Below are 56,150 nucleotides of genomic sequence, written 5' to 3'. Positions count from 1 at the left end.
GGGCGCCGAACGGCGGTAATGCCTGGGCCCAGTGCACCAGGTCGTCGGCGGTGGCGGCGCCCGCGTGGGCCGCGACCGCCCGGGCCAGGGGAGCGGACCAGCGGCGCGCGGCGAAGCGGACCGCCCGCAGGCCCAGCCACAGGCCCGAGCCCTCGTCGCCGAGCAGCCAGCCCAGGCCGTCGGCGACGCGGGTGATCTCCAGGTCGTCGACCAGCGCGGCGACCGCGCCGGTGCCGGCGATGAGCACCGCGCCCGCGGCCCAGTCGCCGCCCGCCGCGAACGCGGTCACGGCGTCGCCGACGACCGGGATCTCGCAGCGCAGGCCCAGTGCCGCCCACTCGGCCGCGAACGCGGCGGCGACACCTGGGTCGGCCAGCGCGCTGCAGCCGGCGACGCCGACCACGCCGGCGGTCACCGAGGCCGGGTCGAGGGGGCCGAGCGCCGACCGCAGCGCCGACCCGATGGCGCGTGCGGCCGACACACCGGCGGCCGACGGGTTGCCCGGGCCGGCGGCGCCGCGCCCCAGGACGGCGCCCGACAGGTCGGTGACGACCGCCTTGGAGGCGGTACCACCCGCATCGATGCCGATCACCAGGGATCCAACCACGACGGCCATGGCGTCGATGGAAACATAGAAAATGCTTATTGACTAGAAGTTGAAGTGGTCGTAATTTTCATCGCCAAGGCAGAACGATGAAAAAGGTGACCGAAGTTGACGGGTGAGAGTGGCGGGCTGCTCGGGCGGCTGCGCATCGAGGGGCCGACGATGCCGGAGGCCCTGGCGAAGATCGCCGAGACGATCCTGGGCGATCCGGAGACGGCCGCGCACGCCAGCATCGTCGACCTCGCCGAGCGCTCCGGCACCTCGACGGCCACGGTCACGCGGTTCAGCCGGACGCTGGGCTTCAAGGGGTACGCGAACCTGAGGGTGGCGATCGCGACCGAGACCGGCCGGGCCGAGCAGGCCCGCTGGGAGACCGACATCAGCGGCGACATCGCGCCGGAGGACCCGCTCGACGGCGTTCTCGGGGTGATCACCGCGGCGGACACCCGGGCGATCCAGGCGACCGCGGCCGGGCTGGACGTCGCCGCCGTCGAGCGGGTCGCCGAGGCGATCGCGCGCGCCGGGCGGGTGGAGATCTTCGGCCTGGGATCCAGCGGCACGGCCGGGCGGGAGATGGCGTTCCGGCTCGAGCGCATCCGGGTCCCGGTGTGGTACCGCTCGGACAGCCACACCGCGCTGACCAACGCGGCGCTGCTGGGCCCGGGCGACGTCGCGATCGGGCTGTCGCACTCCGGCCGCACCCGCGAGGTGCTCGAGACCCTCGCCGAGGCGGCCGACCACGGGGCGATGACGGTGGCGGTGACGTCGTTCGGGCGCTCGCCGGTCGCCGAGGTGGCCGACGTCGTGTTCACCACGTCGGTCCACGAGACCACCTTCCGGGTCGCGGCCCTCTCCGCGCTGCACTCGCAGCTGCTGGTCCTGGACCTCATCTACGTCGCGGTGGCGCAGCGCACGTACGAGCGCACCGCCGAGGCCCTCGAGCTCACCGTGCGCGCCGTCGACGCGCACCGGGTGCCCGACACGACCAACAACCGCAAGCGACCACGGAGGGAAAAGCCGCTGTGAGCATCAGAAGTACCGACTACGTCGAGGCGATCCGCGAAGCCATCGACCGGGTCGGGACCACCCAGGGCGACAAGGTGGCGCACGCCGCCGACCTGATGACCGCCACGGTGCAGGCGGGCGGGGTGATCCAGGCGTTCGGCTGCGGGCACTCCGAGGCGCTCGCCATGGAGATCGCCGGCCGGGCCGGCGGCCTGGTGCCGACCAACCGCATCGCGCTGCGCGACATCGTGCTCTACGGCGGCGAGCCGCTCAGCGCCCTGGCCGACCCCAACCTGGAGCGCACGCCCAGCGTCGCGCACAAGCTCTACGACCTGGCCCCGGTCAAGCCCGACGACACCTTCGTCATCGCCTCCAACTCCGGCGTCAACGGCGCCGTGGTGGAGATGGCGCACCTGGTCAAGCAGCGCGGTCACGCGCTCATCGCGATCACGTCGCTGGAGCACTCCGCGCGGGTCGACTCCCGGCACGCCAGCGGGATGAAGCTCGCCGACCTCGCCGACGTCGTGCTGGACAACGGGGCGCCCTACGGCGACGCGTCGCTGCCGCTGCCCGGCGGCGGTGCCGTCGGGGCCGTCTCCTCGATCACCGCGGCCCTGCTGGCCCAGCAGATCGTCACCGAGGTGGTGGCGCGCCTGCTGGCGCTGGGCGTCACGCCGCCGGTCTACCTGTCCGACAACGTGCCTGGCGGGCGGGAGCACAACGCAGAACTCGAGGCGCGGTACGCCGGGCGCATCCGGCGTACCGCATAAAGGGAGAGAAGGCCTGATGAACCCCTCACCTTCCACTTCAACGTACCCCAGCCGCAGAACGGTGCTGAAGACGGCACTGGGCGCGGCGGCCACGGTCCCGCTGCTCAGCGCCTGTGTGACGAGCGGGAGCAACGACGACAAGCCGGCCGCGAACGGCGGGGCGAAGAGCGCCGACAACCCGCTCGGCGTCAAGGACGACGCCCCGCTCGAGGTCGTCATCTTCAAGGGCGGCTACGGCGACGACTACGCCAAGCACGCCGAGGACCTCTACAAGCAGAAGTACGCGAAGGCGACGATCGACCACAAGGGCATTCAGAAGGTCGGCGAGGCGCTGCAGCCCCGCTTCGTGGCCAACACGCCCCCGGACGTGGTCGACAACACCGGCGCCGGCCGCCTCGACATCGCCACACTGGTCGGGGCCAAGCAGCTGTCGGACCTGGGCGAGCTGCTCGACGCGCCGTCCTTCGACGACCCCGGCACCAAGGTCCGCGACACGCTGCTGCCCGGAGTGGTCGACGACGGCACCTTCGACAAGTCGGTCCTGGTGCTCAACTTCACCTACACCGCCTGGGGCCTGTGGTACTCCAAGCCGCTGTTCGCGAGCAAGGGCTGGACCTACCCGAAGACCTGGGACGAGATGCTCACGCTGTGCGCCACCATCAAGGCGGCGGGCGTGGCGCCGTGGACCTACCAGGGCAAGTACCCGGAGTACATCAACGACCCCCTGCTGTCGATGGCGGCCAAGGCCGGCGGGATGGATCTGGTCAAGGCCGTCGACAACCTGGAGCCCAACGCGTGGAAGGCCGACGGGCTCAAGGCGGCCGCCGAGGCCTTCGCCGAGCTGGCCGGCAAGGGCTACATCATGTCGGGCTCGGAGGCGCTGTCGCACACCGAGGCGCAGGCCGCCTGGTGCCAGGGCAAGGCCGCGTTCATCCCGTGCGGCTCGTGGCTGGAGAGCGAGCAGAAGGACGTCGCCCCGAAGGGCTTCGACATGGTGATGGGGGCGGTGCCGCCGCGCACGTCGAGCGACAAGATGGGCCCGGCCGCGATCCAGGCCGCCAGCTCCGAGGCGTTCCTGGTGCCGGCCAAGGCCAAGAACGTCGCCGGCGGGCTGGAGTACCTGCGCATCCTGTTCTCGAAGCAGTCGGCGAAGGCCTTCGCGCAGACCGCGGGCACGCTGCCGGCGGTGGCCGGGGCGACGGACGGGCTGACGCTGTCCAGCGGCCTGGGCTCGACCCGCGACGCGGTCACCGCGGCCGGCAAGGAGGCGTTCACCTATCGCTTCCGCACCTGGTACGCCCCGCTGGCCAAGGCTGTCGACGACGCGACCGGCGAGCTGGTCAACAAGCGCGCCACGGCCGCCGAGTGGGCCGACCGCGTGCAGAAGGCCGCCGATGCGCTCGCGAAGGACTCCAGCGTCAAGAAGTACACCCGCTGATGGGTGCCCAAGGATGAAGCACGGTCGGCTGCGGTTCCTCTTCGGTGCGCTCGTGCCGGCGCTGGTGCTGCACGTCCTCTTCGTGCTGTCGCCGTACGCGCAGGCGTTCTACCTCTCGCTCACCGACTGGACCGGCGTGGCCGGCGAGGCGCACTTCGTCGGGGCGGGCAACTATGCCCGCCTCGGCGGCGACTCCCTGTTCCTCGACGCGGTGCGCAACAACGCGGTCATGCTCGCGGTGGTACCGCTGGTCACCATCGCCCTGGGCCTGTTCCTGGCCAGCATGCTGCACCTGGGCGGCCGCGACGGCCGCTCCGGCATCGCGGGCTCGCGGATCTACCAGATCGTGTACTTCTTCCCGCAGCTGCTGTCGCTGGTCATCATCGCGGTGCTGTGGTCGTTCATCTACAACCCCAACACGGGCCTGCTCAACGGCGTGCTGCGCGGCGTCGGGCTCGGCTCGCTGGCCCGCAGCTGGCTGGGCGACCCGGCGCTCGCGCTGCCGGCCGTGATGGCCGTGCTCGTGTGGTCCTCGGCCGGGTTCTACATGGTGCTGTTCAGCGCCGCGATCGACTCCATCCCGAAGGAGCTGTTCGAGGCCGCGCTGCTGGACGGGGCCGGCGGCTGGGCCACGTTCCGGCGGGTGACGCTGCCGCTGGTGCGCGACACCGTGCAGGTGGGGTTCGTGTACCTCGGCATCGCCGCCCTGGACGGCTTCGCGATCGTGCAGGTCATGACGGCCGGGCCGGGCGGACCGGACGGGGCCACCGAGGTGATCGGGCTGTCGCTGTACCGCAACGCCTTCACCTACGGCAGGTTTGGCTACGCCTCGGCGATGGGGGTCGCGCTGTTCTTCGCGACGCTGACGCTGGCCGTGCTCGCCCTGCGGGCGGGCCGCAAGGAGAGGGTCGAGCTCGCGTGAAGCGTGTCCTGCCGCATGTGGCGATGCTCTGCTGGGGCGTGGTGACCGCGCTGCCCCTGCTGTGGGCGGTGCTGAGCTCGTTCAAGACCGACCAGCAGATCCTCACCGACCCGTGGTCGCTGCCCTCCTCGCCGCACTTCGAGAACTGGTCGCGGGCCTGGAACCAGGCCGACATCGGCCGGTACTTCTTCAACAGCGTCATCGTCGTCGGCGGCGCGCTGCTGCTGACGATGCTGCTCGGCTCGCTGGTGGCGTATGCGCTGGCGCGGTACGACTTCCGCGGCAACCGGCTCATCTACTACACGTTCGTCGCGGCCATGTTCTTCCCGGTGTTCCTGGCCCTGGTGCCGCTGTTCTTCGTGGTACAGCAGCTGGGCCTGCTCGGCACGTACCAGGGCCTGATCCTCGTCTACGCCGCCTACGCGGTGCCGTTCACCGTGTTCTTCCTGCACTCGTTCTTCCGCACGCTGCCGGCCGAGGTCGCCGAGGCGGCGTTCATGGACGGCTGCTCGCACGCGGGGGTGTTCTTCCGCGTGATGCTGCCGATGGCCCGGCCCGGGCTGGTCGCCGTCGGCATCTTCAATTTCCTCGGGCTCTGGAACCAGTACCTGCTCCCGCTGGTTCTCAATCCCGACCCGGACCGGTACGTCCTGGCGCAGGGCCTGGCCTCCCTGTCGGTCAGCCAGGGCTACCGAAGCGACTGGAGCGGACTGTTCGCCGGCCTCACCATCGCCATGCTGCCGGTGCTCATCGCCTACGTCGCGTTCCAACGGCACATCCGCGCCGGTATGACCGCCGGCGCGGTCAAGTAACGGTCCATCCACTCCCATCCCCTCAGGAGGACCCTGCCCATGTCCATCGGCAAACGTCGATCTTTGACGATCGCGTCCGTCATCGCGTTGGCCGGCGCGCTCGGCGGCGTCGCGATCACCGCGGCCACCGTCGGCACCGCCAGTGCCGCCGCCAACAACTGCGGGTACCTGTTCGACGACTTCAACTACAGCTCGTCCAGCGACGCGTCGCTGACCTCGCACGGGTGGGTGCCGCGCACCTACTCCGGCGGCCCGGGCGTGCCCGGCGCCACCTGGTCGGCCAACAGCATCTCCTTCCCGACCAACGGCGGTCAGAAGGTCATGCAGCTCACCGCGTCCACGGACGGCACCGGCGGGGGAACCAACCAGGCCGAGCTCTACACGAGCCAGAAGCGGTACCTCGAAGGCACCTACGCCAGCCGGATCCGCTTCACCGACACGCCGACGAGCGGCAACGACGGCGATCACATCAACGAGACGTTCTTCACCATCAGCCCGCTCAACGGCGATCTCGACCCCACCTACAGTGAGTTGGACTTCTCGGAGTACCTGCCCAACGGCGGCTGGGGCGAGACCGGCCCGATCAACTACCAGACGACCTGGTACACGTACCGCAACGACCCGTGGTACGCCGACAACGTCCACTCGGAGGAGCGCCAGAGCTTCGACGGCTGGCACGACCTGGTCATCACCGTCTCGGGTGGCCACGTCATCTACTACATCGACGGCCAGCAGGTCGGCGACCACTCCGGCAAGTTCTACCCGCGCCAGACGATGACCATCAACTGGAACCTGTGGTTCATCGACACCGCGGCGCACTCCGGCGGCCTGAGCACCTACATCGAGCAGGTCGACTGGGTGCTGTACGCCAAGAACCAGGTCCTCACCCCGAGCCAGGCGACGGCGCAGGCGGCCGCCTACCGCAGCGCGGGCAACGCGTTCACCGACACGGTGGACTCGTCCGGCCCGTGCGTGACCCCGTCCGGCTCGGCTTCCGCGACGCCCTCCAACTCGGCGTCCCCGTCCAAGTCCCCTTCGGCGTCACCGTCGCCGTCGAAGTCCACCCCGCCGGCGACCAGCTGCAACACGGCGCCGGAGTGGTCGATCAGCGCGGTCTACACGACCGGCCAGACGGTCAAGCACGAGAAGAGCCTCTACGGCGACCCCAACGGCCCGGCGTCGGGCCAGGGCAAGCACCTGTGGCGCGCCAAGTGGTGGACGCAGGGCTCCGAGCCCGGCTGGACCGCCAACTGGGAAGACCTCGGCCACTGCTGACCCGCGGGCCGGCGCCCCTCACCGGGGCGCCGGCCCTACGGCCGGATCAGCGCCCAGACCTCGGCCGGGCACTGGTCGGGTGCGAAGTGCCCGACGCCCGAAGATGCGGACGAATACTGACCGCATCCGGCCGTACCGTCTGCTCGTGGTTGTGACGCAGCGGACCCTGAACCGCACCTATCTCCGTCGCCAGCTCCTGCTGGACCCCGCCCCGCACACCGTCGCCGAGGCCGTGGCCCGGCTCGTCGCGGTGCAGGCGCAGGAGGTCGACGCGCCGTACGTCGGGTTGTGGGCGCGGCTGCCCGGCTTCACGCACGACCGGCTCACCGCGGCCCTGGAGGACCGCTCGGTGGTGCGCGCGGGCCTGCTGCGCGGGACCCAGCACCTCACCGCGGCCGAGGACTACCGGTGGCTGCGGCCACTCGTCAAGGCCGGGATGGGGCAGGCGGGGCTCTCGCCGTTCCGGCGGCAGATCGAGGGCCTCGAGCTGGCCGAGATCGGCGCCGCGGCCACCGAGGCGCTCACCGGGCGGACCCTGACCCGGCCGCAGCTGGCGAAGGCCCTCGGCGAGCGGTTCCCGGGCCGGGAGGCGATCGCACTGGCGTGGGCCGCCCAGCACCAGCTGTCGCTGATCCACCCGCCGCCGTCGGGCGTCTGGCGGCGCCGCGGGCACGTGCACGTGGCGCTGGCCGAGGAGTGGCTGGGCGCCCCGCTGCGGGAGTCCTCGGTGCGGGAGCTGCTGCAGCGGTACCTCACGTCGTGCGGCCCGGCCACCGCCGCCGATCTGCAGGTGTGGTCGGGCGTGCGCCGGCTGCGCGCGCAGGTCGAGCAGTTGCGCCCCTCCTTGCGCGTCTACCGCGACGAGGACGGCCGCGAGCTGTTCGACCGGCCCGATCTGGAGCTCGCCGACCCCGACGAGCCCGTCCCGGTGCGCTTCCTGCCGGAGTTCGACAACCTGGTGCTGAGCCACGACGACCGCGGCCGCATCATCTCGTCGGCGGCCGACCGCGCGCTGGTCTGCCCCGGGTACTCGGTCGTGCGCCCCACGTTCCTCGTCGACGGCTTCGTCGCCGGGACCTGGTCGGCCTCGCCCGAGCGCCTGGTGGTCTCGCCGTTCCGCCCGCTCGCCGACCCGGCCGCGGTGTACGCCGAGGCCGCGCGGCTGCTCGAGTTCCTGCAGCTGCCGGGGGCCGCGGTGGTGCTAGAAGAGCGTTAGCGGTTCGGGCTCCGGCAGCGGCGCCAGCCCCGGCACCTCGGCGCGCACGGCGGCGTGGAACTCGCGGGCCAGGCGCGGGGCGCCGGCGTTGTCCGGGGTGTGGATGAAGAACGTGGGGGAGCGGCCCTCGCGCAGCCACTCGGCGGCGACGCCGACCCAGTGCCGCCAGCCGGCCACGGTTCGCGCGGGGTCGTCGCGGCCGAGGTACCGCACGATCGGCCGCTCGGTGAGCGCCTCCGTCCGCAGCGGCGTGCGCGGCTTCTTCGTCCACGCGTCCCGCTCGGCGTCGCTGGTCGGCGGCGTGTCGAAGAACGCGGTCGTGTCGAACGGAACCCACTCCGCCCCGGTTTCCCGCAGGACTCCGGCGAGGTCGGTCCCCGGCTGGAAGAACGCGGGGTGGCGGACTTCGACGGCGTACCGGTACGCCGCGGGCAGGCGCCGCAGGAACGACCCGAGGGCCGGCACGTCGGACGGCCCGAAGGACGCCGGCAGCTGGATCCACAGCGCGTGGGCGCGCGGCCCGAGCGGCTCGATCGCGTCGAGGAACGCTCGCAGTTCCTCGGCCCCGCCGGCCAGCCGGTACTCGTGGGTGACGGCCCGCGGCAGCTTGAGCACCATGCGGAAGGCGGGATCGGTCTGCCGCGCCCACGACGCCACCGTCTCGCGGGACGGGGTCGCGTAGAACGTCGTGTTGCCCTCGACGGCGTTGCACTGCTCGGCGTACGCGGCCAGGCCCCGCCACGCCCACGCCTTGTGCGTCCACATGGCGCAGCCGACGTGCAGGGACGGTTCGCTCACGGGGTCGAGGGTATCGGCCACCGCATGCGGAGGCCGGGTCGGGCGCGGCGCCTGTCGGCCGGGGGTGAGCCCGGACGGCAGGCGCCGCAGGTGAAGCTGGTGGGTCGATCACTCGGCGGTGAACGTCACCCGGCGACGACGGCGCAGGGCCACGACCAGCACGGCGCCGCCCGCGACGAGCGCGGCACCGGTGCCCACCATCGGCAGCGTGGTCGACGAGCCGGTCACCGGCAGGCCCGGCGTGGAGGACGAGCCCTCCGGGGTCGGGGCGGTCGTCGACGGCGACGGGGAGGGCGACTTCGACGGCGACTTCGACGGGCTGGGGCTCGTGTTCGGCTTGCAGTCGCCGCTCAGGTGCACCTTGGCGCTCTTGAAGTTCGCCGGCTGACCGTTGGCCGGCCAGGTGCTGCGGCCGTCCTGCCAGAGGCCGTCGACGCTGAGCACCAGGTCGACCGGCTTGGTTGTGGTGTACGTCGTGGTGAAGCTGTCGTGGTCCTTCCCGTGACCCTTGCCGTCCAGCTGGATGTTGGCGTGCGTGCCGCCGTCGGGAAGGATCTTGATGTTGGACAGGGTGACGGGGGTTCCGTAGTCGTTCTCGACCGTCCAGGTGATGACGTATTTACCGTCGTCGCCACATTTCGCGACACCGGCCGGACCGGCGCTGTGCGCGCTCGCGGCGGTAGCGAAGAGGGTCGATAGGCCGACGGCGGCAGCGGCGGCGAATGTGCCCACCGCAGCCCTCCTGAACAGCGTGTTTTTCACGTCGTCTCCTACGGGGCGGAACTTAGCGACGACACAACATAGTGCGGATCGCCAGGTGCGCAACAGCCATAGCGGCATGGAGATATTACGACTGGTCCGCTTATGCCCGAATCATCCGAAAAAATTGTGAAGATCGATGCTTCCGGCCGTCACCCGTTGCAGCGCAACGGCTACCCAGAATGTCCAAACTGGTCGGTGGAGTTGTTGCGCTCCTTACCGAGATAGGGTCGCGCCGGTGGAGACGCCGCAGATCCTTCAGGTCGCGTCGCTACTGACGCTGCCGCAGCTGCAGGTCGTCGAGGTGCTGTCCCTGCGCGCGGCCGGCACCCGGCGCCGGGACCTGGCGCGGACGTTCGGGGTCGCCGTCGACGACGCTGGGTTGACCAAGGCGTTGCGGGCCGTGTTCGACGCCGGGCTCGCCTGGCCGGACGAGGCCGACGACGAATGGATCCGCACCGAGCCGCTGCACGAAGTGATCGCCAACACCTACGGGTTCGGCCGCGTCGCCGCCCACGAGCTGCGGTACCTCCCCCTGGAGCAGTTGCAGCGCATCGCCTACGAGCTCGGCGCGCCCGTCGGCCGCAACCACGGCCGGCTGGTCGAGGCGATCGGCGCCGCGCTCGCCGACCCCGACCTGGTGCGCGAGCAGTTCCGCGCGGCGCCGCGCGCGGCCCAGGACGTCATGCTCGACCTGGCCACGGGCGAGCCGTTCCACTCCGACCCGCACGCGATGATGGCGCTGCGCAGCGGCCGCCGCGGCTCGCCGCTGCGCTGGGCCGTCGACCGCGGGCTGCTCATCTTCAACGCGTACTACGGCGCCGCCATCTCCATGCCCAGCGAGGTCGGCGCCGCCCTGCGCCCCGACTTCGTCGCCCCGTTCAACCCGGCGCCGCCCGCGCCGCCGTCGGTCGCGATCAGCACCGAGCGCGTCGAGCGGGAGGGCGCGGCCGCGGCCCGGGCCGCGCTCGCGTCGGTCACGACGCTGCTGGAGGAGTGCGGGCGCACGCCGGTGCCGATCCTCAAGGCGGGCGGGATCGGGCTTCGGGAGGTACGAAAGCTGGCTCGTGCTCTTGGCAGTGACGAGGAGGGCGTGCGCTTCTGGCTCACCGTCGCGGGGATGAACGGGCTCATCGGCATCGCCGCCGACCGGGTGGCCCCGTCGGCCGAGTTCGACAACTGGCTCAAGCTCGAGCCGGCGGACCAGTTCGGCTGGCTGGTGGAGGGCTGGTTCCAGATGCCGGCCGCGCCGCTGCTGCTCGACGGCCGCCCGGCCCTGGTCGGCAGCGAGCACGACGGCACCAGCGCGCTGCTGCGGGTGACGATGGCCGCGGTGCTCGCGTCGCTGCGCGGCGGCCGGGGCGCGACCGGCGCCGAGGGGCTCGCCACGATGCTGGCGTACCTGCGCCCGCTCGTGGCCGGCGACGCCGACGAGGCGATGCCGATGGTGGAGGCGCTGTGGCGCGAGTACGAGCTCATGGGCGTCGGCGCGCACCACGCCCCGACCGCGCTGTGCCACGCCCTCGCCGCCGGCGACCCGGACCGCCTCGCCGCCGCGCTGCGCGACTTCCTGCCGGCGGCCGAGGAGACGGTGCTGCTGCAGAGCGACCTGACCGCCGTCGTCACCGGCGCCCCGTCGGCCGCGCTGAGCACCCTGCTGGACCTGGCCGCCGAGCGCGAGTCCCGCGGCGGGCACTCCTGGCGCTTCACCGAGTCCTCGGTCCGCCGCGCGTTCGACGCTGGCTCGACGGCCGAGGAGCTGATCGCCCGCATCCGCGCCGCCGCGGCCGGCGGAAGGGTCCCGCAGCCGCTGGAGTACATGGTCGCGGACGTGGGCCGCCGCCACGGCAACGTTAGGGTCCGAACGGTCGGCTGCGTGCTGCGCAGCGACGACGTGGCGCTGCTCGGCGAGATCCGCCAGGTCCGCAGCCTGGCCCGGCTGGAGCTGACGGAGCTCGCCCCGACGGTGCTGTCCTCGGCCCTGTCGCCCGCCGAGACGCTGGCCGCGCTGCGCCACGCAGGTTACGTGCCGGCCGCCGAGAACCCGGACGGCACGCTCGCCGTCGAGCGCCCGACCCGCCACCGCGCCGACGTTCCCCCCGGACGGTGATGCCGCGATTGCGCTGAGTGGTAACGCAAGATCGGCTTTTTTCGCGTGCTGTAGCGTTGGTGAAGATGGAGCGCGCCGAACCGAGGGGCTTGTCGCGGTCCGCGGCTAGGCCCCGATCAGGCGCCGGTCCAGGAAGTCGATGACGGCGCGCGTCAACGCCACCCGGTGGCCGGAGAACGCGTGATCGCTCGGCAGCGTGAGCTCCTCGAAGCCGTCGAGCGATCGATACGCCTCGACGACCGGCGCGTGGTGCAGCGCGGGTTCGGCCACCGTGTCGTTGCCCGCCGCGACCAGCAGGACCGGCCGCCCGGCGAGCCGCGGGCCCAGCCCGGCCAGGCGCCACGCCGCGCCGGCGCCGGGGGAGTCCAGCTCGGCCAGCAGGGCGTCGGCGCTCGTGCCGCGCAGGGGCAGCAGGTCGGAGCCGAACATGGCGTGGGCCTCGCGCCGGACCGCCTCGGGGGCCTGCGACACGGCGCCGAAGTCGAAGGACGCCAGGGCGGCCACCGCGCGGACCGACGGGTCGGCGGCCGCGGTCATGAGGGCCGCGAAGCCGCCCAGGCTGTGGCCGACGAGCGCGACGCGCGCCGGGTCCAGCGCGTGGTCGGGCGCGAGCTCACGGGCGGCGGCGACCGCGCGGGCGGCGTCGGCCAGGACGTTGCGCCAGGAGTACTCGCCGCCGACGCCCCACGAGCCGCGGTAGTGGAAGACGAGCGCCGCGTAGCCGGCCCGGCGCAGGGCCTGGGCCAGGTCGAAGTTGCGCTCGTTGCCGGGGAAGCCGTGCAGCAGCACCGCGATCGGGTGGGGGCCGGGGCCGGCGGGGACGTGCAGGACGCCCAGCAACGGGATGCCGTCGCTGTCGAAGCGCACCTCGGGGGTGCGGGCGGCGGGGCGCAGCGAGGGGTCGGGATCGAACTGCCAGCGGTCGGTCACGTTACCTTTGTACAAGGCGACCGCGGGGACGGGCGCGCAGAATCGGGGCATGACCACCGCGAAGCCCGTGAACCTGACCGAGGCGCTGGCGTCCTTCAGCGACGTGTACAGCCCGCGCATCGTGGCGCGCATGAACGACTACGACGTGCGGATCGCGCACACCCGCGGCGAGCACGTCTGGCACACGCACAACGACACCGACGAGTTCTTCCTCGTGCTCGACGGGCGGTTCGACATCGCCCTGCGCGACGGCGACGGGCACGAGCACACCGTGGTACTGCACCAGGGTGACACGTTCGTCGTGCCGCGCGGTACCGAGCACAAGCCGTCGTCGCCGGGGGGCTCGATTCTCATGTTCGAGCCGTCGGGGACCCTGACGACCGGGGACTCGCACGACGGGGCGATCCCCGCGCACGTCGACAGCACCGTGGGGCATGAGCTGGCGTGATAGACGTACCGCACACCGCTGCGAGGGGCCTGGGGGCGGACCGCGACAAGCCGCTCGGCTCGGCGCGCTCCATCTTCACCAACGCTACAGCACGCGAAAAAAGCCGATCTTGCGTTGCCACTCAGCGCAATCGCGACATCACCGTCCGGGTTCTCGGCGGCCGGCAGGTAACCGGCGTGGCGCAGCGTGGCCGGGCGAGCTACGCGCGATGCGGCGACGCGTAGCGGCGCAGGGTCGTCGGGGCGATGCCCGACTCCGCGGCCAGGGCGGTCCACGGCGCGCCCTCGGCCCGGCGTGCGGCCACGAACGCGGCCAGCGACGCGAAGCCCAGCGACAGCGCCGCCGCGCGCTCCCGGGCCTGCGCGTCGTGGCGCTTCGTCGCGTGGGCGCGCGGCTCGAGGCCGTGGTGGCGCAGCGCGGCCAGCACCGTCCAGCGCGACACCCCGGCCGCCAGCGCGATCGCGGCCACGCTGCGGTGCCGCTCGACGTGCTCGGCGCGCAGATAGGCGGCCGTGTCCGCGTGCCCGAGGGAGCGGGCGAACGGGCCCAGGCGCGCCTCGCCCGGGGGCGGGCGGTCGGGCACCGGGGTGTGCCGGGCGACCCAGTCCTTGTGCAGGCCGGCCTCCCGGCTGATCGCGGCCATGCTCAGCCCGGCCCGCACCCGCGCGGCCACGTACTCGTCGAACGTCGCGAACCCGAACCGCCGCGCGACGTCGGCCGCGATCCGGGCGCGGTGGCGCTCGCCGCGGCGCCGGTTGCCCTCGGCGCGGGCGGCCGGGTCGACCCCGGCCAGGGCGGCCAGGGTCTTCGAGCGCCGCTCGGGCGGGTGCGGCCGGCCCAGTGCGGCGCGGGCGGCGGCTGCGGTCAGCGCGCCGCTGGCCGAGCGGTCGCGCGCGGCGAGACGGGCCCGCCGGATCGCCGGCTCCGCGTAGCGGGCGTTCAGCGCCTCCGCGCGCCGCTTGCGGGTCGCGGGGCCGCTGAGGGGGTTGCCGAGCTCGAGGCCGAAGGCGGCCACATAGCCGGTTCTGGTCCAGCCGTGGTACCGCAGATGGCTCGCCACCGACAGGAACCACCTCCCGCACAGGTGGCAGCAGACCCGGTCGCCGTCCACGAGCAGCTCGCCGACCGGCGCGTAGTGCGGCGTGCCGTCGGCCAGGAGTCCCAGTGCCTGCGTCACCGCGCACCCCCTCGGTAGTCACATTGAGACTACCGAGGTGCAGCATAGGCTGCGCTGCGTGCCGCCGCCATCGCTGTCGCTGCCCGAGTGGATCGTGCTCACCCTCGTCGACGAGGCGCCCGCCCACGGGTTCGCGGTGGCCGCGCTGACGGCGGAGGACGGCGACGTCGGGCGGGTGTGGCACGTGCCGAGGCCGATCGTGTACCGCGCCGTGGACCGCCTCACCGCGGCCGGCCTCCTCGTCGTGGCCGGGACGCAGGCGGGCCGGCGCGGGCCGCAGCGCTCGATCCTGTCGGCCACGCCGGAGGGGGCCGCGGCGGTCGCGGAGTGGCTCGCCCGGCCGGTCGGGCACGTGCGGGACCTGCGCTCGGAGTTCCTGGTCAAGCTCGCGCTGCTGACCCGCCGCGGCGCGCCGCTGGACGGCCTGGTCGCGGCGCAGCGGACGGTCATCGCGCCGTTGGAGCCGGCCCTGGCCCGCCGCCGCGCCGAGGCGACCGGCTTCCCGGCGATCCTGGCCGCGTGGCGGCACGAGACCGCCCGTGCCGCCCTGAACTTCCTGAACGGCCTGTGACGCGGACGAACCCTATGCGAGGTGGCGCTCGACCGAGGCGACCTTGGACTCGAGCCGCCCGACCGGGCCCTCGCGCCAGTCGACCTTGATCACGGTGCTGGTGCGGGGCGACGCGGCCTGCACCACCGCGACGGCCGCCTGGACGACCGCCATGACCTCCTCCCACGTCTCACCCTCGACGGTGGTGAACATGGCGTCGGTGCGGTTGGGCAGCCCCGAGTCCCGCACGACCCGCACCGCCGCGGCGACGAGCTCCCCGACGTCGGACCCGGACCCGATCGGCGTGACGCTGAATGCGACAAGAACAGACATGCCTGCGACGCTAACCTCTTCTGCGTGCGAGTCCTGATCACCAACGACGACGGCATCGCCTCACGCGGCCTGCAAGCGCTCGCCCGCGCGGTGCGCGACGCCGGCCACCACGTGCGGGTGGCCGCCCCGCACGTTGAGGCCAGCGGCGCCGGCACCGCCCTCAACGCGGTCACCCAGGACGGCCGCCTGCTGCTGGAGCGCGTCGAGCTGCCCGGGGCCGCCGGCGGGATCGAGGCGTACGCGGTCGCCGCCTCGCCCGCCTACATCGCCGTGCTGGCCGCGATCGGCACGTTCGGCCCGGCCCCCGACGTGCTGCTGTCGGGCATCAACCGCGGCGCGAACGCCGGGCACGCGATCCTGCACTCCGGCACCGTCGGCGCCGCGCTCAGCGCCGCCGCCGAGGGCCTGCGCGCGATGGCCGTCTCCCTCGACGTCTTCACGGCCCTGGCCGCGACGGGCGCGGGCAGTGACGCCGCCCTGCAGGCGTTCCAAGGCCTGCACGACGACGCACTGCACTGGGCCGCCGCGGCCGATCTGGCCGTACCGCTGGTGCCCTGGCTGTCCGCCGCGCCGCCCGGCACCGTGCTGAACCTCAACGCGCCCGACCTCCCGCGGGAGCGCATCCGCGGCCTGCGCCGCGCCACCCCGGCCCCGTTCGGCCAGGTCCAGATGGCCGTCGCCGAGTCGGGCCGCGACTTCGCCCGCATCACGGTCGCGGTCCGCGAGGACGAGCGCCCGCCCGGCACGGACCTGGCCCTGCTGGCCGAGGGCTACGCGACCCTGACCGCGATCCGCCCGCCCGCCGAGGACCCGTCCGTCACGCCGCCCGTGGACTGAGCGGGCGCTCCGTCAGGGTGAAGTCGATCGCGTGGATGTCGTACCGCACGCCCTCGTCCTCCTGGGGATCGACGTCGCGCGCCCCGGCGGTGTAGAGCTGGTCGATCATGTCCTGCAGCGGCGACACCCCGCCCCAGCGCGGCGCGGCGCGCGACTCCCGGTGGCCCGGCTGCTCGAGCGGCGAGAGGTCGAGCCGGTCGGAGGTGACGACCACGAGCAGCGTCTCGTCCCGCGCGTGCCGCGGCTCCAGCCCGCGCGGCCACGAGAGCCCGGCGCCCAGCAGCTCGTTGCTGCGCTCGTCGCGCCCGAACGTGTAGGTCTCGCCGGAGGACAGCTCGCGGCCGGCCGGCGACGATCGGGTCAGCACGGTGATGCCGCCCGAGACGCCGATGTCGAGCAGCGAGACGTACACCGTCTCCAGGCCCTTGTTGCGCACGGTGACGTAGATGCGTCCGCCGGCGGCCACGGTCTCGCCGGCCGGCTCGAGCGGGCGCGCCTGCCCGGCCTCGACGAGCCCCCACTCGATCGTCACGGGCGCGTGCAGCGCGCCCGACGGGCTCTGCACGAGCCCGCGCAGGTGGGTGGCCTGCCCGAGCACCTTCAGCGAGCGCAGCAGGTCGCCGATGCCGTCGCCGTTCGCGAGCCGGGGCGGGTGCAGCGGGCCGAGCCGGTCGTGCAGCGTCAGCCGGCCGTCCGCCTCGACGGTGACCTCGGCGACCCACGACGGGTCGTCCGGCTCGGCGAGCTGCACCAGGCCGACCATCGGCAGCCGCTCGAGCAGCGTCCGCGTGCGCGGGTCGTCCGCCGGCACCCGCACCCGGATCCGCGGCGCGGTCACCTTCGTGCGGAACGCGCGCGCGCCGGTCGGGAGCCCGGCGAAGCCGCGGGCGAACGTCACCGGCCCCTCGGCGACCATCGAGCCGACCTTGTCGACGACGAGGTCGCCGACCCGCCGCGCCTTGTCGGCCGCGGTCGAGCCGGCCGGCATGATCATGAACTCGTCGCCGGTCTGCACGCCCAGCAGGGGCGCGCAGCTCAGGCGCGCGCGGTCGGCGGCCCGGTCGGCCGGCGTCACCGGCAGCGACGTGAGCAGGTCGCCGTGCTCGGTCGTGAACACGATCCGGTTGGACGGCCCCTCGGCGTCGGGCCGCTGCGGGAAGCGTAGGTCGACGACCCGCTTGCGCACCCGGTCCATGACCGTCGCCCAGGTGACCGGGGTGTCGCCGACCTCGGCGAGCGTCAGCGTCAGCGCCTCGGTCATGGCGCCGATGTAGTTGCCGGCGTCCAGGCTCAGATACTCAGAAGACGTCTCGAACGGGGCGCACGCCACGATCCGCACCGCGTGGTCGTTGCCGGCGCTGCGGTACCGCTGGATCGGCAGCCCCTCGGCGACCAGCCGGTCGATGTGGTCGCGGATGCGGCGGTACGGCATCGGCGGCACCGTCCGCGCCACCCGCTCGTCGCGCGACATCTGCCCGGAGTGGCAGCAGTCCAGGATCACGGTCACGTTGTGCGTCTTGTCCGTGAGCCGCCGCTGCAGCAGGGAGAGCTCGATGCCGGTGATGCCCCGGAAGTCCGCCGCCTGCGGGTCGAAGTCGAGCGGCACGATGAACTGCATGTCCAGCGGCCGGTAGCCGCGCTCGTCGCGCGCCTCCGGCCCGGTCTCCACCCACCCGCCGTGCCCGCTGTAGAACACGACGACGGCGTCGTCGCGCTCGGTGTCGGCGATCAGCCGTTCGTACGCGTCCAGGATGCCCTCGCGGGTGGCGTCCGGAGGCCCGCAGCGCCGTACCGTGAACCCTCGCCCGGAAAGCGTCGCCTCCATCGCGTCCAGGTCCTGCTGGACGCCCCGCAGCTTGTTGTAGTCCGACCCGATGAGCAGTGCCGTGCGTGCCACGCCGCCTCCTTGGTTGCGGTGTCCCAGGTGCATCTGACGGACCGCTCGCACCGTCCGTCAGGAAAACACACAAGGGGGGATGGACCGTGATCGACGTCGGGGAGCTGGCCCGGCTGTGCCTCGCGCTGCGCGGGCGGGGCGTGGTGACCGACGCTGAGCTGGTGCGGCGGATCGAGGCGGAGGTGCCGGCGCCCGCTGGAGCGAGCGCATCGCCCGGCAGCTCGTCGCCGCGATCGGCGAGGGCGAGTCGGCGCTGGCCGTGGCCGCCCGCGTCGAGCGCGAGCACGGCCTGGTCGACGAGGTCACGGCCGAGCGGATGGCGCTCGTCACCGCGTTGCCGGGCCCGGGCATCCTGACGGCCCGGGCCGCGCTGCTTTACTACGGACCGCGAGCGCTGGACCGCTACCGCGCCGAGCCCGGCCGGGAGCGCCAGGTGCGGGCCGCCCTGGACGCGACCCGCCCTTAGGCTCCGTCCTGGGCAACGAGGCTGGCCAGGCCGAGGATGCCGGCCCGCAGCTCCTGCAGGATCGCGGTCTGCGTGCTCGGCTTGAGCCACCGCCCGTAGTCGAGGATGTCCAGCCCGACGGTCTCCACCGCGCAGCCGTACCGCATCCCGAGCAGCAGCACCGCCGCCGCGTGCTGGAACGGGACGTACAGGTCGGTCGTCACCACCAGGATCCGCTCGGTCGGCGCCGGCCCGCCCACCATCGCCCCCCACCCGATGAACCCGTCCTGCGTGTTGGCCCGCCGCCCCGGCGTGTTGCTCGCCGCGGCCAGCACCGTCAGCGGCCCGTACGTGTCGACGCGCCACGGCTCGCCGGCCGGGCTCTGCCCGGTGCGCCGCTCCCGCACGGCCTCGACGCCGAACGCGCGCACCAGCGCCGCGGCCATGACGTCCGCCTCGACCTCGCGGTCGGGCATGTCCTCGGCCGCGGCGAACTCGACCTCGGTCGGCCCGATCGGCCGCAGGCTCGAGATCCCGGCGACCGAGCCGGCCTCGATGCCGCCGCGCACCAGGTGGGCGGCGAAGTCGGAGCGGGCCAGCGCCGTGCGGGGGCCGCCGCCGAGCACGAGCAGGTGGTCGTAGCGCGCCGCGGAGGGCCGGTTGCGCCCGGCGAGCCCGAGCGCCCGCGCCGCGTCGTGCACGAGGTCGTCGATGTGGTCCGGGTAGTCGACCGCCACGACGTCGCTGCGCTCCAGGCCGCCCTTGCGGTAGTCCCACACGTCGGAGAACGCGACCAGCTGGGCGAGGGCCTCCTCGGGCGTGCCGTGCGGCGGCGTGCCGTGGAAGGCCCGGACCAGCTCGGCCATGGCCTCGCTGCGCACCCACCGGTCGACGGCGGCGCGCATGCGCGCCGGATCGACGCCGCCGAGCGGCCATTCGGGCAGAGCGATCTCCTGCAACGTCATCCGCCCATAGAACCGAGCCCGGGCGGGCCGGTCAAATCCAGGGCCAGGCGGGCGAAGGAGCGCACGAGCGGGCCGGCGGCCGGGTCCCACGCCACCACCAGGCGGCTCGGGGGCATGTCCGTCAGCGGTACCGTGGTCAGCCCGTCCGGCATGACGTGGTACAGCGGCGTCAGGCCGATCGTGCCGCTCCACAGCACGGCCTGCAGGCATTCCTGCGCCGTGCGCACGACCGGGCCCTCGTCGCCGCCGGCGCGCCAGTAGGCGGCCCACGCCGGGTCCGTCCCCGGCGGGAAGCGGAACCAGCGGCGGCCCGCGAGGTCGGCCAGCGCCAGCGCCGGGCGCCCGGCCAGCGGGTCGTCGGCGCGCAGCACCACGCCCACCGGGTCGGCCCGCAGCACCCGCACGTCCAGGCCGCTCTCGTCGAACGGCGCGCGGGTGAGGGCCACGTCGGCCAGGCCGGCCCGCAGCCCGGTGGTCGGGTCGGTCAGGTCGGACTCGCGGACGTGGACCTCGACGCCCGGGTGCCGCTCGCGGAACGCGGCCGCGAGGTGGGTGCCGGCCTGCTCGGCGCTGTCGGCCAGGGTGCCGATGGTGATCGTCGCCGCGCCGGCGGCCGCCGCGACCCGGGCGCGGGCCTGGTCGGCCTGCTCCAGCAGGGCGCGCGCCTCGGCGTAGAGCGCGACGCCGGCCGGGGTGAGCTCGACGCCCGCGGGGGAGCGGCGCAGCAGCACGGCGCCGACGTCGGCCTCGAGCTGCTTGATCGCCCGGCTGAGCGGCGGCTGGGTCATGTGCAGTCGCGCGGCGGCCCGCCCGAAGTGCAGCTCCTCGGCGACGGCCGCGAAGTACCGCAGCGTGCGTAGCTCCATCACCAGCGACGATACCGGCCGGGTATCGGTGCGGCGGAAGAGGTGTTGGCGGCGGCCGGGCCCGGTGCGGTGGACTTGGCGGCATGGATGAACAGACGCTGCCCGATCCGGCCGTGCGGGTCGAGGCCGCCCGCGAGCTCGCCCGGGACCTGCTGGTGATCCCCAACGACGGCGTGCCGCTCGTGCCGAACGTGGGCGTCATCGGGGGTACCGAGGCGGTGCTGGTCGTCGAGACCGGCATGGGCACCGCCAACGCCGCCGAGGTCCTGAGGCTCGCGACGGACTTCGCCAGGGGCCGGAAGGTGTACCTCACGACGACCCACTTCCACCCCGAGCACGCGTTCGGCGCGCGAACCTTCGCGGGCGCGGCGACGTACCTGGTCAACCGCGCGCAGGCGGAGGACCTGCGCGCGAAGGGCCCCGGCTACCTCGGCATGTTCCGCGGCCTGGGCGAGGCGATCGCCCGCCGCCTCGAGGGCGTCGAGATCCCGGAGCCGGACGTGGTCTTCGACGAGGAGTACACGCTGGATCTGGGCGGCCGCACGGTCCGCCTGCGCCCGACGGGCCGCGGCCACAGCCGCGGCGACCAGGTCGTCACCGTCCCCGACGCGGACGTGCTGTTCACCGGCGACCTCGCCGAGGCCGGCCAGTTCGCCATCTTCCCCTGGTTCCCGCCCCACGACGCCGACGTCTCCGGCACCGGCTGGCTCGCGGTGATGGAGCGCCTGGCCGCCGAGCGCCCGGCGACGGTCGTCCCCGGCCACGGCGCGATCGGCGGCGTCGAGGTCCTGGAGGAGGTCCGCGACTACCTGCGCCTGCTGCGCGACGAGACCTGGACCCGCCGCGACTCGGCGCTGCCCGAGCCGACGATCGTCGAGGAGGTCCGCGCCGCGATGATCGCCCGCCGCCCCGACTGGGAGGGCCGCGAGTGGATCGAGCGCGGCGTGGCCTGCCTGTGCGCCGAGCAGCCCGCCTGATCGGCTACTCGCCGCGCTCCGGCAGCCGCCGCCCGCCGTGCGGCCGGGGGAACCCTTGACCGGGCGGGGCGTGTCGGTTGAGATGCTCGCCATGGGTTGCCGGTTCGTCGACCAGCGTGAGATCACCACCGCCGCGGAGCTGTCCGAGGCCGAGCAGGAGCAGCTGCGGGCGGCCGGCCGGCTGTACGACGGCGAGGACCTCAGCGCCGAGGAGCGCCTGGGCGCGGCCGAGGACGAGGAGGCGAGCTTCGCCGGCTTCGTCGCGCTCTGGCGGGTGGTCGACGGCGCGGAGCACCGCTACGACGCGTGGCTGTACCAGGTGGACAGCGGCACCATCTTCCGCGCCGGGACCACCGAGGTCGCCGCCGAGATCATCCAGTTCGGCCTGGAGCCCCACAGCGACGAGGCCCGCCGGGACCTCGGCCCGGCGCTGGTCGCCGCCGGGCTGCTGCCCAGGAGCGACTCCGCCTACGCCGAGTTCGCCGCCCTGCTGGCCGAGCAGGCGTAGGCGCCGGCGCTCACGTCGAGCCGGTGATCAGGCCGCCGGGGCCGGCAGGGAGCCGGACGCGGCGCGGGCCGCGGCGTCGGCCAGCGCGGGGATGGCGGACGGGCGCAGGGCGGAGACCGTGATGCGGACGGCCGGCGGGGTGGCGATGCGGTACAGCGCGCCCGGCGCCACCGCGTAGCCGGACTCGCGCAGCCGCGCCACGGCGGTCGTCTCGTCCGGGACCGACAGCCACGCGTTGATGCCGGTCCGGCCCGTCACCGTCAGGCCGCGCCCGCGCAGCGCGGCGACCAGGGCGGTGCGGCGGGCCTCGTACTCGTCGCGCGCCGCGGCCACCGTGGCGGCGACGGCCGGGTCCGACCACAGGGCGGTGACGAGCCGCTGCAGGATGAGCGAGACCCAGCCGGTGCCGAGGCGCTGGCGGCCGGTCAGCCGGGCGATGCTCGTCGCGTCGCCGGCGACCACGGCCAGGCGCAGGTCCGGGCCGTAGGGCTTGCTGACCGAGCGGACGAAGCCCCACGCGTCCGTCGCGCCGGCCAGGGCGTGGAGCGGCTCGACCGACAGCTCGCCGGCGTGGTCGTCCTCGATGACCAGGACACCGGGGTGGGGGGCCAGCGCGGCGCGCAGGTCGCGGGCGCGGGCGGCGGTGACGCTGGCGCCGGTGGGGTTGTGGGCGCGGCTGGTGACGACCACGGCCCGGGCGCCGGCGCGCAGGGCGTCGGCCAGGCGCTGCGGGTCGGGGCCCGCCTCGTCGACCGGGACCGGGACCGGGCGCAGCCCCAGCGCGGCAACCAGGTCGAGCAGGTTGGCCCAGCCGGGGTCCTCGACGGCGACCCGGTCGCCGGGCAGCAGGTGCGCGCCGAGCAGCCGCTCGATGCCGTCCAGCGCGCCGCCGACGACGGCGAGCTCGGTCGCGTCGATGCCGTCGCGGGCCAGCAGGGCCCGGGCCGCGGCGTTCAGCGGCGGGTGGCCGGTGCCGGCCGCGTAGCCGGTCGGCGCGGGCTCGGCCGCCAGGCGGGCCAGGTAGGGGCCGAGGTCGGGCAGCAGGCGCGGGTCCGGGCCGCCGGAGGCCAGGTCCAGCACCCCCGGCGGTACCTCCAGGCGGAACTGGCCCCGCGCGGGCGCCACGGCCGGGCGCGGGCGCACGCGGGTGCCCTGCCGGCCGGCGGACTCGGCGATGCCGCGCTGGCGCAGCGACTGGTAGGCGGCGGCGACCGTGGCCGGGCTGACGCCGAGCTGCGCGGCGGCGGCGCGGATCGGCGGCAGGGCGGCGCCCGAGGCGAGCGTGCCGCAGCGCACGCCCTCCTCGACGGCGGCGGCGATCTCGCTCGCCGTCCGGCCGGCCAGTGCGAAGGTCACCATCCGACCCTATGGCAACGGCATGGCAACGGGTTGACACGGCGGCACGGGAGTGGCAACCATCGATGAGAGAGCGCTCTCTCCACCCCGCCATGTGACTCAGAAGCGCTGAAGGTGAGGCATCGTGTCCGCCGCTAGAGCCATGTCCGCACTCACTCTGATCGCCGGCAGCCTCGTCGGCGTGGCGACCGCCGTCACGGTCGCCGCGCCGGCCGCGGTCGCCGAGACCGTGCCCCCGGCCCCGGCCGGCTGGACCACCGTGTTCGGCGACGACTTCGCCGGCAACGCCGGTGCACCGCCGTCGTCGAACAACTGGTTCTACGACATCGGCACCGGGTTCGGCACCGGCGAGAAGGAGCACACGACCAGCTCCACGCAGAACGTGTACCTCGACGGCTCCGGCCACCTGGTCCTCAAGGCCATCAACAGCGGCGGCACCTGGACCTCGGCCCGCATCGAGAGCACCCGCGCCGACTTCGCCGCCCCGCCCGGCGGCAAGCTGCAGATGACGGCGTCGATCAAGCAGCCGGACCCGGCGAACGGGCTCGGCTACTGGCCGGCGTTCTGGGCGCTCGGCTCGCCGATGCGCGTCGGCGGCGGCTGGCCGCAGTCCGGCGAGATCGACATGATGGAGGACGTCAACGCCCTCAACCAGGCCTCGCAGACGCTGCACCACGCCGCGGGCAGCCAGGGGCACGGGCTCATCCCCTGCCCGGCGGCCGGCTCGACCTGCCAGAGCGGCTACCACACGTACTCCGTCATCGTGGACCGCACGAACACCAGCGCCGAGTCGCTGCAGTTCCTGATGGACGGCGTGGTCGAGAGCACGATCACCCAGGCGCAGGTCGGCACCTCGGCCTGGCAGCAGGCGATCGACCACGGGTTCTTCATTATCTTCGACCTGGCCATCGGCGGGAACTACCCCGACGGCATCTCCGGCCAGACGACCCCGACGGCGGCCACCACCTCCGGCGGCTCGATGAGCGTGGCGTACGTGGCCGTCTACGAGCAGGGCGGCAACACCACGCCCACGGCCACGCCGACCGGCACCGGGCAGATCAAGGGCATCAACGGCCTGTGCCTGACCAACCAGAACTCGCTCAACACGTCGGGCAACCCGATGGGCGTGTCGGCCTGCAACGGTACGGCGGGCCAGCAGTGGACCACCTACTCCGACAACACCGTCCGGGTCCAGGGCGGCTGTCTCGACGTCGTGGCCGCCGGGAAGACCAGCGGTACCAACGTGGACTGGTATCCCTGCAACCAGAGCAACGCCCAGGGCTGGACCCGCCAGGCCAACGGCACGCTGGTCAACCCCAACTCCGGGCTGTGCCTGTCCGACCCGGGCGGCAACACGACCGCGCGGCTGGTCATCGAGACCTGCAACGGCTCGGCGCAGCAGCAGTGGACGGTGCCCAGCGGGACCAGCCCCGGCAACACGGTGACCGTGTCCAACCCGGGCAACCAGACCCACGCCGTCGGCAACGCCGTGAACCTGCCCATCAGCGCCACCGACTCGGCGGCCGGGCAGACCCTCACGTACTCCGCCACCGGCCTGCCGCCCGGCCTGTCGATCAACCCCTCGACCGGCGTCATCAGCGGCGGCCCGAACACCGCCGGCACCTACACGGTGACCGTCACCGCCACCGACACCACCGGCGCCGCGGGCAGCACGACCTTCACCTGGCTGGTCAACCCCGGCCAGGGCCCGTCCTGCGGCACCACCAACATCGCCCGCAACGGCCAGGCCACCGCCTCCGGGCAGGAGGGCGGCTACGCGCCGGGCAACGCGATCGACGGCAACCCGAACACCCGCTGGTCGAGCGCCTTCAGCGACCCGCAGACCCTCACGATCGACCTCGGGGCGTCGTACTCGATCTGCAAGGTGGTGCTCAACTGGGAGGCCGCCTACGGCAAGGCGTTCCAGATCCAGACGTCGGGCGACGGCTCGACCTGGACGACGATCTACAGCACCACGACCGGGACCGGCGGCGTGCAGACGCTCAACGTGTCGGGCACCGGGCGCTACATCCGCATGTACGGCACGCAGCGGGCGACCCAGTACGGCTACTCGCTGTGGGAGTTCGAGGTGTACAACACCGGCGCCGTCAGCAGCTGCGGCACCGCCAACGTGGCGCTCGGCCACCCGGCGACCGCCTCGTCGGTGCAGAACGGCACGTTCCCGGCCGCCAGCGCGTTCGACGGCAATACGAACACGCGCTGGTCGAGCGCGGCCAGCGACCCGCAGTGGGTGCAGGTCGACCTCGGTGCCAACCTGGAGATCTGCCGGATCGGGCTGAACTGGGAGGCCGCCTACGCCAAGGCCTTCCAGATCCAGACGTCCGCCGACGGCACCAACTGGACGACCGTCTACAGCACCACGACCGGGACCGGCGGCGTGCAGGCGCTCGACGTGTCCGCCACCGGCCGCTACGTGCGCATGTACGGCACGCAGCGGGCCACGCAGTACGGCTACTCGCTGTGGGAGTTCCAGGTGTACAACAAGGCCCTGCCCCCGCCGGCCTAGCCGGGAAGCGCGCCGCCGCCCGGGCGGACGAGACCGGTCTCGTACGCCAGGACGACCGCCTGGGCGCGGTCGCGCAGCCGGAGCTTGGTGAAGATCCGCGCCACGTGGGTCTTCACCGTGGCCTCGGACAGCGAGAGGTGCCGGGCCAGCTCCGCGTTGGACAGCCCCTGCCCGAGCAGGGTCAGCACCTCGAGCTCCCGCGGGGTCAGCGGGGCGAGGTCGCGGTGCAGCGGCGCCGGGCCGTCGGCGGCGAAGCGCTCGACCAGCCGGCGGGTGATCGACGGGGCGAGCAGGGCGTCGCCGGTGCCGACAAGGCGTACCGCATTCGCCAGATGCTCCGGGGTCACGTCCTTGAGCAGGAAGCCGCTCGCCCCGGCGGCCAGCGCGGCGTAGACGTAGCGGTCCAGGTCGAACGTCGTGAGCATGATGACCCGGCACTGCGGCAGCCGGGCGAGGACCTGCCGGGTCGCGGCGAGGCCGTCGAGGCGCGGCATGCGGATGTCCATGAGGATCACGTCGGGGCGCAGCTGCTCGGCCGCGGAGACGGCCTCGGCGCCGTCGGCCGCCTCGCCGACCACCTCGACCCCGCGCGCGTTGAGGATCATCCGGAAGCCCGTGCGCACCAGCGCCTGGTCGTCGGCGATGAGCACCCTGGGTTCGGTCATGCGGGGTCCAACGGGATGCGGGCGCGGACGCGGAAGCCGCCGCCGAAGCGCCGCCGGGCGTCGAGGTCGCCGCCGTACACCGCGACCCGCTCGCGCAGGCCGATCAGCCCGCGGCCGTCGCCCTGGGCCGGGCGCGGGGGCGGCCCGGTGTTGAGCACCTCGATGCGCAGATACCGCTCGGCGTAGCGGACATCGACCTCGGCCCGGTCGGCCCGGCCGTGCTTGAGGACGTTGGTCAGGGCCTCCTGGATGATGCGGTACGCCGTGACGTCGATCCCCGACGGCAGGGGCCGCGGCTCGCCGCCGATGCGCACGTCCACCGGCAGCCCGGCGAACGCGATCCGGTCGACCAGCCGGCTCAGCCCGTCCAGGCCCGGCTGGGGCGCGAGGTCCGCGCCATCGTCCTCGCCCTCGCCGCCGGGCGCGGGGGCGAGCAGGCCGAGCAGGTGGCGCAGCTCCTTGAGCGCGTCCCGGCCGGCGCCCTCGACGGCGGCCAGCGCCCCGGCGACGTCGTCCGGGACCGGCGGGCCGGCCGCGGCGAGCACCTCCCGGGCCGCGCCGGCCTGCACCACCATCACGCTCACGTTGTGGCTCACGATGTCGTGCAGCTCCCGGGCGATGCGGGCGCGCTCGGCGGCCACGGCGGCGCGCGCGGCGACCTGCCGCTCCCGCTCCAGCAGCCAGCCCCGCTCCTCCAGCGCCCGGCGGTGGCGGCGCCGTGCCCGCACGGCGGCGACCGCGCCGGCCGCGGCGGCGGCCAGCGCGCATGCCGCCACCAGCAGCGCGACGAGGACGGTCACCCAGCCACGATGCCAGACCCGGCGCGGCCGCCGCATCCGTCCCCGGTTCCAGCCGTGTACATCCGCAGGATGACGGGGCGCGCCGCGTTGCATCCGGCGGCGGACGCTCATGGGGTACCGCTGCCATAGCTTTTGGGTCATGACGACGGTGGTGCGCCTGGACGGGGTGCGCAAGGAGTACGGCGGCACGGTCGCGCTGGACGGGGTCTCGCTGCGCATCGAGGCGGGCGAGGCGGTCGCCGTCATGGGGCCCTCGGGCTGCGGGAAGTCCACGCTGCTCAACATGATCGCCGGGCTCGACCGGCCGAGCGCCGGCACGGTCGAGGTGCACGACGAGGACCTGGGCAGGCTCAGCGAGACCGGGCTGGCGCTGTTCCGCCGGCGCCGCATCGGCATGATCTTCCAGTTCTTCAACCTGCTCGACGACCTGCCGGCGCTGGACAACGTGGCGCTGGCCGCGCAGCTCATGGGCGTGCGGGCGCGGGCGGCCCGGCGGCGGGCGCTGGAGCTGCTCGACGAGCTGGGCATCGCCGAGCGGCGCAACGCCTATCCGGCGACGCTGAGCGGCGGCGAGCGGCAGCGGGTCGCGGTCGCGCGGGCGCTCATGAACCGCCCGGCGCTGCTGCTGGCCGACGAGCCGACGGGGGCGCTCGACAGCCGCTCCGGCGAGCAGGTGATGGACCTGCTGCTCGACCTCAACCAGCTCGGGCAGACGCTGCTGCTCGTCACCCACGACCGGGCGCTCGCCGAGCGGTGCGCGACCCGGATCGTGCACCTCGCCGACGGGCGGGTCGCATGAGCGCCGTGTGGCGGGCGGCCCGGGCGGCGGTCAGGCGCCGCCGGCTGCAGACGCTGGTCCTCGCGCTCGTCACGCTGTTCTCGACCGCGACGATCGTGGTCGCGCTGGCGCTGCTGGACGCCTCGAGCGCGCCGTTCGACCGGGCATTCGAGCAGCAGAAAGGGCCGCACGTCATCGCGACGTACGCGACGCCGCATCCCGCCCTCGCCGCGAACGCCGCGGCCACCGCGGGGCCGTTCCCGCAGCTCGTCCTCGACGTGCCGGCCGACGCCGCGCCGATCTGGGCGACCGGGCCGATCACCGTCGTCGGGCGCGCCGAGCCGGGCGGCGCCGTCGACGCGCTGGCGCCGTGGGCCGGGCGCTGGGCGAGCGGCCCGGACGAGGTCGTGTTCAACATGGAGCCGGCGCCGCCGGACATGGTCGACGCGTTCGCCGGCGAGCTGCTCGGCAAGAAGATCGCCGTGCCCGGGCGGCCGGCGCTGACGATCGTGGGGCTGGCGTACAGCGTCTCGCACACCGCCGACGCCTGGGTGACCCCGGAGACGATGGCCCGCCTCGGCCCGACCGGCGCGCAGGTGCTCTACCGCTTCCCGCGGGCCGGCACCGGCGCGCAGGTCGACGCGGCGATCGCCGCGCTGCCCCAGGACGGGCTGCAGGGCACGCAGTCGTACCTCACGCGCAAGGCCGCCGTCGCGGCCGGCCCCGGCACGATCCTGCCGTTCCTCATCGTCTTCGGCGTGCTCGGCCTCGTCGTCGCGGTGCTCATCGTGGCCAACGTGGTCAGCGGCGCGGTGATCTCCGGCTTCCGGCACATCGGCGTGCTCAAGGCCCTGGGCTTCACCCCGCGCCAGGTGGTGTCCGTCTACCTGGTGATGGTGACGGTGCCGTCGGCCGCCGGCGCGTTGCTGGGCGCCGGCCTCGGCACGGTCGCCGCGCGCCCCCTGCTGCGCAACGCGTTCCTCGGCCTGGGCTTCGGCGGCCAGGTCACCACCGGCGCCTGGGTGCCGCTGACCGGCGCCCTCGGCGTGCCCGCGCTCGTCGTGCTCACCGCGCTCGTCCCCGCGCTGCGGGCCCACTCCCTCTCGGCGGCCGAGGCGATCAGCGCCGGCTCCGCCCCGAAGACCGGCCGCGGCCTGCGCGCGCAGCGGTCGCTGGCCGGCACCCGCCTGCCGCGGGCGGTGTCGCTCGGGCTCGGCCTGCCGTTCGCCCGCCCCGGCCGCACCGGCCTGACGATGGCCGCGCTGCTGCTCGGCGTCATCACGGTCACGTTCGCCGGCGGGCTGGCCACGTCGGTCATCCGCTTCGGCGACGCCGTCGACCGCGCCGACGAGGTGCAGGTCCAGGTCCGCCCGGACAACCCGACCATGGGCGGGACCACCACGACCCGCACCGACCCGCAGGTGGAGGCGCTGCTGCGCGGCCTGCCCGGCACCACGTACGTCACCGCCGACCTCACCATGCAGCTCGCCGCCGCCGGCCACCCCGGCGAGCTCGAGGTCGACTTCCTGCGCGGCGACGCGGCCACCCTCGGCTACACCGACGAGCTCGTCGAGGGCCGCTGGATGGCCGGCCCCGGCGAGGCGGTCGCCTCCTCGGCGGCACTGCACGACCTGGGCGCGCGGGTCGGCGACCGGCTGACGCTGACGTACGAGGGCCGCGAGGCCCCGGTGACGATCGTCGGCAAGTCGATGGAGGCCGGCATCGGCGGCGGCGACCTGTTCGCGGACTGGTCGGTGCTCGGCGCCCTGGCGCCGGCGCACAAGGTGGTGCCGCACGAGGTGATGTACTCGATCCGGATCGCCCCCGGCACCTCCGTCGAGGCCTACATGGCCTCCGTGCGCGCCGCCGACCCCGGCCTGTACGTCTGGGCCTCCAACGCCGGCCTCAGCAACCCGTACACCGTCTCGGTGGTCACCATCTCGGTCGCGTTCTCGCTGATGATCGGCACGGTGTCGGCGCTGAGCGTCTTCAACACGGTCCTGCTCAACGTCCGCGAGCGCCGCCGCGACCTCGGCATGCTGAAGTCCATCGGCATGACCCCGCGGCAGGTGGTGGCGATGGTGGTGACCTCGATGGCGGCCCTGGGCGTGGCGGCCGGCGTGATCGGCATCCCGGTCGGCATGATCGCCCACCGGCTCGTCCTGCCGATGGCCGGCCGGGCCGCGAAGACCGACATCCCGGCGCGCCTCTTCGACGTCTGGGACTCGGCGGCGCTGGCCGCGCTGGCCCTGAGCGGCGTCGCGATCGCCGTGCTCGGCGCCCTGCTCCCGGCCCGCCGCGCCGCCTGGCTGCCGATCGCCGAGGTCCTGCACAACGAGTGACGCAGGCCGCCGACGGTAAGCGGCCGCGCCACGCCCGGGCGGGGGATGATGGGCGGGTGCGGTTCGACGGATGGATCGCCGGGGTCGGCACGGCGGAGGGTACCCGGATCGTGCTCGGGCACTGGCCGCGCTCGCCGTACGGGGCCGTCAGCGATGTCATGGTCGAGCGGGCGGACGGGCACCGGGTGCTGCTCGCCGCGACGCAGGAGCTCGCGGAGTTCGTCGCCGCGACGTACGCGTTCGACGAGGTGCGGGTCGTCCCCGTCGGCGTGCGGCGCGACGGTCCACGGTGGACGGTCGAGGCCGGGCCGCTGCGGCTGGGGTTCGTCGTCGGGCGGCGCGGCGCGCTCGGGTGGCTGCTGCGGGCCGTGCCGGCGCCGCTGGCGGGGCGGCCCGCGTGGGTGCGGCTGATCGACCGGCCCGCCCGCCGGCTGATGCCGGGGGTGCGCACCTACGGCAGCGCGGGCGGCGGGCGGCGCGAGTTCTACGGTGCGCGGGACCTGCACCCCATCGTCGCCGCCGAGGCCCAGTGGGAGGGCGCGGCGCTGGGCGCGCAGCGCGATGTCGAGCCGCCGGTGCGCTTCGGGTTCGGGTCGGCGCCGCGCCGGCCGGCGCTGGTGCGGATCACCACGACCGTCGAGGGCTGATGTCCTCCGTGATGTCGACCTCGCCGATCCCGGTCACCCGCTCGCTGCTGACGGCGACGACCGCCGGCATGAGCCGCAGCATCGGCGGCGTCGCGACCGCCGCGGGCGGCATCAGTACCGACGCCGCCGCGGTCGCCGACGCCGCCCGGACCACCACGACCAGCGTCGAGGCGGTCCGAGCGGTGTCGGCCGACCTGGCCGCCGTCTCCGGCGACCTCCGTGCTCTCGTCAGTCGGTCCCGGTTCTGAGTCAGCAGGTCAAGTTGCCGCCCGCCGGTACACCGAGAATGCCGACGAACTGGTTGTAGAGGTTCACCCGGCTCTGCATCTGCGCGGGGTTGCCGCCGTTGCACTCGATGCTGTTGATCGCGCGGATCGTGGTACCGAATCCCTGGCCGTTGACCATCGCGTTGTGCGACGTCGTGCCGGCGTTGCCGGTGCCCGTCATCCAGTACCACAGCCCGGTCTGCCACGAGATCGACGAGTTCGTCGCCACGAGGTCCGGGTTGTTCAACAGGTCGACGCCGAGCGCGTCTCCCGCCGCCTTGTAGTTGAAGTTCCAGCTGAGCTGGATGGGACCGCGCCCGTGGTACGCCGACTGGCCGGCCGGGCAGCCGTAGGGCTGGCTCCAGTCGCAGTACGTCGGCCAGTTCGCGGTGTTGATCTCGTTGATGTACACCAGCCCGCCGGTCTCGTGGCTCACGTTCGCGAGGAACGCGGCCGCCTCCTGCCGCTTGACGGTGTCGCTGCCGGTCGTGGCGAACGCGGGGTACTTCTTCATGGCGTCGGTCAGACCGGCGTACGTGTAGAAGGAGTTCCGGCTCGGGAACATCTGGTTGAACTGGGCCTCGCTGACCACGAAGCCGGTCGTCCCGCCACCGCCACCGCCGCCACCCCCGCCACCGCCGCTGCAGGCGTACGGCGACCAGTACCAGGTGCTGATCGTCGGGTCGTAGCCCGGGTTGTCGTGCGTGGCCTGGTAGAAGAGCCCGTTGGTGTACCGCACGATGGCCCCGGTCGCGTACCACTGCCCGGCCACCCAGTTCGGGTAGCTGCACGTCCCGCCGCCGCCACCACCGCCGCCGCTCCCGCCGCAGCTGCCGTTGTCGGTCCAGACGCCGGAGCCGCCGGTGCTGGGGACCTCGTGCTGCGTCCACCACTTGGCGGTCCAGTTGTGGCCGTTGTACGAGGCCTGCATGCCGCCGGTGTACACCGTGGCATCGGCATAGGCGGGCGCACAGGCGGCGGCCGCGTCGGCGACCACGGTGGGCAGGATCGCGGCGGCGGCGCCGGCGATCATCACCCCCGCGGTGGCCAAGAGGGCAAGCAGTCGTTTCCTGGGCATGGTGAGCGACCTCCCGTGAGCGGCGGGCGATGTGCACATGGACGAATGTCCATACCCATTAGTAAACAAGACTTAGTCAGTTGTAAAGAGTCTTATTTGATTACTCTGCGTACCGCCTCGGCGATCTCGGCGACGCCCACGGCGCCGTCGACGGTGATGACCTGATAGCCGAGCGCGCGGGCCCGGCCGGCGACGAGGTCGGGCATCAGCGCGGCGCGCTCCGCGACCGCCGCTCCCAGGGCCGCGAGGTCGCGCCGGATCAGCGGGAACTGCTTCTCAGGGCTGGGCGAAGGTGTACCCGGCGTCGCGGAGCCTGGGCAGGACGATGCCCAGTGCGGTGAGGGTCTGCTCGCGGTTCCCGCCGCCGTCGTGCTCGAGAATGATCGAGCCCGGGTGGGTCTTGGTCAGGATCGTGGTCACGATGTGCTGGACGCCGGGGCGGCTCCAGTCCCGGGGGTCCACGCTCCAGTCCAGCGGGCGCAGCCCCAGGTTGCCGCACTGCCCGAGGACCGTCGAGGACCAGGCGCCCCCCGGGGAGCGGAACAGCGCCGGCCGGTAGTTGCCCCCGGACGCCTTCGCGATCGCGTCGGTCGCCTTCGCCATCTCGGCGTGGACGGCGCCCGCCGCCATTTTCGCGATGTTCAACGGGTGGCTGAAGGTGTGGTTGGCGATGTGGTGACCGCCGTCGAGGACCCGCTTGACGAGGTCGGGGTGCGCGGCGGCGCTGCGGCCGATCATGCAGAACGTGGCCCGGATTCCCTGCTGCGCGAGCAGGTCCAGCATCCTCGGGGTGTAGGTCGGGTCGGGCCCGTCGTCCACGGTCAGCGCGATGTTGGTGCCGTGGCAGGGCAGCGAGTACTGCGGCCCGCCGGACTTCTGCACGACCCCCGGCGGCGGCGGGCAGACGCCGGCGGTCGGCTTGTTCGCCGGCGGGACGACCAGCGGCGAGGCGGAGTCGGTCACGTCCGGCGACGCGCTGTCGCCCTCGTGCGAGTCGCCGGGAATGTCGCCGGCGCTGTGCCAGGTCGCGTGGTCGTCGCCGCACCCCGCCAGCAGCCCGACCCCGCCCAGCGCGAACAGCAGCGCCCGCCGGGAAACCGCGCCGCTCACGCGCCGCCGCCGTCGTTGACCAGGTCCGGGTGGGCGGCGACGAACTCGCCGACGCGGTCCTGCCCGATGCTCGCGAGCAGCTGCCGGGTGGTGGCGTCGAGGATCTCGTACGACTGCCCGTCGACGACCTCGGTGTTGTACCGGCCGCCGTTGGCCTTCAGCGTCACCAGACGGTCCGGCGTGATGCCGTGCAGCGTGAGGATCCAGTCGGCGAGCGGGATGTCGTTGTTGTAGAACGACACCGCCTTGCCGATCGAGTTGAGCATGTGGTCGACCTTCTCCGGGTTGGTGATGACGCCGGCGCTCGTGGCCTTGCTCAGCATGGCCTTGATGAACTGCTGCTGGTGGCGCTGGCGCCCGTAGTCACCGTCATTGTTGGCGAGCTTGTCACGCTGCCGCACGTAGTCCAGGGCCTGCCACGCGGCCATGTCATAGCACCCAGGTTCGTACACCTGCGGCCGCATGTTCGGCTTCAGGCTTGTCGGGATGCCGTCAGCATTGAAGTTGTACGGCTCACCCTCCTTCCCGGTCCGCGTGTTCCACCCGGTGTGGATCGACGTGGTCCGCTCGTCGACGCACATGTGCACGCCCCCGAGCGCGTCGACGAGATCCTGAAATCCGTCGAAGTTGACGATCGCGGCCCCGTTGAACTTCAGCCCTCCGGCGAGGTTGCTGACCGTCTCGGCGAGCAGCGTCAGCCCTTCGTCCCGCCCGCCGCCGTTCTGGTACCCGAACTCGAACGCCGCGTTGATCTTGTCCGTCCCGCCGCGGTACTGGCTGCGGCCGTCCGCCGGGATGGCCACCCGCGTGTCGCGGGGAATGCTGGTCAGGTACACCACGTCGTGGCTCGCCGGCACGTGCGCGATGATGATCGAGTCGGCGCGCGCCCCCATCGCCGCGTTGCCGGTCCGCTCGTCGATGCCGACCAGGAGCAGGTTGAGCGGCCCGTCGATGTTGTGGCCGGCCGCCGCGGCCGAGCCGAGGCCGCCGGGGTGGGTGACCTGGTCGCCGTAGTGGGCCAGGAGCAGCTCCCCGCCGACCAGGGTGCCGGCGCTGCCGAGGAACAGCAGCGCGCCGACGACCAGGCAGAGCCGCGCCCACAGGGGGCTCTTGTTCCTGCTCCTGCGCGCCGGGCTCCGCCGCTTCCCGGGGGCGACCATCCGACTCCTTCCGCGCTCGGCGGCCGTCACGGCGACGGCGCCGTCCCAGCGTCGCCGGAGCACAGGGACCCGACGTACGCCCGTAGCCGCAGCGTTTGTTGCGGGTTTCCCGCAACCCCCGGCCGCCGGGACCGGTGCGTTCGTCATCGCCGACCGGCCACGTCAGCATCTGCCGCGTCCGGCCCCGGAAGGCGAGAATTGACCGTATGACCCGAATCTTCGCAGCCATCTCCGTCTCCCTCGACGGCCCGGACAACGACCTTGTCTGACGACCTCGCCGCGCACGCGCGGGCACTGCTGGACACGAACAGCTTCCTGACCTTGGGCACCGTGGACCCGGACGGCCGGCCCTGGACTTCCCCTGTGTACTTCGCCGCATCCGGCCTGCGAGAGTTCTACTGGGCCTCGGAGACCGACGCCGTGCACTCACGCAACCTCACCTCACGCCCGCACGTCAGCATCGTCGTGTTCGACTCGAGCGTCCGCCCCTACCACGGCAGGGCCCTGTACGCGGTCGGCACGGCGGGCGCATTGGAAGGCGGCGACCTTGAGCGCGGGCTGGAGGTGTACCCGGGGCCCAGCGACCGGGGCGCCACCGCCCTGACCCGGGAGGACGTGACCGGATCCTCCCCGTACCGCCTCTACCGGGCGACCGCCACCGAGGTGTGGGTCCTGTGCCCGCGCGAGCCGCGACAGCCGTGCCCGCTGCACGGCCTCGCCAAAGACCACCGAGCCCGCATCGAATAGCGAGAGCCGCTTCGAGACGCCCGCCGACCGGCCCGTCGAGCGCCTGCTGATGCACGACCTTGGATCTGCCAGCAGCGCGCACCGATGAGGTTTTCGCGCAGCGCCCGTCTGTACGTATGAGATCGACTTACGAGAGGCTGGCATGATGCGGAATGGGCTGATCGACGAGTACATGCTGGTCACCGTGCCGGTCCTGGTGGGCGGCGGCACGCCGTTCTTCACCGCGCTGGACAGCTGGGTGAAACTGAACCTCGCGGAGACGCGGACATTTCCCGGCGGCGTCGTGCTGACCCGATACGAGACGAGGCGATGAGCACCGGGGCGGTGGTGTTCGCGTTGTCGCGTCGGTGCTCACCTGGCCGGGTGCTCATTCCGACGGGGACTTGTCTGATCACAGTGTCGGGGGCAGGTCCAGCCAGGGTTTGTCGGTGGCGTCGAATCCGGTGAGCTCGGCGATCTTCCCGTCGACGATGTGCAGGACCGCGATGTTGAACAACCGGTACTGCGGGTCGTCAGGGGTGCGGAGGTACAGCGCGGCGGCGGGCATGCGGTTGACCGTCGTGGCGATACAGCGCCAGTCGTCGTAGCCGGGCTGGAAGAGCCCACCGCAGACCCAGCCGTCCACCGCGTCCTTGGCCGTGATGGCCGAGGTGCCCGCCTCGGGCAGCATCACGAAGCGCAGGTCGTCGCGCAGCAGGGACATCAGCCCGTCGAGGTCGTTGCGCTCATGGGCGTCCATGTACGACTTCACCACGCCGCGCTCGTCATTCGACAGCTCGTGGGCGGCGGGGCTGCGCCAGTCGAGGCGGCGGCCGGGCAGCTGCTCGCGCATCGTCACCCGCGCCCGCTGCAGCGCGCTGGTCACCGATGCGATGGTCAGATCGAGGGCGTCGGCGGCCTTCGACGCCGGCCAGCCGACGACGTCGCGCAGGATGAACACCGCCCGCTGCCGCGGCGGCAGGTGCTGGACGGCGACGATGAACGCCAGCTCGATCGTCTCCCGCGCCACCACCGATTCCTGCGGGTCCTCGGGGAGCATCCGGTCGGGGTACGGCTGCAGGTACAGCACCTCCGAGCTGGAGTCCGACAGCCCGGACGGTACGGGTGTGCGGTCATTGCGCTTCTCCAGGAAGTCAAGGCAGACGTTCGTCGCGATCCGGTACAGCCAGGTCCGCAGCGCAGCGTGGCCCTGGAACGACTCCCGCTTGTTCCACGCTCGCAGGAACGTCTCCTGCGTCATATCCTGGGCGTCCTCGTAGTTCGCAAGCATCCGGTAGCAGTGCACCTGCAGCTCACGCCGGTGGCGCTCCGTGATGAGCGCAAACCGCGCCGTATCGCCTGAGCGAACCACCGCGATGAACGAGGCCTCGTCAGCGCCCAGCGGTCTAGCGTCGGTCATGGTCACCAATCCTTCCACCGGTGCGAGGGGGGCTACCAGAACCGACGACGTGGCGGAAGAATTCTGATCGGTGAAGCCTCCACGCCGGCTCAGACTGACAGAACGACCTTGCCGCCGACGGTACGGCTCTCTGCCAGCTGATGCGCCCGTGAAGCGTCCTCGAGAGGGACGGTCGCGCCCACCTTCGACTCCAGCCGACCCTCGGCGACCAGCCGGCTCAACGCCAGCAGGCCGGCGTGGTCGGGTTCCACCAGGAAATTGGTCACCCGCACGCCTTTGTCCGCGCCGAGGCGGGCCACCGCATCGTCCACTCCGGACGGCACCAGAACCACGGTGCCCCCGGGGGTGACCAGCGGCAGCGACCGTGGGGTGTAGTCCCGGCCGACGAGGTCGAGCACCACGTTGACCGGGCCGACGACGTCCTCGAACCGAGTCGTGGTGTAGTCGACGAGTTCGGCGGCGCCCAGCGCGCGCAGCTCGTCGTGGTGGTCGGCTCGGGCCACGCCGATGACGTGCGCGCCGAGTGATGTGGCGATCTGGACGGCCAGCCGGCCGACCCCGCCGGCGGCGCCGTGGATCAGCACCCGGTCCCCGGCCTTGAGGTGCGCGGTGTCCACCAGCAACTGCCAGGCGGTCAGCCCGGAAAGTGGCAGCGTTGCGGCTTCGGGGAACGACAGCGACGGCGGCTTGGGGGCAAAGTGCCGCGAAGGGGCTGTCACGTACTCGGCGTATGCGCCGGCCTGGCGAGGAAACCACGGCATGCCGTACACCTCGTCGCCGGGCGAGAAGATGGTGACGCCGAACCCGCACTCTTGCACCACCCCGGCCACGTCCCAACCCAGGATCATCGGCAAGCGCGACAGGGGCCCGTGCCCTTGTCGCTGCCTGAGATCGACCGGGTTGATGCCGGCCGCGTGGACCCGCACCAGCACCTCGGTGCTGATCGGTCGCGGTGCTGGCACCTCGCCGAATTGCAGCACCTCTGGGCCGCCGAACCGGTCCAGGCTCACTGCCCTCATCCGGCAACTCCGTCCCTGTCGAAGCCTACGATGGCCGGTGATGTACCCGCGGCCGGGGGAACGAACCCGCCCGGTTTGTGCAGCGGGACGTGGGTAGCCGACGGCTATGGCTGCTGGTCCGCTCGGTGCGTGGCTCGCCGCGGAGTACGAGGTCGTCGCCGAGATCCCCGATCTGATGCCGACGGGCGTCACGGTCGCCGACTCGGGGCGGGTGTTCGTCTCGATTCCGCGGTGGGGCGACGACGTGCCCTACACGGTCGCTGAGGTCGTCGGCGGCAAGCTGGTCGCGTTCCCGAACGTGGAGATCAACCGGTGGAGCCCGCAGCGGGCCGCCGACACGCTCGTGTCGGTGCAGAGCGTGATCGTTGATCCGGCCGGGTCCTTGTGGCTGCTCGACACCGGCAGCCTGGCGTTCGCGCCGTTCGTCAAGGGCGGGCCGAAGCTGGTGCAGGTCGACCTCGAAACCGGGCAGGTGGTACGGGTCGTCCATCCTTCTGCCGAGGCCATGACACCCACGGTGTACCTCAACGACGTCCGCTTCGACCTCTCGCGGGGCGAGGCGGGGTACGCGTACCTCACCGATTCACAGCCCGAGGGTGCCCTGGTCGTCGTGGATCTGGCGTCCGGCGAGAGCTGGTCGCGGCTGCGTGGACACCGAAGTACCCATGCGGAGGACGGCTTCCGGGCCGTGGTGCAGGGGGTCGTCCGCGAGGGATACGTCGTCGGCGCGGACGGTATCGCGTTGAGCGCCGACGGCGAGCGACTGTACTTCTGCCCGCTGTCGAGCCGGCGCCTGTACAGCGTCGACACCGCGGCCCTGCGTGACCGAGACCTTCCGGAGGCCGAGGTCGCCGCTCGGGTGGTCGACCACGGCGACAAGGGTGCGTCCGACGGTCTGGAGTCAGACACGGATGGTGCGGTCTATGCCACCGCGTACGAGCACAGCGCGGTGCTGAAACTGGCCGCGGACGGCACCTGGACCACGATCCTGCACGCACCCGCCCTGCTGTGGCCGGACACGCTGTCGCTCGCGGGGGACGGCTACCTGTACGTGAGCGTCAACCAGCTTCCCCGCGCGCCGCTGTTCAACGACGGCGTCGACGACCGTGTCCCGCCGTACCACATCATCCGGGTCCCGGTGCACGCACGCCCCGTGCGGCTCGGTCCGACCGCAGCGCGGTCGACGCCGGCGACCTGACCGCCCGGGCCGCCGCCGGACGTCACGCCCGCGGGTCAGGCCGTCCAGCATGACTTCGATCGGCCAGCACCGGCAGCCCGATTCGCGCCGGGTGCCGCCCGGCGACCTGGCACAGCACGTCGTACGCCAGCGGACCCACCGCCAGGAAGGCCGGCAGCGGCGCCACCGGAGCCAGCCAGAAACCGCCCAGTGCGGCGGCGAAGGCGAGCATCGGCCGGCGCCGGCCGACGGCCACGGCAGCGCGTCAAGGGCGGGGCCGTACGTGCAGTATCAGCGGTTAGGCGGCAGGTATTCGCCACACCGTGACCGTGTTGTCCGAGCTGTCAGTGGAGGGGCTTCGGTTTGGCTGGGCAACGATGATTTCGTGGTGGTGCCCCCGGCAGGATTCGAACCTGCGCTCCCGCCTCCGGAGGGCGGTGCTCTATCCCCTGAGCTACGGGGGCCGTAATCGGACCTGACACAGATTAGCAGAGCCCCGCCCCGACCCGCGCACTGGTTCCCCTGTGGCGGGTGGGGCGACGCCGAACGCTACGAGGACAGGGGTTGGGCGCCCAGGTCCTTGAGTTTGTCGGTCAGGGCCGAGATGTCGTACGACTGCGCGGCCTGCATCTTCGCGGCGGAGTCGCGGACCTCGGGGGCCGAAGCGTTCTTGGCGGCTACCTCGGCCATGTGGATGCCGCCCAGGTGGTGGCGGAGCATGAGCTGGCACCACAGGATGTCGAAGTCCTTGCCCGTGGACGACTTGAGCTTCTTCAGCTCGTCGTCCGAGGCCATGCCGGGCATGCGGCCGTCGGGCTGCAGGGTGTTCATGCCCGAGGGCATCCAGGCCATCGCGCGGTTGGACGACGTGGGGGAGAGGTGCCACTGCACCAGCCAGGTCTGCATCTGGCCGATCTGCCATTGCTGGCTCGCGGCGATGTCGTAGCCCAGCGTGCGGATGTCGTCCGTGGTCCCCAGGCGGTACGCCAGCATGCCCATCTCAACGGCCTGAGCGTGGTGGATGCTCATGTCGCGGGCGAAGCCGGCGTCGATCGAGTCCTCGCCGGGGTTGCTCAAGGTCGGGATCAGGTAACCGATGGCGGTGCCGGTCACCAGCAGGAGTACCGCGGCGAGCACGCCCAGAGACAGGCGTGCCCGCCGGGAAAGTTGCGCGAACACGGTGGCTAGTTGCCGCCCATCTGTGTCGTGCCGTCCTTACCGAGGTCGTGCGGCGTGGTGCCGGTCTCGGTGATGATGTCGCCCTGCGAGCAGGGGGTGCCGGCCTCGAGGCTGGCGTTCTGGCGCAGCGCCTTGATGAACTCGTCGATGCGCTTGTCGTCGGCGTTGTCGACCTTGAGCTGGAAGCCCCACGCCTGCAGCGAGATCGGCTTGTCCAGGCCCGGGTACGGGCTCATCAGCATGTAGTCGTTGCCGCGGACCCGCTTGGCGAGCTTCTCGACCTGGTCGGCGGGGAGGCTCGGGTTGTACGTGATCCACACGGCGCCGTGCTCCAGGCTGTGCAGCGCGTGCTCGTTGGCGATCGCGGCCGGGTACACGTCGCCGAGGCAGCGCTGCCAGTTGGCGTTGTGGTTGCCGGCGACCGGGGGGCTCAGCTTGTACTGCTGCGGGCCCCACACGTGCTCGCGCTGGCCGACCATGGCCTTGTCGATCTGGTAGTAGTCCTTGATGCCGCTGATCTGGTCGGCGCGGTCGTGCCAGCCCAGGCCGTTCTCGTACACCTGGTAGCCGGCGAAGCCCACGATGCCCAGCGCCAGCACGCCGACGGTCGTGAACAGCGCGATCGGGCCCCAGGACATGCCCTGCTTGACCTTGACCGGGGCGATCTTCTTCGCGACCGGGCGGGTCGCGGTGGCGGGCCGCTTCGCCGCGCCGGATGCGGTCTTGCGGGCCGGGGCCGACTTGCGCGGGCTGGCCTTGGGCTTGGCCGGAGCGGCCGAGCTGTCCTCGTCCTCGTCAGCGTCGCCGTCGACATCATCGGCGGCGGTGTCCGAAATGTCCGACTCCTCCAGCAGCTCCAGGTCCTCGTCCTCGACCTCGTCGCCGCCCTGCTTCGGCTTCGCGCCGGCCACTGGCTTGGTGGACGGCTTGCGATTGCCGCCACTGTGCTGGGTGCTCATGCTCATCTCGTCGCCTCGCAACGCTCAGCGCTGTGCTGGTTCATCGGGCCTCGTCTGGTCAACGGTCGGGGGTCACGGCGGCGAACTGGTCCTCCCTGATCCGCGGGGAGATCCGCCTTCAGGGGAAGGACAGTCCAGCCGTCCCGCATTGTGACCAGCACAACGGGCCGCCGCCAAGTACCGGAGTCTACCCCCGATAGCATTTGTCGGTGACTCCCGCTGAACTCGCCGTAGTAGTCCTCGCCGCCGCCCGGGCGGCCATCACCGAGCGTGACCTCGATGCGTCGGTGCTCCCGGCGACGACCAGCGTGGAGCGACCGCGAAACCCGGAGCATGGTGACTATGCGTCCAATATCGCCCTGCAGTTGGGCAAGAAGGTCGGGCTGAACCCGCGCGATCTGGCCGCGGCGGTCGCGAAAAACTTGCAGGAAACTCCCGGGATCGATGCCGTGGAGATCGCCGGGCCGGGCTTCCTCAACATCCGGCTGTCCGCGGCCGCCGCCGGCGGCCTCGCCGGGGTGGTCGTGCGGGCCGGCCGGGCGTTCGGGCGCAGCGAGACGCTGGCCAAGGAGAAGATCAACCTGGAGTTCGTCTCGGCGAACCCCACCGGCCCCGTGCACCTCGGCCACACCCGCTGGGCCGCGGTCGGCGACGCGCTCGGGCGCATCCTGACCGCCGCGGGCGCCGACGTGACCCGCGAGCACTACATCAACGACGCCGGCGTGCAGATGAACCGCTTCGGCGAGTCCGTCATGGCCGCCGCCCACGGGCAACCGACCCCGCCGGACGGCTACCCCGGCGAGTACGTCCAGGACATCGCGAATGCCATCAAGGCTGCGCATCCGGACATTCTGGAAATGCCCGAAGAGCAGCAGAAGGCGGCGTTCCTGCAAAAAGCGTACGAAACCATGCTCAAGGAAATGCAGGACAGCCTCGAGCGCTTCGGGGTCCACTTCGACGTCTGGTTCTCCGAGCGGACCCTGCACGACGGCGGCGCCGTCGAGCACGCCCTCGACGAGCTGCGCAAGCAGGGCCACGTCTTCGAGCAGGACGGCGCCGTCTGGCTGCGCACCACGGACTTCGGCGACGACAAGGACCGCGTCCTGATCCGCTCCAACGGCGAGAAGACGTACTTCGCCGCCGACGCCGCCTACTACATCAACAAGCGCGAGCGCGGCTTCGAGCGCTGCATCTACATGCTGGGCGCGGACCACCACGGGTACATCGGCCGCCTCAAGGCCATCGCCGCCTGCGCCGGCGACGACCCCCGGCGCAACATCGAGGTGCTCATCGGCCAGCTGGTCAGCCTGCTGCGCGGCGGCGAGCCGGTGCGCCTCAGCAAGCGCGCCGGCACCCTGATCACCCTCGACGAGCTGATCGACGCCGTCGGCGTGGACGCCGCCCGCTACTCGCTGGCCCGCTCGTCCACGGACTCGCCGCTGACCCTCGACATCGAGGTCATCACGCGGCAGAAGAACGACAACCCGGTCTTCTACGTGCAGTACGTCGGCGCCCGCACCGCCTCCGTGGCCCGCAACGCCGCCGAGCTGGGCCTTGCGCGCGGCGAGGAGTACGACGCCGCGCTGCTGGTCCACGAGAAGGAGCTCGACCTGCTCAAGGCGATCGGCGACTTCCCGGGCATCGTGGCGACCGCGGCGGAGCTGCGCGAGCCGCATCGCGTGGCACGCTATTTGGAGGACCTGGCCGCGGCATACCACCGGTTCTACGACAACTGCCGGGTGCTGCCCCAGGGTGACGAGCCGTTCTCGGAGACCAACCGGGCGCGGCTGTGGCTCAACGACGCCACCCGTCAGGTGATTGTGAACGGGTTGGACCTGCTCGGCGTCTCGGCGCCGGAACGGATGTAGAGAACATGCGCGCACACGAGGCCGGAGCGCTCCACGCTGACCTGGGCTCGAACGGCCCCTCGTGGCTCCGGACACCGGACGACGTCAACGCACTGGTCCCGATCTTGTGGCCCAAAACCGTCAAACGGGACGCGAGCGGCGCCCTGACGGTCGGCGGGGTGGACGTCCGGAAAATCCGGGAACAGCACGGCACCCCGGCCTACGTCCTGGACGAAGAGGACTTCCGGGCGCGCTGCCGCGCGTTCAAGGAGGCGTTCGGCGGCGCCGAGGTGTACTACGCCGGCAAGGCCTTCATCGCCACCGCGATCGTCAAGATCCTGGTGGAGGAGGGCCTGAGCCTCGACGTGTGCACCGGCGGCGAGCTGGCCGTCGCCCTGCGTGGCGGCATGGCGCCGGAGCGGATCGGCCTGCACGGCAACAACAAGTCCGTCGAGGAGCTCACCCTGGCCGTCGAGCACGGCGTGGGCCGCATCATCGTCGACTCGTTCGACGAGATCGAACGTCTCCAGCAAGTTGCCATGAAGTTGGACAAACGGCCGAATATCCTGGTCCGCGTGACGGTCGGCGTCGAGGCACACACCCACGAGTTCATCGCCACCGCGCACGAGGACCAGAAGTTCGGCTTCTCGCTGTCCGGAGGGGCCGCCGCCGAGGCCGTGGACAAGATCCTCGCCGACGACATCCTCGAGCTGCGCGGCCTGCACTCGCACATCGGCTCGCAGATCTTCGACACGTCGGGCTTCGAGGTGGCGGCCCGGCGCCTGCTCGGCCTGCAGGCCCGCATCGCCGAGGTACACCAGAAGGAACTCCCCGAGATGGACCTCGGCGGCGGTTTCGGCATGGCCTACACCACCCAGGACGAGCCCGCCGACCCGCGCGACCTGGCCGGCGACCTGCTGCGCATCGTCAAGCAGGAGTGCGCCGCCCTGCACCTGAGCGTTCCGCACCTCTCCGTCGAGCCCGGGCGGGCGATCGTCGGCCCGTCGATGTTCACGCTGTACGAGGTGGGCACGGTCAAGGACGTCGACGGCATCCGGACGTACGTCTCGGTGGACGGCGGGATGAGCGACAACATCCGCACCGCCCTTTACGACGCCGCCTACTCGGCCACCGTCGCCGGTCGGGCGTCCTGCGAACCGCCGATTCTCGCCCGCGTGGTGGGAAAACATTGCGAGTCCGGGGACATCGTCGTGAAAGATGAATTCCTGCCGGCCGACGTCAAGGCCGGAGATCTTCTTGCGGTACCTGGCACCGGCGCCTACTGCCGCAGTATGGCGAGTAACTACAACCACGTCCCCCGCCCGCCGGTCGTGGCGGTGGTTGACGGGGAGTCAAGGGTCATCGTCCGCCGGGAGACCGTGGACGACCTGCTGAGACTGGACGTGGGGTGACAGATGCCGAAATCGGTGAAGGTGGCGCTGCTCGGCTGCGGGACCGTCGGTTCCGAAGTGGTACGCCTGCTGCACGAGCAGGAGGACGACCTCACGGCCCGCATCGGCGCGCCCCTCGAGCTGGTCGGCGTGGCCGTGCGCCGCATCGACAAGGCCCGTGACCTCCCGGTCGACCGGAGCATCTTCACGACCGACGCCCTCAGCCTGGTCACCCGCGACGACGTCGACGTGGTGGTGGAGGTCGTCGGCGGCATCGAGCCGGCCCGCACCTGGCTGCTCGAGGCGCTGCACGCCGGCAAGAGCGTGGTGACCGCGAACAAGGCCCTGCTCGGCGAGGACGGCGCCACGCTGCACAAGGCGGCCGCCGACTGCGGCGCCGACCTGTACTACGAGGCCTCCGTCGCCGGCGCCATCCCGCTGCTGCGCCCGTTGCGCGACTCGCTGCACGGCGACCGCATCACCCGGGTCACCGGCATCGTCAACGGCACCACCAACTTCATCCTGTCCTCGATGGACGCCACCGGCGCCGGCTTCGCCGAGGCGCTGGAGGAGGCGACCGCGCTGGGCTACGCCGAGGCCGACCCGACCGCCGACGTCGAGGGCTTCGACGCCGCCGCCAAGGCCGCGATCCTCGCCTCGATGGCGTTCCACACCCGGGTCACCTCCGCCGACGTGCACCGCGAGGGCATCACCGAGGTCACCGCGGCCGACGTCGCCAGCGCGAAGGCGATGGGCTGCACCATCAAGCTGCTGTGCATCGCCTCGAAGGCCGGCGGCGCCGTCTCGGTGCGCGTGCACCCGGCGATGATCCCGCGCACCCACCCCCTGGCGGGCGTGGGCGACGCGTTCAACGCGGTCTTCGTCGAGGCCGAGGCGGCCGGCCAGCTCATGTTCTACGGCCGCGGCGCGGGCGGCGCGCCGACCGCCTCCGCGGTGCTCGGCGATGTCGTCGCCGTGGCCCGCAACCGCCTCGCCGGGACCCGCAGCGCGTCCGAGTCGGCCTACGCCGACCTTCCGGTCTCCCCGATCGGGGACGTTTTCACGCGGTACCACATCAGCCTCGACGTCTCCGACAAGGCCGGCGTGCTCGCGGCCGTCGCGGGCGTCTTCGCCAGGCACGGGGTCAGCATCGCGACCGTGAACCAGTCCGGTCGCGGCAACCAGGCCGTGCTCGTCATCGTCACGCACGCCGCGCCGGATCGCGCCCTCGCCGCGACCGTCGCCGAGCTGCGGGCACTGGACATCGTTCGCGCCGTGGCGAGCGTCCTGCGGGTCGAAGGAGAGTGACCGCCATGTGGCGGGGATTGATCGAGGAGTTCCGGGACCGCTTACCCGTCGGGCCGCAGACCCCGGTGGTGACGCTGTACGAGGGCAACACGCCGCTGCTGCCGGCGCCGGAGCTCTCCGCCCGGACCGGCTGCGACGTGTACCTCAAGGTCGAGGGGTCCAACCCCACCGGCTCGTTCAAGGACCGCGGCATGACCGTCGCGGTCTCCAAGGCCGTCGAGGACGGCTCGAAGGCGATCATCTGCGCGTCGACCGGCAACACGTCGGCCTCCGCCGCCGCGTACGCCGCGCGCGCCGGCATCACCTGCGCCGTCCTCGTGCCGACCGGCAAGATCGCCCTGGGCAAGCTCGCCCAGGCCCTTGTCCACGGCGCGCGCCTGCTGCAGGTCAGCGGCAACTTCGACGACTGCCTGGCGCTGGCCAGCAAGCTGTCGCTGGACTACCCGGTGTCGCTGGTCAACTCCGTCAACCCGGACCGCCTCGAGGGCCAGAAGACCGCCGCCTTCGAGATCGTCGCCGGGCTCGGCGACGCGCCCGACATCCACTGCCTGCCGGTCGGCAACGCCGGCAACATCACGGCGTACTGGATGGGCTACAAGGAGGACCACGCCGCCGGCAACGCCACGCGGCGCCCGCGCATGTTCGGCTTCCAGGCCTCCGGCGCCGCGCCGATTGTCAACGGTGCCGTCGTGCGCGAGCCGAGCACGATCGCCACGGCGATCCGCATCGGCAACCCGGCGAGCTGGACCCGCGCCATCGACGCCCGCGACGAATCCGGCGGCCTCATCGACGCCGTGACCGACCGCGACATCCTGCGCGCGTACCGCCTGCTCGCCCGCACCGTCGGCGTCTTCGTCGAGCTGGGCAGCGCGGCGAGCGTCGCCGGCCTCCTGCAGGCCCACCAGCAGGGCCGCATCGACCCGGGCCAGACGATCGTCTGCACGGTCACCGGGCACGGCCTCAAGGACCCGGACTGGGCGATCTCGACCGCGCCGGCGCCGACCACCATCCCGGCCGAGCCGCTCGCCGCAGCGAAGGCTCTCGACCTGGCATAAACAGGGGCGGGACTCGGGCCGTCCAACTTGCGACCGTAGTTGCCACCAGCGCCTGGTCTGGGTCGATTTCTGCGTAGCTCCATCGAGCCAGACTGGGCGAACCGGTCGGGCCTGGCGGCCCTCCCTGCCAGGCCCGCGGTGCCAAGAGCAACAACCGCTACGGTGTGAACGTGCCGCCCGCGCTTTCGGTCCTTACTCGCAACAGGGACTTCCGCAACCTCTTCGCCGCCGACCTCATCGGCCTCGGCGCCGACTGGTTCGTCATGATCCCCCTGCTCACGCTGCTGCCGCACCTCACCGGCAGCGGCATGTGGGGCGCGTTCGTCCTCGCCACCGACACCGGCGTGACCGCGCTGCTGCTGCCGTACACCGGGACCGTCGCCGACCGCCTCGACCGCCGCCGCATCCTCATCGCCGCCGACGTCGCCATGGCCGTGTGCGCCCTCGCGCTGCTGCTCGTACGCACCCCCGCGACGGCCTGGGTGGCGCTCGTCGCCGTCGGCGCGATCGCCGTGGCCAAGGCGTTCTTCGCCCCCGCTGGGCAGGCCGCGCTGCCCAACGTCGTCGACGCCGAGGACCTCGCCGCCGCCAACGCCCTGAGCGGCTCGGCCTGGGGCACGATGGTCGTCATCGGCGCGTCGCTGGGCGGCATCGCCTCCGAGGCGTTCGGCCCCTACCCGTGCTTCGCGCTGGCCGCCGCCCTGATCACCACGTCCGCCTTCCAGGTGTGGCGCGTGCGGCGCCCCCTGCAGGCCGAGCGCGAAACGGCACCCGCGCGCCCGTTTGCGGCGATTGCCGAAGCGTTGCGGTACATCCGCGGAAATCATCGCGTCGCCTCGCTGGTGACGGTGAAGTCCGCCGTCGGCCTCGGCAACGGCGTCCTCACGCTCTTCCCCGTCCTGGCCGCGACCCTGGGCGCCGGCCCGCTCGGCACCGGCCTGCTGTTCGCCGCGCGCGGCCTGGGCGCCCTGCTCGGCCCGCTGCTGCTGCGCCGCGTGCTGACCCACCGCTCCTGGCTGCTGCCCGGCCTGGCGATGTCGATGGCCGCGTACGGCCTGGCGTACATCGGCGTGAGCCTGCTGACCTGGTTCCCGCTGGTGCTCGTCGGCGTGGTCCTGGCCCACCTCGGCGCCGGCGGCAACTGGATGATGTCGAACGTCGCGCTGCAGGGCGAGGTCCCCGACACCCTGCGCGGACGCATCTTCGCCACCGACTTCATGCTCGCCACGCTGTCGGTCGCCGCGAGCCAGCTCGCCGTGGGCTCCTTCGTCGACCGCACCGAACCGCGCCTGCTCGCCGCCGCCTGCGGCGGCGTGACCCTGCTCTACTCGGTCGGCTGGGCCGCGATCACCCTGCGCCGCCGCCGTCCGCGCCCGGCCGAGGCCTAGCTTCGGCCCGGAATGCATCCGCCGTTTCGACCCTGGTCACGTAGACGGCGGCCATTACGCTGTTCGTACGCTGCGCCCAGGAGTCCGCACCCGCAGGAGCCACGTTGACTGTGCCGCCGAGCGACCCGTCCAAACGGCCTGGGCCGGAGCCGCCGCGGATCGGCCCGTTCCCTCCGCAGCCGGGGCATCCTCGCCGCCCGCCGTACGTCGCACCGCCCGTTGCGGTGCCGGCCCCTGTGCCGGGCCGCCCGCCCTTCAGCGCCCCGCCGTCGCCGAACTCCGGCCGCCGCGGCGGTTTCCTGGTCGGCCTGACGATCCTGTCGGTCCTCGTGTCGCTGATCTCGACCGCGATCGCCATCTACTCCCTCGGCGTGGCCAACGACGCGAAGAACGCCTCGGGCCCGGCGGCCGTCACCCCCAATGCGCCGGTGAACCAGGCGGCGGTCCCGACGACGGCGGCCGCACGCCCCACGGCACGCTTCGCGGAGGCGTGGACGGTCAGCCTGGAGATCCACCCCCCGACTTCCGGCGCCAGCAACATCGACCTGGACAAGCCCGAGGTCGGCGCGGACCAGGACAGCGCCGACATGCAGCTGTACGTGTACGACGGCGAGTACTTCCGCTTCGGCCAGAACGTCAAGGTCGTCACGATGAACAGCCCGGATGCGCAGCCCGGCGACTGCGCCGCGAGGTTCGACACCGCGCGGCTGGCCCCCGACGCGCAGATCAACGTGAAGACCGACAACCTCACGCTGTGCATCAACACGTCACTCGCCGACGCACAGCGCCAGGGCATCGACTGGAAGATTGTGCTGCTCCACGTCATGAGCGTGTTGGTCGACGGCACGGTGAACGTTTCACTCAAGGCCTGGAACGTCCCTCAGTAGCTCGTGCTCGCCCCGCCGGCTCGCTCTGCCTTTAACGTCTGCCTCTTCTGCGGCCGCTGGCTTTACGTCTGCCTCTTCTGCGGCCGCTGGCTTTACGTCTGCCTCTTCAGCGGACGCTGGCTTTACGTCTGCCTCTTCAGCGGACGCTGGCTTTACGTCTGCCTCTTCAGCGGACGCTGGCTTTACGTCTGCCTCTTCAGCGGACGCTGGCTTTACGTCTGCCTCTTCAGCGGACGCTGGCTTTACGTCTGCCTCTTCAGCGGACGCTGGCTTTACGTCTGCCTCTTCAGCGGACGCTGGCTTTACGTCTGCCTCTTCAGCGGACGCTGGCTTTTACGACAAGTCGGGCGCTCCGCGCCGCGACTTGTCGGATTTATACCCCGACAGGCGATATATCGACAGGGTAGGCGCCTCTTGCGGCGAGGAGCTATCGTGGTGATATCACTTCGATAGCCCCTGGAGGCGTGTCATGGAGCGACGGGCGTTCCGGATTCCCGGCTTTGTCATGCTCGGCTTGCTGGTCGTTCTCGTGGTCGTCGCGATCGTGGCCGCCGGGACGCTCGACGACGGGTCCGGGGGCCTGGTCATCGCCGTGGTGTCCCTGGCGGCCGTGATCGTGCTGAGCGGGTTCACCGTGGTCAACCCCAACGAGACGCGGGTCCTGCAGTTCTTCGGCCGCTACGTCGGCACCATCGGCGACGCCGGCTTCCACTGGACCGTCCCGCTGAGCACCAAGCGCCGCCTCTCGCGCCGGGTGCGCAACTTCGAGACCGACCGGCTCAAGGTCTCCGACGCCGACGGCAACCCCGTGGAGATCGCCGCCGTGGTGGTCTGGCGCGTGGTCGACACGTTCAAGGCGTCGTTCGGCGTCGACGACCACATCTCGTACGTCGCCGTGCAGTCCGAGGCCGCCGTGCGGCACCTCGCCACCAGCTACCCCTACGAGTCGCACGAGGACGGCCGGGCCAGCCTGCGCGAGGGCAACATCGTCAGTGAGGAGCTGACCGTCGAGCTCGGCGAGCGGGTCGCGCTGGCCGGCGTCGAGGTGCTCGAGTCGCGGATCACCCATCTTGCGTACGCGCCGGAGATCGCCCAGGCGATGCTGGCCCGCCAGCAGGCAAGCGCGATCGTCGGCGCCCGCTACAAGATCGTCGAGGGCGCCGTCGGCATGGTGCAGAGCGCCCTGGAGCGACTGGGCGAGCTCCAGGTCGTCGAGCTCGACGAGGAGCGCAAGGCGCAGATGGTGGCCAACCTGCTCGTGGTCCTCTGCGGCGATCGCAACGTCCAGCCGGTCGTCAACACCGGCACGCTGTACGCCTGAGCCCGTGCCGGAACGCAAGAAGCTCCTGCTGCGGCTGGACCCCCAGGTCTACGAGGCGATCGCCCGCTGGGCCGGCGACGACCTGCGCAGCGTCAACGGGCAGATCGAGTTCGCGCTCCGCCTGGCCCTGCGCCAGGCGGGCCGCGAGGTCCGCCGCCCGGTGGCCCGCGAGGACGCCGACGTCGACGGCTACGCCGAGGACGACGAGGAAGCGTCGCCCGCTCGCCCCGCGGACGCTGCGCCCTCTCCCGCAGCGGAGGCTGCGTCGGCTCGCGCTGCGAAGGCTGGGACGGCTCGCCCTGCGGAGGCTGGGTCGGCTCGGCCTGTGGAGGCTGGGTCGGCGGGCGCTGTGGAAGCTGCGTCGGCTCGGCCTGTGGAGGCTGGGTCGGCGGGCGCTGTGGAAGCTGCGTCGGCTCGCCCTGCGGAGGCTGGGTCGGCGGGCGCTGCGAAGGCTGGGACGGCTCGCCCTGCGGAGGCTGGGTCGGCTCGGCCTGTGGAGGCTGGGTCGGCGGGCGCTGTGGAAGCTGCGTCGGCTCGGCCTGTGGAGGCTGGGTCGGCGGGCGCTGTGGAAGCTGCGTCGGCTCGCCCTGCGGAGGCTGGGTCGGCGGGCGCTGTGGAAGCTGCGTCGGCTCGCCCTGCGGAGGCTGGGACGGCTGGCGCTGCGGAGGCTGCAACGGCTCGCGCTGCGGAAGCCGCCGGCCCCGTCGAAGAGTCCTGATCGGCCGCGCTACGAAAGTGTCGGGCCGGAACGGGAAAAAGCCAGCCGGCGCAGCGAGGAAGTGTGGCCGGGGGCGGAGGGCAATGCCTGGTTCGCGTGGCGGGAAGTGACCGGGCGCGGCGGGCACGGGGTAGATGACCGGGCGCGGGGTAGGTGACTGGGCGCGGCAGGAAGTGACCGGGCGCGGCGGGAATGACGGGGCGCGGGGTAGGTGACTGGGCGCGGCGGGAAGTGACCGGGCGCGGCGGGAATGACGGGGCGCGGGGTAGGTGACTGGGCGCGGCGGGAAGTGACCGGGCGCGGCCAGGAAACGAATGGGTGGCCGGCGGGCGTGGTGGGGAAGCGGCGGCCGGGCGTGGGGCGGTGTTAGCGGTGTTTGGAGACGGAGAAAAGAGCGGGATCCCGAGGACTGAGCGGAGCGATCCTTATGGTGAGATGTCCCGTATGGCCTTGCTCCACCACCCCGTTGTCGTCCGCGTGCCCGCGACCAGTGCCAACCTCGGGCCGGGGTTTGATGCGCTCGGGCTTGCGCTGACGTTGTACGACGAGGTTGAGGCGCGGGTGACGAGCGGTGGGGTTGTCGTCGAGGTGAGCGGGGAGGGTGAGGGCGAGCTGCCGGGCGACGCCAGCCATCTTGTTGTGCGGGCCATGCGGCGGGCGTTCGACGTGCTCGGGGAGCGGCCGGCGGGGCTCGCATTGCGTTGCCGCAACCGCATTCCTCAGGCGCGCGGGCTTGGGTCGTCCTCGGCCGCGATCGTTGCCGGGATCATGCTGGCGCGCGGGCTGGTCGAGGATGGGGGCGCGCGGCTGGATGACGTGGCGGCGCTGGCGCTGGCCGGGGAGATCGAAGGGCATCCGGACAACGTCGCGCCCTGTCTGCTTGGTGGGTTCACGATCGCCTGGACCGAGGACGGGGTGGCGGCCGCGGTGCGGCGGGAGCCGGCGGCGGGGATTCGGCCCGTGGTGTTTGTGCCGGAGGAGCGCGGGCTGACCGAGGTCGCCCGGGCGGCGCTGCCCAAGACCGTGCCGCACGCCGATGCCGCCTTCAATGCGGCGCGCGCGGCGCTGCTCGTGCACGCGCTCGAAGGCGACCCGGGGCGGTTGTTCGCGGCTACCGAGGATCGGCTGCACCAGGGGTACCGTGCGGAAGGAATGCCTTTGACGGCCGACCTCGTGAGCCGGTTGCGGGGCGAAGGGGTCGCGGCCGTGGTGTCCGGGGCGGGGCCCTCGGTGCTGGCGTTCGGGGTCGGTGGATGGGCGCCGCGGCCGATGCCGGGTTGGCGAGTTCTGCCGCTTGATGTCGATGTAACCGGCGCGCGACTCGGTGGTGAGCTGGCATGAGGTACGCTGGAACACGCCGAGCGGGACCCTGTTGCCGCTGGCTAGCGGAGTTGATTACTCTCTAGTCCTACAGCAGCCGCTCAGTGCGGCGATCTCATGCGGGGCGGCGTGCTCCGAATTCCGTGGCACCCCTTGCGCACGCCCGGCCGCCAACCCGCGTTTCCTGTGGTCGCGCGCGCACGGATGGGCCAACGACGCAGATGGTGGCGTCCACGCCTTGCCGCAAGCGCTGCAACACCTCCCGCACCGCACGCGAGGCGGGAGCACCCGCGGGCCGCCCGGCCACCGTTAGCCACATCCGGGCAGCCCCGGCCTAACGAGGGAAGGAATCCATTGAGCGACACCACCGACGTCACGTCGGATGTCACCACCGACCGCAGCGCGGTCGAGGCCGACGGCGCCGAGGCCGGCGCGACCCGTCGGCGGCGCTCGGGCACGGGGTTGGCCGGCATGCTGCTTCCGGAGCTGCAGAGCCTGGCCGCCTCGTTGGGCATCTCCGGCACCGCCCGGATGCGGAAGGGCGAGCTCGTCACGGCCATCCAGGAGCGCCAGGCGGGCGAGTCGCGCCCCGCCGCCGCGCCGGCCGCGACCACGACGACCACCACCCGCAGCCGGGCCGCGCGCAGCGAGGCTCGCGCGGAGGCCCCCGAGGCCGAGTGGCCCTCCGCCACCGAGGTCACCGAGCCGCCGGCCCGCACCCCTCGTCGGGCCACCCGTGCCGCCGGTCCGCCGGAGCCGCGGGCCGCCCGTGACGAGGCCGCCGCCGAGGCGCCGGCCGAGCCCGCCGCCGAGCGGGCCGAGCGTCCCACTCGCACCCGCGCGGAGCGGGCCGAGCGTGCCGCGGAGCGCGCCGAGCGCAACGGTGCCGAGCGCCCCGAGCGGGCCGCCGAGCGCGTGGAGCGGGCCGAGCGTCCCGAGCGCGCGGAGCGGACCGAGCGTGCGGAGCGGACCGAGCGTGCGGAGCGCGCTGAGCGGGCCGAGCGCCCCGAGCGGGCGGAGCGGCCCGAGCGTGCGGAGCGCGGCGAGCGGGCGGAGCGGCCCGAGCGCGGCGAGCGGGCCGAGCGCCAGGAGCGTGCCGAGCGCAACGCGCCCGACCGCGGCGATCGCGGCGACCGAGGGGACCGCAACCAGCGCGGCGGGTTCGCCGACGATGAGGGCGACGACGACGGCACGGGCCGTCGCGGGCGGCGCAGCCGGTTCCGCGACCGCCGCCGGGGCCGCGACCGCGAGGGCGCCGAGCCCGCGCGCGGTGGCGGTGCCAACGAGCCGCAGGTCAGCGAGGACGACGTTCTCGTGCCCGTGGCCGGCATCCTCGACGTGCTGGACAACTACGCGTTCGTGCGCACGACCGGCTACCTGTCCGGCTCCAACGACGTCTACGTCGCCATGTCGCAGGTCAAGCGGTACGGTCTGCGCCGCGGCGACGCGGTCACCGGTGCCGTGCGGCAGCCGCGCGACGGCGAGCAGCGCCGCGACAAGTACAACCCGCTGGTGCGGCTCGACACGGTCAACGGGATGGACCCGGAGGAGGCCAAGCGCCGCCCCGAGTTCTACAAGCTCACCCCGCTGTACCCGCAGGACCGGCTCCGCCTGGAGACCGAGCCGCACATCCTCACCACGCGCGTCATCGACCTGGTGATGCCGATCGGCAAGGGTCAGCGCGCGCTGATCGTGTCGCCGCCGAAGGCCGGCAAGACCATGGTGCTGCAGGCGATCGCCAACGCGATCACCCGCAACAACCCCGAGTGCCACCTCATGGTGGTCCTGGTCGACGAGCGGCCCGAAGAGGTCACCGACATGCAGCGCTCGGTGAAGGGTGAGGTCATCGCCTCGACCTTCGACCGGCCGCCGACGGACCACACCACCGTCGCGGAGCTGTCGATCGAGCGGGCCAAGCGCCTGGTCGAGCTCGGCCACGACGTCGTCGTCCTGCTGGACTCGATCACCCGGCTCGGCCGCGCGTACAACAACGCGTCGCCCGCCTCCGGCCGCATCCTGTCCGGTGGTATCGACTCGACCGCGCTCTACCCGCCGAAGCGCTTCCTCGGCGCCGCGCGCAACATCGAGAACGGCGGCTCGCTGACCATCATCGCCACGGCGCTGGTCGAGACCGGCTCCACCGGTGACACGGTCATCTTCGAGGAGTTCAAGGGCACCGGCAACGCCGAGCTCAAGCTCGACCGGAAGATCGCCGACCGGCGCATCTTCCCGGCGATCGACATCGACCCGTCCAGCACCCGCAAGGAGGAGATCCTCCTCGCGCCGGACGAGCTCGCGATCGTGATCAAGCTGCGCAAGGTGCTGCACGCCCTCGACTCGCAGGAGGCGCTCAACCTCCTGCTGGACCGGCTCAAGAAGACCCGGACCAACGTCGAGTTCCTCATGCAGATCGCCCAGACCACGCCGGGCGAGTAAGTCCGACACAACGCCGAACGCCCCCGCGCCTGACCGCCGGGGGCGTTCGCCGTGGGGACCCGAAGAGGCCCCTCGTGGCACCCCGGACGGGCGACGGCTGCCGCTGCTGTTCGACCGGTCGCCGCTGCTGCCCTCGGCGGTGTATGCCGCCGACGACGGCCGTGGTCGCCGAGGGCGCGACCGTCCGCTGCACCGAGGGCGCGACCGTCCGGTAAAAGCCGAGGGCGCGGCCGGGGGCTAGAAGTCGCCCTCGGCCACCTGGAACACCGTCAGGCCGAGGGAGCGCCACATCCGCACGACCTGCTGGCGGTCGTCGAAGACGCCCACGACGTGGTACCGGCTGCGGATCTCCTTCTCGAAGATCTCGGCCTTCACCACCGAGTCGCGGCGCTGGTCGCCGGTGACCCGCATGAACAGCCCCCGGTACGGCACGCCGACGTGCTCGGCCAGCCACTCCTGCGTCGCCTCGCGGCAGTCGTCCGAGCGGCCCGAGCAGAACACGATCTCGTGGCCGGCGGCGTGCATCGCCCGCACCGCGGCGATCACCGGGGCGTTCGGCAGGTCCTCGCCGACGCGGGTCATGTCGTACGGGCTGCGGCCGTTGAGCAGTGCGACCGTGCCGTCGATGTCGACCAGCACCGTCTGCGGCGCGTCCGGCGGCGGCTCGTAGGGCGCGCCGACGCTCTCGTCGATGACCGGGAGCGGCAGGGGGAGGGCGCGGCCCGCGAGGTACCGCTGATGCATCCCCCGGATCACGTCCTCCCCGACGTGCCCCTCGCCGGTGCGCAGCGCGTCGCGGCGGATGCACTCGTCCAGCGGCACGTCGGTGAAGTCGCGCACCGTGAAGCTCGCCCCGCACTTCGCGGCCAGCTCGGCGAACTCGCGCACGACCCGGCCGCGCAGGTTGGTGTCGTCGCAGACCACGTGCGCGCCCGTGCGCAGCAGCCCCTCGACGGCGGCGTGGTGTGCGGCCGTGACCTCCTTCTCGGCGCGCCCGCGCCGCGCCGGGTCGGTCACCGGCCCGCCGTGCAGCATCCGGCGCAGGTCGTCGCGGTTGACGCGGACGAGGTACGGCTGCTGCTTCGCCCACGTCGTCTTGCCCGAGCCCGGCAGGCCGCGGGTAATGGTCAGCGAGCTCATGCAGCCTCCTCGTCCGCGGTCTCGCCGACCGGCGGGCGGACCTGCTGCCACAGCAGCGGCGTGTAGTCCTTGTTGTCCAGGCGCAGGAACAGGCATCCGCGCCGCGGGTGGCGGGCGACGGCGAGCGCGAAGTCCTTGCGCGTCCAGCCCTCGGGCAGGGCGGTGACCGTCTCGGCGTACTCCCGCTCGACCTCGGCCACGAGCCCGTCCACCTTCGCCGTCAGGCCGGCCGCGACGTCGCTGGCCCACGCGTGGAACTCGTCCGGCAGCGGCTCGAGCAGCTCGGGCAGGCGGTCGTTGACCATGGCATCCCACACCACACGCGGGTTGAGACCGGTGACGATGCGGTGCAGCCGGACGTACTCCGAGTACTTGATCTTCAGCCTGGTGTCCGAGTCGGTGAAGTGCACGACGAGCCCCTCGCGATTGTCCCGCGGCGGCGCGGCGAGCGCGTCGGCCAGCGTCGCGTACGCGAACGAGTCCACCAC

General features: G+C 72.5%; 53 protein-coding genes and 1 tRNA gene (2 of these 54 running past the window's edge). 31 read left to right on the top strand and 23 right to left on the bottom strand.

Annotation, left to right across the window (positions count from 1 at the left end; genetic code table 11):
• A protein-coding gene (locus ACQEVU_RS43825) for an N-acetylglucosamine kinase (RefSeq protein WP_433334508.1) crosses the window boundary here: on the bottom strand, positions 1-616 show its 5' portion. It extends 266 nt beyond the left edge of the window; 616 of the gene's 882 nt are visible here — the first part of the coding sequence; its start codon is at positions 614-616; the stop codon falls past the left edge of the window.
• A gap of 96 nt (positions 617-712) precedes the next feature.
• On the opposite strand from ACQEVU_RS43825, the gene ACQEVU_RS43820 reads away from it, so the two are divergent.
• The 7 genes from ACQEVU_RS43820 (at position 713) to ACQEVU_RS43790 (ending at position 8,042) form a co-directional block, all read left to right on the top strand.
• Positions 713-1,630 carry a MurR/RpiR family transcriptional regulator gene (locus ACQEVU_RS43820; RefSeq protein WP_433334506.1) on the top strand — a complete coding sequence of 306 codons (918 nt, stop codon included), beginning with the start codon at positions 713-715 and terminating at the stop codon, positions 1,628-1,630.
• A complete protein-coding gene (locus ACQEVU_RS43815; RefSeq protein ID WP_433334504.1) occupies positions 1,627-2,379 on the top strand; it encodes a sugar isomerase domain-containing protein in 753 nt (250 codons plus the stop codon). The genes ACQEVU_RS43820 and ACQEVU_RS43815 overlap by 4 nt, the downstream gene beginning before the upstream one ends.
• A gap of 61 nt (positions 2,380-2,440) precedes the next feature.
• Positions 2,441-3,817: an N-acetylglucosamine/diacetylchitobiose ABC transporter substrate-binding protein gene (gene ngcE / locus ACQEVU_RS43810; protein WP_433334502.1), complete on the top strand. Its 1,377-nt coding sequence runs from the start codon at positions 2,441-2,443 to the stop codon at positions 3,815-3,817.
• Positions 3,818-3,830: 13 nt separating this feature from the next.
• On the top strand, positions 3,831-4,739 hold the full coding sequence (locus tag ACQEVU_RS43805; protein WP_433334500.1) for a carbohydrate ABC transporter permease: 909 nt from the start codon (positions 3,831-3,833) through the stop codon (positions 4,737-4,739).
• A 23-nt stretch (positions 4,740-4,762) separates the two neighbouring features.
• Positions 4,763-5,551, top strand: coding sequence for a carbohydrate ABC transporter permease (locus tag ACQEVU_RS43800; protein WP_433335346.1), 789 nt, complete (start codon positions 4,763-4,765; stop codon positions 5,549-5,551).
• A 63-nt stretch (positions 5,552-5,614) separates the two neighbouring features.
• Positions 5,615-6,826: a glycosyl hydrolase gene (locus ACQEVU_RS43795; protein ID WP_433334498.1), complete on the top strand. Its 1,212-nt coding sequence runs from the start codon at positions 5,615-5,617 to the stop codon at positions 6,824-6,826.
• A gap of 145 nt (positions 6,827-6,971) precedes the next feature.
• Positions 6,972-8,042 carry a winged helix DNA-binding domain-containing protein gene (locus ACQEVU_RS43790; RefSeq protein WP_433334496.1) on the top strand — a complete coding sequence of 357 codons (1,071 nt, stop codon included), beginning with the start codon at positions 6,972-6,974 and terminating at the stop codon, positions 8,040-8,042.
• Here the strand turns inward: ACQEVU_RS43790 and ACQEVU_RS43785 are convergent.
• Together ACQEVU_RS43785 and ACQEVU_RS43780 are read right to left on the bottom strand one after the other, a co-directional pair.
• Entirely contained in the window at positions 8,028-8,807 is a 780-nt protein-coding gene (locus ACQEVU_RS43785; RefSeq protein WP_433335344.1) for a DUF72 domain-containing protein, read from the bottom strand. The two genes, ACQEVU_RS43790 and ACQEVU_RS43785, sit on opposite strands and share 15 nt — an antisense overlap.
• Positions 8,808-8,948: 141 nt before the next feature.
• Positions 8,949-9,572: an LPXTG cell wall anchor domain-containing protein gene (locus ACQEVU_RS43780; protein ID WP_433334494.1), complete on the bottom strand. Its 624-nt coding sequence runs from the start codon at positions 9,570-9,572 to the stop codon at positions 8,949-8,951.
• Positions 9,573-9,837: 265 nt separating this feature from the next.
• Here ACQEVU_RS43780 and ACQEVU_RS43775 point away from each other — a divergent pair, with 265 nt between their 5' ends.
• A complete protein-coding gene (locus ACQEVU_RS43775; protein WP_433334492.1) occupies positions 9,838-11,709 on the top strand; it encodes a helicase-associated domain-containing protein in 1,872 nt (623 codons plus the stop codon).
• 105 nt (positions 11,710-11,814) lie between these two features.
• Here ACQEVU_RS43775 and ACQEVU_RS43770 read toward each other — a convergent pair whose 3' ends face one another.
• A complete protein-coding gene (locus ACQEVU_RS43770; protein WP_433334490.1) occupies positions 11,815-12,639 on the bottom strand; it encodes an alpha/beta hydrolase family protein in 825 nt (274 codons plus the stop codon).
• Positions 12,640-12,688: 49 nt separating this feature from the next.
• Here ACQEVU_RS43770 and ACQEVU_RS43765 point away from each other — a divergent pair, with 49 nt between their 5' ends.
• The gene (locus tag ACQEVU_RS43765; protein ID WP_433334488.1) at positions 12,689-13,087 is read left to right on the top strand and encodes a cupin domain-containing protein; all 399 of its coding nucleotides are present in this window, start codon (positions 12,689-12,691) and stop codon (positions 13,085-13,087) included.
• Between the two features lie 199 nt (positions 13,088-13,286).
• Here the strand turns inward: ACQEVU_RS43765 and ACQEVU_RS43760 are convergent, their stop codons facing one another.
• Positions 13,287-14,264 carry a hypothetical protein gene (locus tag ACQEVU_RS43760; RefSeq protein ID WP_433334486.1) on the bottom strand — a complete coding sequence of 326 codons (978 nt, stop codon included), beginning with the start codon at positions 14,262-14,264 and terminating at the stop codon, positions 13,287-13,289.
• A 58-nt stretch (positions 14,265-14,322) separates the two neighbouring features.
• Here ACQEVU_RS43760 and ACQEVU_RS43755 point away from each other — a divergent pair, with 58 nt between their 5' ends.
• Complete coding sequence (locus ACQEVU_RS43755) at positions 14,323-14,835, top strand: PadR family transcriptional regulator (RefSeq protein WP_433334484.1); 513 nt, start codon at positions 14,323-14,325, stop codon at positions 14,833-14,835.
• Positions 14,836-14,847: 12 nt separating this feature from the next.
• Here the strand turns inward: ACQEVU_RS43755 and ACQEVU_RS43750 are convergent, their stop codons facing one another.
• On the bottom strand, positions 14,848-15,147 hold the full coding sequence (locus ACQEVU_RS43750; RefSeq protein ID WP_433334482.1) for an MTH1187 family thiamine-binding protein: 300 nt from the start codon (positions 15,145-15,147) through the stop codon (positions 14,848-14,850).
• 24 nt (positions 15,148-15,171) lie between these two features.
• On the opposite strand from ACQEVU_RS43750, the gene surE reads away from it, so the two are divergent.
• Entirely contained in the window at positions 15,172-15,984 is an 813-nt protein-coding gene (surE, locus tag ACQEVU_RS43745; RefSeq protein WP_433334480.1) for a 5'/3'-nucleotidase SurE, read from the top strand.
• Here the strand turns inward: surE and ACQEVU_RS43740 are convergent.
• Complete coding sequence (locus ACQEVU_RS43740; RefSeq protein WP_433334478.1) at positions 15,965-17,881, bottom strand: caspase family protein; 1,917 nt, start codon at positions 17,879-17,881, stop codon at positions 15,965-15,967. The two genes, surE and ACQEVU_RS43740, sit on opposite strands and share 20 nt — an antisense overlap.
• Positions 17,882-18,140: 259 nt before the next feature.
• Between ACQEVU_RS43740 and ACQEVU_RS43735 the strand changes: the two genes are divergently transcribed.
• Complete coding sequence (locus ACQEVU_RS43735) at positions 18,141-18,347, top strand: hypothetical protein (RefSeq protein WP_433334476.1); 207 nt, start codon at positions 18,141-18,143, stop codon at positions 18,345-18,347.
• On the opposite strand, the gene ACQEVU_RS43730 is transcribed toward ACQEVU_RS43735, so the two are convergent.
• Complete coding sequence (locus tag ACQEVU_RS43730; RefSeq protein WP_433334474.1) at positions 18,344-19,291, bottom strand: hypothetical protein; 948 nt, start codon at positions 19,289-19,291, stop codon at positions 18,344-18,346. The genes ACQEVU_RS43735 and ACQEVU_RS43730 overlap by 4 nt on opposite strands.
• Positions 19,288-20,157 (bottom strand): LysR family transcriptional regulator, encoded by an 870-nt coding sequence (locus tag ACQEVU_RS43725; protein ID WP_433334472.1) that lies wholly within the window; start codon positions 20,155-20,157, stop codon positions 19,288-19,290. The genes ACQEVU_RS43730 and ACQEVU_RS43725 overlap by 4 nt, the downstream gene beginning before the upstream one ends.
• 83 nt (positions 20,158-20,240) lie before the next feature.
• Between ACQEVU_RS43725 and ACQEVU_RS43720 the strand changes: the two genes are divergently transcribed.
• Both ACQEVU_RS43720 and ACQEVU_RS43715 read left to right on the top strand, forming a co-directional pair.
• Complete coding sequence (locus tag ACQEVU_RS43720; RefSeq protein WP_433334470.1) at positions 20,241-21,134, top strand: MBL fold metallo-hydrolase; 894 nt, start codon at positions 20,241-20,243, stop codon at positions 21,132-21,134.
• 91 nt (positions 21,135-21,225) lie between these two features.
• Positions 21,226-21,642 carry a hypothetical protein gene (locus tag ACQEVU_RS43715; protein ID WP_433334468.1) on the top strand — a complete coding sequence of 139 codons (417 nt, stop codon included), beginning with the start codon at positions 21,226-21,228 and terminating at the stop codon, positions 21,640-21,642.
• Positions 21,643-21,669: 27 nt separating this feature from the next.
• Here ACQEVU_RS43715 and ACQEVU_RS43710 read toward each other — a convergent pair whose 3' ends face one another.
• Positions 21,670-23,001: an aminotransferase class I/II-fold pyridoxal phosphate-dependent enzyme gene (locus ACQEVU_RS43710; protein ID WP_433334466.1), complete on the bottom strand. Its 1,332-nt coding sequence runs from the start codon at positions 22,999-23,001 to the stop codon at positions 21,670-21,672.
• A gap of 139 nt (positions 23,002-23,140) precedes the next feature.
• On the opposite strand from ACQEVU_RS43710, the gene ACQEVU_RS43705 reads away from it, so the two are divergent.
• Complete coding sequence (locus ACQEVU_RS43705) at positions 23,141-25,525, top strand: discoidin domain-containing protein (protein ID WP_433334464.1); 2,385 nt, start codon at positions 23,141-23,143, stop codon at positions 25,523-25,525.
• Here ACQEVU_RS43705 and ACQEVU_RS43700 read toward each other — a convergent pair.
• Positions 25,522-26,190, bottom strand: a complete 669-nt coding sequence (locus ACQEVU_RS43700) for a response regulator (protein WP_433334462.1) — start codon at positions 26,188-26,190, stop codon at positions 25,522-25,524. The two genes, ACQEVU_RS43705 and ACQEVU_RS43700, sit on opposite strands and share 4 nt — an antisense overlap.
• Positions 26,187-27,026 (bottom strand): sensor histidine kinase, encoded by an 840-nt coding sequence (locus tag ACQEVU_RS43695; RefSeq protein ID WP_433335342.1) that lies wholly within the window; start codon positions 27,024-27,026, stop codon positions 26,187-26,189. Before ACQEVU_RS43695 ends, ACQEVU_RS43700 begins: the two co-directional genes overlap by 4 nt.
• A gap of 103 nt (positions 27,027-27,129) precedes the next feature.
• On the opposite strand from ACQEVU_RS43695, the gene ACQEVU_RS43690 reads away from it, so the two are divergent.
• Genes ACQEVU_RS43690 through ACQEVU_RS43675 form a run of 4 tightly spaced genes read left to right on the top strand, consistent with a single transcriptional unit; the run spans position 27,130 to position 31,005 of the window.
• Complete coding sequence (locus ACQEVU_RS43690) at positions 27,130-27,789, top strand: ABC transporter ATP-binding protein (protein WP_433334460.1); 660 nt, start codon at positions 27,130-27,132, stop codon at positions 27,787-27,789.
• The gene (locus ACQEVU_RS43685) at positions 27,786-30,110 is read left to right on the top strand and encodes an FtsX-like permease family protein (protein WP_433334458.1); all 2,325 of its coding nucleotides are present in this window, start codon (positions 27,786-27,788) and stop codon (positions 30,108-30,110) included. Before ACQEVU_RS43690 ends, ACQEVU_RS43685 begins: the two co-directional genes overlap by 4 nt.
• Positions 30,111-30,166: 56 nt before the next feature.
• Positions 30,167-30,757: a hypothetical protein gene (locus ACQEVU_RS43680; protein WP_433334456.1), complete on the top strand. Its 591-nt coding sequence runs from the start codon at positions 30,167-30,169 to the stop codon at positions 30,755-30,757.
• Complete coding sequence (locus ACQEVU_RS43675; RefSeq protein ID WP_433334454.1) at positions 30,757-31,005, top strand: hypothetical protein; 249 nt, start codon at positions 30,757-30,759, stop codon at positions 31,003-31,005. The genes ACQEVU_RS43680 and ACQEVU_RS43675 overlap by 1 nt, the downstream gene beginning before the upstream one ends.
• A 1-nt stretch (position 31,006) precedes the next feature.
• On the opposite strand, the gene ACQEVU_RS43670 is transcribed toward ACQEVU_RS43675, so the two are convergent.
• From ACQEVU_RS43670 to ACQEVU_RS43660, 3 genes are all read right to left on the bottom strand, one after another.
• The gene (locus ACQEVU_RS43670; RefSeq protein ID WP_433334452.1) at positions 31,007-32,101 is read right to left on the bottom strand and encodes a glycoside hydrolase family 19 protein; all 1,095 of its coding nucleotides are present in this window, start codon (positions 32,099-32,101) and stop codon (positions 31,007-31,009) included.
• Between the two features lie 276 nt (positions 32,102-32,377).
• Positions 32,378-33,211 carry a polysaccharide deacetylase family protein gene (locus ACQEVU_RS43665; protein WP_433334450.1) on the bottom strand — a complete coding sequence of 278 codons (834 nt, stop codon included), beginning with the start codon at positions 33,209-33,211 and terminating at the stop codon, positions 32,378-32,380.
• On the bottom strand, positions 33,208-34,371 hold the full coding sequence (locus ACQEVU_RS43660; RefSeq protein WP_433334448.1) for an LCP family protein: 1,164 nt from the start codon (positions 34,369-34,371) through the stop codon (positions 33,208-33,210). The genes ACQEVU_RS43665 and ACQEVU_RS43660 overlap by 4 nt, the downstream gene beginning before the upstream one ends.
• Positions 34,372-34,632: 261 nt before the next feature.
• Between ACQEVU_RS43660 and ACQEVU_RS43655 the strand changes: the two genes are divergently transcribed.
• Positions 34,633-35,118 (top strand): pyridoxamine 5'-phosphate oxidase family protein, encoded by a 486-nt coding sequence (locus ACQEVU_RS43655; protein WP_433334446.1) that lies wholly within the window; start codon positions 34,633-34,635, stop codon positions 35,116-35,118.
• Positions 35,119-35,260: 142 nt separating this feature from the next.
• Positions 35,261-35,431: a dihydrofolate reductase family protein gene (locus tag ACQEVU_RS43650; protein ID WP_433334444.1), complete on the top strand. Its 171-nt coding sequence runs from the start codon at positions 35,261-35,263 to the stop codon at positions 35,429-35,431.
• Between the two features lie 78 nt (positions 35,432-35,509).
• Here the strand turns inward: ACQEVU_RS43650 and ACQEVU_RS43645 are convergent, their stop codons facing one another.
• Together ACQEVU_RS43645 and ACQEVU_RS43640 are read right to left on the bottom strand one after the other, a co-directional pair.
• Positions 35,510-36,517: an RNA polymerase subunit sigma-70 gene (locus ACQEVU_RS43645; RefSeq protein ID WP_433334442.1), complete on the bottom strand. Its 1,008-nt coding sequence runs from the start codon at positions 36,515-36,517 to the stop codon at positions 35,510-35,512.
• 89 nt (positions 36,518-36,606) lie between these two features.
• The gene (locus ACQEVU_RS43640; RefSeq protein ID WP_433334440.1) at positions 36,607-37,536 is read right to left on the bottom strand and encodes an NADP-dependent oxidoreductase; all 930 of its coding nucleotides are present in this window, start codon (positions 37,534-37,536) and stop codon (positions 36,607-36,609) included.
• Positions 37,537-37,642: 106 nt separating this feature from the next.
• On the opposite strand from ACQEVU_RS43640, the gene ACQEVU_RS43635 reads away from it, so the two are divergent.
• On the top strand, positions 37,643-38,734 hold the full coding sequence (locus tag ACQEVU_RS43635) for an SMP-30/gluconolactonase/LRE family protein (RefSeq protein WP_433334438.1): 1,092 nt from the start codon (positions 37,643-37,645) through the stop codon (positions 38,732-38,734).
• 22 nt (positions 38,735-38,756) lie between these two features.
• Here ACQEVU_RS43635 and ACQEVU_RS43630 read toward each other — a convergent pair whose 3' ends face one another.
• The 4 genes from ACQEVU_RS43630 to ACQEVU_RS43615 form a co-directional block, all read right to left on the bottom strand.
• Positions 38,757-38,969: a hypothetical protein gene (locus ACQEVU_RS43630; protein ID WP_433334436.1), complete on the bottom strand. Its 213-nt coding sequence runs from the start codon at positions 38,967-38,969 to the stop codon at positions 38,757-38,759.
• 133 nt (positions 38,970-39,102) lie between these two features.
• Positions 39,103-39,177, bottom strand: a tRNA-Arg gene (locus tag ACQEVU_RS43625).
• A gap of 85 nt (positions 39,178-39,262) precedes the next feature.
• Positions 39,263-39,892 carry a DUF305 domain-containing protein gene (locus ACQEVU_RS43620; RefSeq protein WP_433334434.1) on the bottom strand — a complete coding sequence of 210 codons (630 nt, stop codon included), beginning with the start codon at positions 39,890-39,892 and terminating at the stop codon, positions 39,263-39,265.
• 5 nt (positions 39,893-39,897) lie between these two features.
• Entirely contained in the window at positions 39,898-40,530 is a 633-nt protein-coding gene (locus ACQEVU_RS43615; protein ID WP_433335340.1) for a DUF3105 domain-containing protein, read from the bottom strand.
• Positions 40,531-41,060: 530 nt separating this feature from the next.
• Between ACQEVU_RS43615 and argS the strand changes: the two genes are divergently transcribed.
• The 9 genes from argS to rho all read left to right on the top strand — a co-directional run bounded on the left by argS (position 41,061) and on the right by rho (position 54,522).
• Positions 41,061-42,719, top strand: a complete 1,659-nt coding sequence (gene argS, locus ACQEVU_RS43610) for an arginine--tRNA ligase (protein ID WP_433334432.1) — start codon at positions 41,061-41,063, stop codon at positions 42,717-42,719.
• A gap of 5 nt (positions 42,720-42,724) precedes the next feature.
• A complete protein-coding gene (gene lysA / locus ACQEVU_RS43605; protein ID WP_433334430.1) occupies positions 42,725-44,110 on the top strand; it encodes a diaminopimelate decarboxylase in 1,386 nt (461 codons plus the stop codon).
• A 15-nt stretch (positions 44,111-44,125) separates the two neighbouring features.
• A complete protein-coding gene (locus ACQEVU_RS43600) occupies positions 44,126-45,397 on the top strand; it encodes a homoserine dehydrogenase (protein WP_433335338.1) in 1,272 nt (423 codons plus the stop codon).
• 5 nt (positions 45,398-45,402) lie between these two features.
• Entirely contained in the window at positions 45,403-46,452 is a 1,050-nt protein-coding gene (thrC, locus tag ACQEVU_RS43595) for a threonine synthase (protein ID WP_433334428.1), read from the top strand.
• A gap of 170 nt (positions 46,453-46,622) precedes the next feature.
• Positions 46,623-47,840, top strand: coding sequence for an MFS transporter (locus tag ACQEVU_RS43590; RefSeq protein ID WP_433334426.1), 1,218 nt, complete (start codon positions 46,623-46,625; stop codon positions 47,838-47,840).
• A gap of 224 nt (positions 47,841-48,064) precedes the next feature.
• The gene (locus ACQEVU_RS43585) at positions 48,065-48,727 is read left to right on the top strand and encodes a hypothetical protein (protein WP_433334424.1); all 663 of its coding nucleotides are present in this window, start codon (positions 48,065-48,067) and stop codon (positions 48,725-48,727) included.
• Positions 48,728-49,232: 505 nt separating this feature from the next.
• A complete protein-coding gene (locus tag ACQEVU_RS43580) occupies positions 49,233-50,048 on the top strand; it encodes an SPFH domain-containing protein (protein ID WP_433335336.1) in 816 nt (271 codons plus the stop codon).
• A 1,162-nt stretch (positions 50,049-51,210) separates the two neighbouring features.
• On the top strand, positions 51,211-52,107 hold the full coding sequence (thrB, locus tag ACQEVU_RS43575) for a homoserine kinase (protein ID WP_433334422.1): 897 nt from the start codon (positions 51,211-51,213) through the stop codon (positions 52,105-52,107).
• Between the two features lie 333 nt (positions 52,108-52,440).
• A complete protein-coding gene (gene rho, locus ACQEVU_RS43570) occupies positions 52,441-54,522 on the top strand; it encodes a transcription termination factor Rho (RefSeq protein WP_433334420.1) in 2,082 nt (693 codons plus the stop codon).
• A gap of 237 nt (positions 54,523-54,759) precedes the next feature.
• Here rho and ACQEVU_RS43565 read toward each other — a convergent pair whose 3' ends face one another.
• Positions 54,760-55,662, bottom strand: a complete 903-nt coding sequence (locus ACQEVU_RS43565; protein ID WP_433334418.1) for an AAA family ATPase — start codon at positions 55,660-55,662, stop codon at positions 54,760-54,762.
• A protein-coding gene (locus ACQEVU_RS43560) for an RNA ligase (RefSeq protein WP_433334416.1) crosses the window boundary here: on the bottom strand, positions 55,659-56,150 show its final stretch. The gene runs 579 nt beyond the window's last position; only the last 492 of its 1,071 coding nucleotides appear in the window; its start codon lies beyond the right edge, outside the window; it ends in the stop codon at positions 55,659-55,661. The genes ACQEVU_RS43565 and ACQEVU_RS43560 overlap by 4 nt, the downstream gene beginning before the upstream one ends.

Origin of the sequence: Dactylosporangium sp. CA-139066, from assembly GCF_050936175.1 — a bacterium.
Lineage (GTDB): Bacteria > Actinomycetota > Actinomycetes > Mycobacteriales > Micromonosporaceae > Dactylosporangium.
This window is presented reverse-complemented; position numbering and strand designations above follow the sequence as displayed.

What these genes read in the sequence shown, in the direction of transcription:
- ACQEVU_RS43805 (WP_433334500.1), top strand. Translation starts at nt 3,831, where the DNA reads ATGAAGCACGGTCGGCTGCGGTTCCTCTTCGGTGCGCTCGTGCCGGCG.
- ACQEVU_RS43800 (WP_433335346.1), top strand. Translation starts at nt 4,763, where the DNA reads ATGCTCTGCTGGGGCGTGGTGACCGCGCTGCCCCTGCTGTGGGCGGTG.
- ACQEVU_RS43785 (WP_433335344.1), bottom strand. Translation starts at nt 8,807, where the DNA reads ATGTGGACGCACAAGGCGTGGGCGTGGCGGGGCCTGGCCGCGTACGCC.
- ACQEVU_RS43765 (WP_433334488.1), top strand. Translation starts at nt 12,689, where the DNA reads ATGACCACCGCGAAGCCCGTGAACCTGACCGAGGCGCTGGCGTCCTTC.
- ACQEVU_RS43750 (WP_433334482.1), bottom strand. Translation starts at nt 15,147, where the DNA reads ATGTCTGTTCTTGTCGCATTCAGCGTCACGCCGATCGGGTCCGGGTCC.
- ACQEVU_RS43730 (WP_433334474.1), bottom strand. Translation starts at nt 19,291, where the DNA reads ATGACGTTGCAGGAGATCGCTCTGCCCGAATGGCCGCTCGGCGGCGTC.
- ACQEVU_RS43725 (WP_433334472.1), bottom strand. Translation starts at nt 20,157, where the DNA reads ATGGAGCTACGCACGCTGCGGTACTTCGCGGCCGTCGCCGAGGAGCTG.
- ACQEVU_RS43720 (WP_433334470.1), top strand. Translation starts at nt 20,241, where the DNA reads ATGGATGAACAGACGCTGCCCGATCCGGCCGTGCGGGTCGAGGCCGCC.
- ACQEVU_RS43715 (WP_433334468.1), top strand. Translation starts at nt 21,226, where the DNA reads ATGGGTTGCCGGTTCGTCGACCAGCGTGAGATCACCACCGCCGCGGAG.
- ACQEVU_RS43710 (WP_433334466.1), bottom strand. Translation starts at nt 23,001, where the DNA reads ATGGTGACCTTCGCACTGGCCGGCCGGACGGCGAGCGAGATCGCCGCC.
- ACQEVU_RS43705 (WP_433334464.1), top strand. Translation starts at nt 23,141, where the DNA reads ATGTCCGCACTCACTCTGATCGCCGGCAGCCTCGTCGGCGTGGCGACC.
- ACQEVU_RS43700 (WP_433334462.1), bottom strand. Translation starts at nt 26,190, where the DNA reads ATGACCGAACCCAGGGTGCTCATCGCCGACGACCAGGCGCTGGTGCGC.
- ACQEVU_RS43695 (WP_433335342.1), bottom strand. Translation starts at nt 27,026, where the DNA reads ATGCGGCGGCCGCGCCGGGTCTGGCATCGTGGCTGGGTGACCGTCCTC.
- ACQEVU_RS43690 (WP_433334460.1), top strand. Translation starts at nt 27,130, where the DNA reads ATGACGACGGTGGTGCGCCTGGACGGGGTGCGCAAGGAGTACGGCGGC.
- ACQEVU_RS43685 (WP_433334458.1), top strand. Translation starts at nt 27,786, where the DNA reads ATGAGCGCCGTGTGGCGGGCGGCCCGGGCGGCGGTCAGGCGCCGCCGG.
- ACQEVU_RS43675 (WP_433334454.1), top strand. Translation starts at nt 30,757, where the DNA reads ATGTCCTCCGTGATGTCGACCTCGCCGATCCCGGTCACCCGCTCGCTG.
- ACQEVU_RS43670 (WP_433334452.1), bottom strand. Translation starts at nt 32,101, where the DNA reads ATGCCCAGGAAACGACTGCTTGCCCTCTTGGCCACCGCGGGGGTGATG.
- ACQEVU_RS43660 (WP_433334448.1), bottom strand. Translation starts at nt 34,371, where the DNA reads ATGGTCGCCCCCGGGAAGCGGCGGAGCCCGGCGCGCAGGAGCAGGAAC.
- ACQEVU_RS43650 (WP_433334444.1), top strand. Translation starts at nt 35,261, where the DNA reads ATGATGCGGAATGGGCTGATCGACGAGTACATGCTGGTCACCGTGCCG.
- ACQEVU_RS43645 (WP_433334442.1), bottom strand. Translation starts at nt 36,517, where the DNA reads ATGACCGACGCTAGACCGCTGGGCGCTGACGAGGCCTCGTTCATCGCG.
- ACQEVU_RS43640 (WP_433334440.1), bottom strand. Translation starts at nt 37,536, where the DNA reads ATGAGGGCAGTGAGCCTGGACCGGTTCGGCGGCCCAGAGGTGCTGCAA.
- ACQEVU_RS43635 (WP_433334438.1), top strand. Translation starts at nt 37,643, where the DNA reads ATGGCTGCTGGTCCGCTCGGTGCGTGGCTCGCCGCGGAGTACGAGGTC.
- ACQEVU_RS43615 (WP_433335340.1), bottom strand. Translation starts at nt 40,530, where the DNA reads ATGTCCTGGGGCCCGATCGCGCTGTTCACGACCGTCGGCGTGCTGGCG.
- lysA (WP_433334430.1), top strand. Translation starts at nt 42,725, where the DNA reads ATGCGCGCACACGAGGCCGGAGCGCTCCACGCTGACCTGGGCTCGAAC.
- thrC (WP_433334428.1), top strand. Translation starts at nt 45,403, where the DNA reads ATGTGGCGGGGATTGATCGAGGAGTTCCGGGACCGCTTACCCGTCGGG.
- ACQEVU_RS43580 (WP_433335336.1), top strand. Translation starts at nt 49,233, where the DNA reads ATGCTCGGCTTGCTGGTCGTTCTCGTGGTCGTCGCGATCGTGGCCGCC.
- thrB (WP_433334422.1), top strand. Translation starts at nt 51,211, where the DNA reads ATGGCCTTGCTCCACCACCCCGTTGTCGTCCGCGTGCCCGCGACCAGT.
- ACQEVU_RS43565 (WP_433334418.1), bottom strand. Translation starts at nt 55,662, where the DNA reads ATGAGCTCGCTGACCATTACCCGCGGCCTGCCGGGCTCGGGCAAGACG.